At 41.6% G+C, this 51722-nt stretch carries 54 protein-coding genes (1 of these 54 only partly in view); 31 read left to right on the top strand and 23 right to left on the bottom strand.

Annotated features, from left to right (window positions below):
* On the top strand, positions 1–276 hold the 3' portion of the coding sequence (locus KJK34_RS11380) for a competence protein (RefSeq protein WP_223054009.1). Its footprint begins 78 nt before the window's first position; 276 of the gene's 354 nt are visible here — the last part of the coding sequence; its start codon lies off the left edge, out of view; its stop codon occupies positions 274–276.
* Between the two features lie 2 nt (positions 277–278).
* Positions 279–515 carry a DUF6327 family protein gene (locus KJK34_RS11385; RefSeq protein ID WP_223054010.1) on the top strand — a complete coding sequence of 79 codons (237 nt, stop codon included), beginning with the start codon at positions 279–281 and terminating at the stop codon, positions 513–515.
* A gap of 147 nt (positions 516–662) precedes the next feature.
* Here the strand turns inward: KJK34_RS11385 and KJK34_RS11390 are convergent, their stop codons facing one another.
* Positions 663–1643 carry an SPFH domain-containing protein gene (locus tag KJK34_RS11390; protein ID WP_223054011.1) on the bottom strand — a complete coding sequence of 327 codons (981 nt, stop codon included), beginning with the start codon at positions 1641–1643 and terminating at the stop codon, positions 663–665.
* A gap of 348 nt (positions 1644–1991) precedes the next feature.
* A complete protein-coding gene (gene gltX / locus KJK34_RS11395) occupies positions 1992–3506 on the bottom strand; it encodes a glutamate--tRNA ligase (RefSeq protein ID WP_223054012.1) in 1515 nt (504 codons plus the stop codon).
* A gap of 201 nt (positions 3507–3707) precedes the next feature.
* Between gltX and KJK34_RS11400 the strand changes: the two genes are divergently transcribed.
* The 6 genes from KJK34_RS11400 to KJK34_RS11425 all read left to right on the top strand — a co-directional run bounded on the left by KJK34_RS11400 (position 3708) and on the right by KJK34_RS11425 (position 11588).
* Entirely contained in the window at positions 3708–7007 is a 3300-nt protein-coding gene (locus KJK34_RS11400; RefSeq protein WP_223054013.1) for a DUF4175 family protein, read from the top strand.
* On the top strand, positions 7000–7419 hold the full coding sequence (gene ybeY, locus KJK34_RS11405) for an rRNA maturation RNase YbeY (protein ID WP_223054014.1): 420 nt from the start codon (positions 7000–7002) through the stop codon (positions 7417–7419). The genes KJK34_RS11400 and ybeY overlap by 8 nt, the downstream gene beginning before the upstream one ends.
* A 96-nt stretch (positions 7420–7515) precedes the next feature.
* A complete protein-coding gene (mnmG, locus tag KJK34_RS11410; protein ID WP_223054015.1) occupies positions 7516–9387 on the top strand; it encodes a tRNA uridine-5-carboxymethylaminomethyl(34) synthesis enzyme MnmG in 1872 nt (623 codons plus the stop codon).
* Positions 9384–9899 (top strand): hypothetical protein, encoded by a 516-nt coding sequence (locus KJK34_RS11415; protein ID WP_223054016.1) that lies wholly within the window; start codon positions 9384–9386, stop codon positions 9897–9899. The genes mnmG and KJK34_RS11415 overlap by 4 nt, the downstream gene beginning before the upstream one ends.
* Entirely contained in the window at positions 9899–10768 is an 870-nt protein-coding gene (locus tag KJK34_RS11420; RefSeq protein WP_223054017.1) for a class I SAM-dependent methyltransferase, read from the top strand. Before KJK34_RS11415 ends, KJK34_RS11420 begins: the two co-directional genes overlap by 1 nt.
* 229 nt (positions 10769–10997) lie before the next feature.
* Positions 10998–11588 carry an OmpH/Skp family outer membrane protein gene (locus KJK34_RS11425; protein WP_223054018.1) on the top strand — a complete coding sequence of 197 codons (591 nt, stop codon included), beginning with the start codon at positions 10998–11000 and terminating at the stop codon, positions 11586–11588.
* A gap of 35 nt (positions 11589–11623) precedes the next feature.
* Here the strand turns inward: KJK34_RS11425 and KJK34_RS11430 are convergent, their stop codons facing one another.
* From KJK34_RS11430 to KJK34_RS11445, 4 genes are read right to left on the bottom strand one after another with little or no spacing between them, the layout of a single operon-like run.
* Positions 11624–11995 (bottom strand): hypothetical protein, encoded by a 372-nt coding sequence (locus tag KJK34_RS11430; protein WP_223054019.1) that lies wholly within the window; start codon positions 11993–11995, stop codon positions 11624–11626.
* On the bottom strand, positions 11996–12376 hold the full coding sequence (locus KJK34_RS11435; protein ID WP_223054020.1) for a DoxX family protein: 381 nt from the start codon (positions 12374–12376) through the stop codon (positions 11996–11998). It abuts the gene before it with no gap.
* 5 nt (positions 12377–12381) lie between these two features.
* Positions 12382–13530: a DNA polymerase III subunit gene (locus KJK34_RS11440; RefSeq protein WP_223054021.1), complete on the bottom strand. Its 1149-nt coding sequence runs from the start codon at positions 13528–13530 to the stop codon at positions 12382–12384.
* A gap of 30 nt (positions 13531–13560) precedes the next feature.
* A complete protein-coding gene (locus tag KJK34_RS11445; RefSeq protein WP_223054022.1) occupies positions 13561–13758 on the bottom strand; it encodes a hypothetical protein in 198 nt (65 codons plus the stop codon).
* 65 nt (positions 13759–13823) lie between these two features.
* Here KJK34_RS11445 and KJK34_RS11450 point away from each other — a divergent pair, with 65 nt between their 5' ends.
* The gene (locus KJK34_RS11450) at positions 13824–15713 is read left to right on the top strand and encodes a M1 family metallopeptidase (protein ID WP_223054023.1); all 1890 of its coding nucleotides are present in this window, start codon (positions 13824–13826) and stop codon (positions 15711–15713) included.
* A 126-nt stretch (positions 15714–15839) separates the two neighbouring features.
* On the opposite strand, the gene KJK34_RS11455 is transcribed toward KJK34_RS11450, so the two are convergent.
* Positions 15840–16067 (bottom strand): hypothetical protein, encoded by a 228-nt coding sequence (locus KJK34_RS11455; RefSeq protein ID WP_223054024.1) that lies wholly within the window; start codon positions 16065–16067, stop codon positions 15840–15842.
* A 322-nt stretch (positions 16068–16389) separates the two neighbouring features.
* Here KJK34_RS11455 and KJK34_RS11460 point away from each other — a divergent pair, with 322 nt between their 5' ends.
* On the top strand, positions 16390–16671 hold the full coding sequence (locus KJK34_RS11460; RefSeq protein WP_223054025.1) for a hypothetical protein: 282 nt from the start codon (positions 16390–16392) through the stop codon (positions 16669–16671).
* A 100-nt stretch (positions 16672–16771) separates the two neighbouring features.
* Here KJK34_RS11460 and KJK34_RS11465 read toward each other — a convergent pair whose 3' ends face one another.
* Positions 16772–17464, bottom strand: coding sequence for a S24 family peptidase (locus KJK34_RS11465; protein WP_223054026.1), 693 nt, complete (start codon positions 17462–17464; stop codon positions 16772–16774).
* A 54-nt stretch (positions 17465–17518) separates the two neighbouring features.
* Complete coding sequence (locus KJK34_RS11470; protein ID WP_223054027.1) at positions 17519–18172, bottom strand: hypothetical protein; 654 nt, start codon at positions 18170–18172, stop codon at positions 17519–17521.
* 228 nt (positions 18173–18400) lie between these two features.
* Between KJK34_RS11470 and rnpA the strand changes: the two genes are divergently transcribed.
* The 5 genes from rnpA to KJK34_RS11495 all read left to right on the top strand — a co-directional run bounded on the left by rnpA (position 18401) and on the right by KJK34_RS11495 (position 24277).
* Complete coding sequence (gene rnpA / locus KJK34_RS11475; protein ID WP_223054028.1) at positions 18401–18784, top strand: ribonuclease P protein component; 384 nt, start codon at positions 18401–18403, stop codon at positions 18782–18784.
* A 67-nt stretch (positions 18785–18851) separates the two neighbouring features.
* The gene (locus KJK34_RS11480; protein WP_223054029.1) at positions 18852–19697 is read left to right on the top strand and encodes a DUF4349 domain-containing protein; all 846 of its coding nucleotides are present in this window, start codon (positions 18852–18854) and stop codon (positions 19695–19697) included.
* 6 nt (positions 19698–19703) lie between these two features.
* The gene (locus KJK34_RS11485; protein ID WP_223054030.1) at positions 19704–21341 is read left to right on the top strand and encodes a S41 family peptidase; all 1638 of its coding nucleotides are present in this window, start codon (positions 19704–19706) and stop codon (positions 21339–21341) included.
* Positions 21342–21468: 127 nt separating this feature from the next.
* Positions 21469–23439 carry a KUP/HAK/KT family potassium transporter gene (locus KJK34_RS11490; protein WP_223054031.1) on the top strand — a complete coding sequence of 657 codons (1971 nt, stop codon included), beginning with the start codon at positions 21469–21471 and terminating at the stop codon, positions 23437–23439.
* A gap of 22 nt (positions 23440–23461) precedes the next feature.
* Entirely contained in the window at positions 23462–24277 is an 816-nt protein-coding gene (locus KJK34_RS11495) for an OmpA family protein (RefSeq protein WP_223054032.1), read from the top strand.
* Between the two features lie 49 nt (positions 24278–24326).
* On the opposite strand, the gene KJK34_RS11500 is transcribed toward KJK34_RS11495, so the two are convergent.
* The 5 genes from KJK34_RS11500 to KJK34_RS11520 all read right to left on the bottom strand — a co-directional run bounded on the left by KJK34_RS11500 (position 24327) and on the right by KJK34_RS11520 (position 29905).
* Positions 24327–24776 (bottom strand): GNAT family N-acetyltransferase, encoded by a 450-nt coding sequence (locus KJK34_RS11500; RefSeq protein ID WP_223054033.1) that lies wholly within the window; start codon positions 24774–24776, stop codon positions 24327–24329.
* Positions 24777–24817: 41 nt separating this feature from the next.
* A complete protein-coding gene (locus KJK34_RS11505; RefSeq protein ID WP_223054034.1) occupies positions 24818–25798 on the bottom strand; it encodes a DUF4837 family protein in 981 nt (326 codons plus the stop codon).
* 14 nt (positions 25799–25812) lie between these two features.
* Positions 25813–27582, bottom strand: a complete 1770-nt coding sequence (locus KJK34_RS11510; RefSeq protein ID WP_223054035.1) for a lytic transglycosylase domain-containing protein — start codon at positions 27580–27582, stop codon at positions 25813–25815.
* A gap of 89 nt (positions 27583–27671) precedes the next feature.
* Entirely contained in the window at positions 27672–28859 is a 1188-nt protein-coding gene (locus KJK34_RS11515) for a phosphoglycerate kinase (protein WP_223054036.1), read from the bottom strand.
* Positions 28860–28996: 137 nt separating this feature from the next.
* Positions 28997–29905, bottom strand: a complete 909-nt coding sequence (locus tag KJK34_RS11520) for an NAD(P)/FAD-dependent oxidoreductase (RefSeq protein WP_223054037.1) — start codon at positions 29903–29905, stop codon at positions 28997–28999.
* A 79-nt stretch (positions 29906–29984) separates the two neighbouring features.
* Between KJK34_RS11520 and KJK34_RS11525 the strand changes: the two genes are divergently transcribed.
* Positions 29985–30359 carry a Fur family transcriptional regulator gene (locus tag KJK34_RS11525; protein ID WP_223054038.1) on the top strand — a complete coding sequence of 125 codons (375 nt, stop codon included), beginning with the start codon at positions 29985–29987 and terminating at the stop codon, positions 30357–30359.
* Positions 30360–30431: 72 nt separating this feature from the next.
* Here the strand turns inward: KJK34_RS11525 and KJK34_RS11530 are convergent, their stop codons facing one another.
* A complete protein-coding gene (locus KJK34_RS11530; protein ID WP_223054039.1) occupies positions 30432–32042 on the bottom strand; it encodes a S8 family peptidase in 1611 nt (536 codons plus the stop codon).
* Positions 32043–32119: 77 nt separating this feature from the next.
* Positions 32120–32980 carry an MBL fold metallo-hydrolase gene (locus KJK34_RS11535; RefSeq protein WP_223054040.1) on the bottom strand — a complete coding sequence of 287 codons (861 nt, stop codon included), beginning with the start codon at positions 32978–32980 and terminating at the stop codon, positions 32120–32122.
* A gap of 176 nt (positions 32981–33156) precedes the next feature.
* On the opposite strand from KJK34_RS11535, the gene KJK34_RS11540 reads away from it, so the two are divergent.
* The 7 genes from KJK34_RS11540 to KJK34_RS11570 all read left to right on the top strand — a co-directional run bounded on the left by KJK34_RS11540 (position 33157) and on the right by KJK34_RS11570 (position 38469).
* Entirely contained in the window at positions 33157–33486 is a 330-nt protein-coding gene (locus tag KJK34_RS11540; RefSeq protein WP_223054041.1) for a HesB/IscA family protein, read from the top strand.
* A gap of 91 nt (positions 33487–33577) precedes the next feature.
* Positions 33578–35026 carry a Fe-S cluster assembly protein SufB gene (gene sufB, locus KJK34_RS11545; protein WP_223054042.1) on the top strand — a complete coding sequence of 483 codons (1449 nt, stop codon included), beginning with the start codon at positions 33578–33580 and terminating at the stop codon, positions 35024–35026.
* 33 nt (positions 35027–35059) lie between these two features.
* Positions 35060–35551, top strand: a complete 492-nt coding sequence (locus tag KJK34_RS11550) for a DUF695 domain-containing protein (protein WP_223054043.1) — start codon at positions 35060–35062, stop codon at positions 35549–35551.
* Between the two features lie 13 nt (positions 35552–35564).
* Complete coding sequence (gene sufC, locus KJK34_RS11555; RefSeq protein WP_223054044.1) at positions 35565–36311, top strand: Fe-S cluster assembly ATPase SufC; 747 nt, start codon at positions 35565–35567, stop codon at positions 36309–36311.
* Between the two features lie 119 nt (positions 36312–36430).
* The gene (locus KJK34_RS11560; RefSeq protein ID WP_317196882.1) at positions 36431–36724 is read left to right on the top strand and encodes a four helix bundle protein; all 294 of its coding nucleotides are present in this window, start codon (positions 36431–36433) and stop codon (positions 36722–36724) included.
* Between the two features lie 40 nt (positions 36725–36764).
* Positions 36765–38081 (top strand): Fe-S cluster assembly protein SufD, encoded by a 1317-nt coding sequence (gene sufD, locus KJK34_RS11565; protein ID WP_223054045.1) that lies wholly within the window; start codon positions 36765–36767, stop codon positions 38079–38081.
* A 193-nt stretch (positions 38082–38274) separates the two neighbouring features.
* Positions 38275–38469 (top strand): hypothetical protein, encoded by a 195-nt coding sequence (locus tag KJK34_RS11570; RefSeq protein ID WP_223054046.1) that lies wholly within the window; start codon positions 38275–38277, stop codon positions 38467–38469.
* 129 nt (positions 38470–38598) lie between these two features.
* Here KJK34_RS11570 and KJK34_RS11575 read toward each other — a convergent pair whose 3' ends face one another.
* Both KJK34_RS11575 and KJK34_RS11580 read right to left on the bottom strand, forming a co-directional pair.
* Positions 38599–39087, bottom strand: coding sequence for a hypothetical protein (locus KJK34_RS11575; protein WP_223054047.1), 489 nt, complete (start codon positions 39085–39087; stop codon positions 38599–38601).
* A gap of 54 nt (positions 39088–39141) precedes the next feature.
* Positions 39142–39762, bottom strand: coding sequence for a hypothetical protein (locus KJK34_RS11580; RefSeq protein ID WP_223054048.1), 621 nt, complete (start codon positions 39760–39762; stop codon positions 39142–39144).
* A 166-nt stretch (positions 39763–39928) separates the two neighbouring features.
* Here KJK34_RS11580 and KJK34_RS11585 point away from each other — a divergent pair, with 166 nt between their 5' ends.
* Together KJK34_RS11585 and KJK34_RS11590 are read left to right on the top strand one after the other, a co-directional pair.
* Positions 39929–42079: a TonB-dependent receptor plug domain-containing protein gene (locus tag KJK34_RS11585; RefSeq protein WP_223054049.1), complete on the top strand. Its 2151-nt coding sequence runs from the start codon at positions 39929–39931 to the stop codon at positions 42077–42079.
* Between the two features lie 12 nt (positions 42080–42091).
* Entirely contained in the window at positions 42092–43165 is a 1074-nt protein-coding gene (locus KJK34_RS11590; protein ID WP_223054050.1) for an HmuY family protein, read from the top strand.
* 116 nt (positions 43166–43281) lie between these two features.
* Here KJK34_RS11590 and KJK34_RS11595 read toward each other — a convergent pair whose 3' ends face one another.
* From KJK34_RS11595 to KJK34_RS11610, 4 genes are read right to left on the bottom strand one after another with little or no spacing between them, the layout of a single operon-like run.
* A complete protein-coding gene (locus KJK34_RS11595; RefSeq protein ID WP_223054051.1) occupies positions 43282–44319 on the bottom strand; it encodes a hemin-degrading factor in 1038 nt (345 codons plus the stop codon).
* 17 nt (positions 44320–44336) lie between these two features.
* Positions 44337–45113, bottom strand: coding sequence for a heme ABC transporter ATP-binding protein (locus tag KJK34_RS11600; protein WP_223054052.1), 777 nt, complete (start codon positions 45111–45113; stop codon positions 44337–44339).
* Between the two features lie 5 nt (positions 45114–45118).
* Positions 45119–46156 (bottom strand): FecCD family ABC transporter permease, encoded by a 1038-nt coding sequence (locus KJK34_RS11605; RefSeq protein WP_223054061.1) that lies wholly within the window; start codon positions 46154–46156, stop codon positions 45119–45121.
* A complete protein-coding gene (locus KJK34_RS11610) occupies positions 46146–47036 on the bottom strand; it encodes an ABC transporter substrate-binding protein (RefSeq protein WP_236937640.1) in 891 nt (296 codons plus the stop codon). The genes KJK34_RS11605 and KJK34_RS11610 overlap by 11 nt, the downstream gene beginning before the upstream one ends.
* A 197-nt stretch (positions 47037–47233) precedes the next feature.
* Between KJK34_RS11610 and KJK34_RS11615 the strand changes: the two genes are divergently transcribed.
* The 6 genes from KJK34_RS11615 to KJK34_RS11640 are packed head-to-tail and all read left to right on the top strand — an operon-like array spanning position 47234 to position 51144.
* Positions 47234–48448 carry an aminotransferase class V-fold PLP-dependent enzyme gene (locus tag KJK34_RS11615; RefSeq protein ID WP_223054053.1) on the top strand — a complete coding sequence of 405 codons (1215 nt, stop codon included), beginning with the start codon at positions 47234–47236 and terminating at the stop codon, positions 48446–48448.
* A gap of 20 nt (positions 48449–48468) precedes the next feature.
* The gene (locus KJK34_RS11620; protein ID WP_223054054.1) at positions 48469–48918 is read left to right on the top strand and encodes a hypothetical protein; all 450 of its coding nucleotides are present in this window, start codon (positions 48469–48471) and stop codon (positions 48916–48918) included.
* Between the two features lie 7 nt (positions 48919–48925).
* Positions 48926–49345, top strand: a complete 420-nt coding sequence (locus KJK34_RS11625) for a SufE family protein (RefSeq protein WP_223054055.1) — start codon at positions 48926–48928, stop codon at positions 49343–49345.
* Positions 49346–49350: 5 nt separating this feature from the next.
* Positions 49351–49674 carry an SUF system Fe-S cluster assembly protein gene (locus KJK34_RS11630; protein WP_223054056.1) on the top strand — a complete coding sequence of 108 codons (324 nt, stop codon included), beginning with the start codon at positions 49351–49353 and terminating at the stop codon, positions 49672–49674.
* Positions 49675–49690: 16 nt separating this feature from the next.
* Positions 49691–50200, top strand: coding sequence for a DUF2480 family protein (locus KJK34_RS11635; protein ID WP_223054057.1), 510 nt, complete (start codon positions 49691–49693; stop codon positions 50198–50200).
* Positions 50201–50256: 56 nt separating this feature from the next.
* Entirely contained in the window at positions 50257–51144 is an 888-nt protein-coding gene (locus tag KJK34_RS11640) for a DUF3078 domain-containing protein (protein WP_223054058.1), read from the top strand.
* 77 nt (positions 51145–51221) lie between these two features.
* On the opposite strand, the gene KJK34_RS11645 is transcribed toward KJK34_RS11640, so the two are convergent.
* Positions 51222–51722: OmpA family protein (locus KJK34_RS11645; RefSeq protein ID WP_223054059.1), on the bottom strand; the 501-nt coding region annotated here is incomplete at its 5' end.

A 51722-nucleotide genomic window follows, 5' to 3' on the forward strand; every position in this document is an offset into this window, starting at 1 on the left:
TATTATAAGCTTTGGGGCTTTAAAATGCTTATGAAGACCAACGCCATGATATTAAAAATGGTCATGCTTGGCATACTGGCTATTTTAATACTTCTTTTCTTCTCGGTTGCACTGGCTTTGGGTATCGGGTATGCACTTGATAACCATGCATACGGCTTTTTAATTGTAGGATGCATTTACCTGGCCTGTTTCTTTATAGTATATTCCGTTAGGGATAAAATTGTAGAAGGGCAGCTTTTAGCGCGTTTTTCAAGAATTTTATTAAAGAAATATTAGTTATGGAATATAAAGAGTATAAAACATTTGACCAGATAAACAAAGACCTTGAGATTTACAAGATTGAAAAGGACCTTGCGTACTACAGGTTTAAAAAAGAGCTTGATGAAACCAAGGAAAGCCTTGAAATAAAAAACCTGCTTGGTGATACGCCCAAAAAAGCAATGGGTTTTTTAAATATGCTTTCAGGTCCATTAAAAAGTGCAGCGCTAACTTTTCTCTTCAAAAAGATATTTTAATAAAAAAAGGGGGCTGTCTCAAAAGTGCTTTTACCAGCACTTTGTCATTCCGACAATAGGAGGAATCTTAATGAAATCAATCATTTAAGATTCTTCACTTCGCTATCGCTTCGTTCAGAATGACACTTTTGAGACAGCTCCTTTTTTTTATAACTGATTACTTAAAATTTCATAATCTCCTGACGGATTTTCTGCCTGATTAGGGAATCTTATAATTTTGTGTCCGTCATTTTCGGGCTCTGCAGGAACATTTTTTGTAAATGATGCCAACATGTTGTGTATCATTTCTTTACTATCCTGTGGCGAATTAGGCATCAGGATAAGGTTTGATTTACCTTCATTGCCAATTCCTTTTAGTGTATCATAATGATGAGTAAGCATAAGCAGGGCAGAGGCTTCAGACGATGAGATACCTGCTTTGCCCAATACATCTACACTTTCCATAAGGCCCTGTGCTATTTCCCTTCTCTGGTTAGCTATTCCCTGTCCTTCAAGCCTTTTGCTTTCAGCTTCGGCTTTAGCTTTAGCCAGTATGTTAATACGCATTGCTTCGGCTTCATACTCAGCAGCCGATTTTTCTAAATCAGCAGCATTAATACGGTTCATTGCATTTTTAATGTGGGCATCCGGCTCAATATCAGTAGTAAGTACATTTAATATGGTATAGCCATGCTGGTGCATTTTTTCCTGCAGGGTTACAGCAACTTTAGCCGCTATACTGTCTTTGCTTTCAAATGCTTCGTTTAGCCTCAGTTTAGGTATTTCTGCCCTTATAACATCATATACATATGCCATTAGCTGTTCATAAGGCTCATTAACGCAGTAAGCTTCATACACCATATCCGGGTTTATTTTAAACTGTACTGAGGCAGTTGTTACCACAAATATGTTTTCTTTAGTTTTGGTTTCTACAGGTATATCAAGCTGCTGAATCTTCATGTTATACCTCTCAGAAATTTTGTCAATTAGTGGAATTTTAAAATGAAGGCCGGCATGCTTTACCGCCCTGAATTTACCAAACCGTTCCACTACTACAGCGGTATGGTGTTTAACGATAAAAAAACCGGAGAGAAAAACAAAAATGGTAATAGCAATGGGGGGCAGTGCATACAATAAAATGTTTTCCATGATAGTTAAGGTGTGTTTTGTTGGTTGTGATATTAGATGATTAATTAAACTTTTCTAAATTGTTAAATAAAACATAAATTCCTGTTAATTGTGTACCAAAAATAGGGCTTTTGCTTATACGTGCTATTACGCAAACAATTTTTTTTTGTTAATTCTAATTATTATTTAATATATATTTAAAACTGAATGAAATAGTCAAATTTTGATTTAAATTATTTGTATCTACTGTTAATTCTGCAAATCCTGACAATAAATAGGCATTTAATGAAAGAAAATGATTACCATACTTTCCCGAAAAGGAAAAGCCCGCCCTATAAAGGCAGGCTTTTATTCTAAGTTGTAATTTATTTACAGAGCAGAAGATGCTTTCCTGATCCTGTTTACGGTTTCTTCTTTACCTATTATCTCCATTATATCGAACAGGTGAGGGCCTTTTAATTCGCCCACAAGGCACAAACGCAGTGGCGGCATTACCTTACCCATACCCAATCCCTTTTCTTCAATCCAGGCCTTTGTAACGGCTTCTGTATTTGCAGAAGAAAAATCCAAAGTATTATAAAGTACATCACTAAGCTCCAGCATTATCGTGGCCGTATCAGGCTTCCATTGTTTGGCTACCGCTTTTTCATCATATGTGGCGGGTGTTTCAAAAAAGTAGTTGCTAAGGCTCCAGAGTTCAGATGCAAATGTGGCACGGTCTTTAACCAGCCCCACAATTTTAGTAACATCTTCAACAGGTTTGTTAATGCCTTTTTCTAGAAGCTCCTGTGCAAAATGTTTTGCCAGTGTTTCGTTATCCTGCCTTTGGAAGTACTGGTGGTTGAACCATTTATTCTTTTCAGGGTCAAATTTGGCACCGGCTTTATGCACACGCTCTACATCAAAAAGCTGTATCAGCTCATCAAGGGTAAACAGTTCCTGGTCATTGCCCGGATTCCAGCCCAATAAAGCCAAAAAGTTAACTACTGCTTCAGGCAGATATCCCTGTTCGCGGTAACCGGCAGATACTGTTCCTGTAGCCGGGTCTTTCCACTCCAGCGGAAACACAGGGAAACCTAATTTATCCCCGTCACGCTTACTTAACTTACCGTTACCAACCGGCTTTAATATAAGCGGCAGGTGGGCAAACTCAGGCGCATCCCAGCCAAAAGCCCTGTACAGCAGCACGTGCAGCGGTAAAGAAGGCAGCCACTCTTCACCTCGGATAACATGGGTGGTTTCCATTAAGTGGTCATCTACTATATTGGCAAGGTGGTAGGTAGGCATACCATCGCTTTTAAACAATACTTTATCATCAAGCAGGCTGGTGTCAAACTTTATATCGCCCCTAATCATGTCTTTAAGATGCAGTGTCTCCCCAACAGGAATCTTAAAGCGTATTACATATTCCTCACCATTGTCTATACGCTTCTGCGTTTCTTCAGGTGTTATCTGTAAAGAATTGTCAAGATTGCTTCGGTTGCTGTGGTTGTATATAAATGTTTTGCCGTTGGCTTCCTCTTCCTTTCGCAGTGCATCGAGCGCATCGGCGGTATCAAAAGCATAATAAGCCCAGCCGCTGTCTATAAGATCCTGGGCATATTTTTTATAAATGTTCTTGCGTTCGCTTTGGCGGTACGGGCCATATTTGCCTTCTTTACCAATACCTTCATCAAAGGGTATTCCGCACCAGTTCAGTGCTTCCACTATATATTCCTCTGCACCGGGAACATATCGGTTTTGGTCGGTATCTTCAATCCTCAGGTAAAAAACACCATTGTGTTTCTTGGCAAATAAGTAATTAAACAGGGCTGTGCGAACACCCCCTATGTGCAGCGGCCCGGTAGGGCTTGGTGCAAAACGCACCCGTACTTGTTTTTGCATTGTTAATAAGTTTTGCCTGCAAAGATACAATTCTCATTTATCCTGCTGTAAGTGTTTATGGCAGATATTTGTAAGCTCAATACAATATGTTTAGTATCAGCTACTTTAATTAACACTTGCCAAATCATACAAAACTGTTTTTAACGTTTACTAATTAAATATAAATTGTAATTTTATCGGTTATTAACAATTGTGAGTAATTTGGAGACAAAAAGCATTATATACCAAAAGCTGGAAGACTTTATCAAGAAGTACTATACCAACGAGCTTATTCGTGGCAGTATCTTCTTTATTGGGCTTGGCCTGCTTTATTTTATTGTAACACTGCTGATAGAATATTTCCTTTGGCTGCCCCAGAACGGGCGCACGGTTCTATTCTGGATTTTTATAGTGGTAGAGGTTTTCCTGCTGCTGCGTTTTATACTGTTCCCGTTGTTTAAACTGTTCAGGCTGCAAAAGGGGATAGGCTACTCAGAAGCATCTGCTATTATTGGCAGCCACTTTGCAGAAGTATCTGATAAGCTTACCAACTTTTTACAGCTAAGCGGGCAAAATATACAGTCAGAGCTTTTAGCGGCATCAATAGAGCAGAAGGCAAACAGCCTGCAACCAATACCATTTACCAATGCCGTTAATTTTAAAAAGAACATTAAGTACCTGCCGTATGCGGCTATACCCTTACTGCTTATCCTGTTTTTTATGATTAGCGGTAACAGCGGCATCATTACCCAGAGCTTTGACAGGGTTGTGCATTATGACAGACATTATACCCCGCCGGCACCATTTGAATTTGTGGTGCTGAATAAAAACCTTACCGCACAACAAGACACCGATTTTGTACTGGAAGTTAAAACACAGGGAAATGTAGTCCCTGAAAATGCCATGATAACCATAGGCGATGAAAGCTATTACCTGGAAAGCGTTAAGCCTGGTGTGTTTCAGTACAGGTTTACCAAACCATCAGGAAATTTAAGTTTTCAGCTAAAGGCTAACGAGGTGGTTTCGCAACCCTATGAACTTAATGTTGTAGCAGTGCCCACTATTGCAAATTTCGAGATGGTGCTTAACTACCCGGGTTACTTACGCAAAGCAAATGATGTTGTGCGTGGAACAGGTAATGCCGTGGTGCCCGAGGGTACTACTATAACATGGCGTGTAGAGGCGCTTGCCACATCAGGTATTGAATTTGTTACAGGAAGCAATACTGCTGCATTTAAGCATAATGATGCCGGTTTTACATTTTCTAAAAGTATATTGGGCAATACGGAATACCAGATACTGACAAGTAACAGCAATGTTAAGCACCATGAAAAGCTACAGTATCAGATTACTACCATAAAAGATCAATATCCTGTAATCAGTGTGGCTAATGCCCCTGATAGCCTGCAACTTAAGCGTGATGTTTTGGTCGGACAAGTCTCTGATGATTATGGGCTTACACGTTTACAGATAGTATATTACCCTCAGGATAAGCCGGATGCCGCTAAAAAAGGTGCATTACCGGTACAAAAAGATACTTATGACAGGTTTGTTTATACATTTCCTGACGGGCTTAGCATAAAGCCGGGCGTTAGCTATGAGTATTACTTTGAAGTATTTGATAACGATGCCGTGCATAAGTACAAAAGCACAAAGTCTTCAGTTTTTTCGCACAGGGAACTTACTGCCGAAGAGAAAGATGAAAAAGCCCTACAGGAACAGAACAGCAACATCAACAGTTTAGAAAAGTCGATCAAGAGCCAGGACAAGCAGATATCTGAAATGGATAAACTGCGCAAGTTAGGTAAGGAAAAGACCGAGCTTAATTTTAACGACCGCAAAAAGATAGATGATTTCATCAACAGGCAAAAGCAGCAGGAAGAGATGATGAAAGAGTTTTCTAAAAAGCTGGAGGAAAACCTTGAGCAGTTTAATCCGGAAAAGAAAGATGAAATGAAAGAGGAGCTGATGAAGCGCCTTGAAAAGAATGAACAAGAAGCCGAGAAAAACAAGAAGCTGCTCGACGAATTAAAGAACTTAACAGATAAGATTAAAGAAGAAGAATTGTTCGAAAAGATTGACCAGTTTAAGCAGAAAGCGAAGAACCAGACTAAAAACCTTGAGCAGCTTGTAGAGCTTACCAAACGTTTTTATGTAGAGAAAAAAGCAGAGCAGGTTGCGGAGAAGCTGCAAAAGCTTGGTGAAAAACAGGAGAGGCTTGCCGATAGTAAAGAGAATAATTCTCAGAAGCAGGAAGAGATAAACAAAGAGTTTGATAAGCTGCAGGAAGAGATGCGCGAGCTTGAGAAGGAAAATGAAGAACTTAAAAAGCCTATGGAACTGCCTACTGATAAGCAGGAGGAGCAGAGCATAGAGCAGGATATGGATAAAGCCAAAGAACAACTTGAGCAACAGAAAAAAGATGCGGCGAAACAAAAGCAGAAATCCGCCGGGCAAAAGATGAAAAAGATGGGTGGCAACATGATGCAGATGATGATGCAGGGCGACATGGAAATGCTGAATGAAGATGTAAAAATGCTGCGCCAAATATTGGATAACCTACTTGCTTATTCGTTTTCCCAAGAAGATGTAATGAAACAGTTCAGGGGTATGACAACCAGTTCGGCTTCATTCAGTAAATACCTCAAAAAGCAGCAGGATCTTAAACAACAGTTCCGTCACGTAGATGACAGTATCTTTGCTATGTCGTTGCGCAATCCGCGAATAACCGAAGAGATAACTACCGAGGTAGGTAATGTACATTATTACATGGATAAGGCTACTGAAGACCTTGCCGAAAACCTTGTTGCACGTGGGGTATCAAGCCAGCAGTATGCGGTTACTTCAGCTAACAAGCTTGCCGACATGCTCAGCGATATGCTTAACAGCATGCAGATGCAGTTGCAGGGTTCCGGTATGGGGCAAAGCAAACCCGGCGAAGGGCAGGGTATGCAGCTACCGGATATTATCCAAAAGCAGCAGGGCCTTTCTGAAAAGATGAAGAAAGGAATGGAAAAAGGCAAGCAGCAGGGAGAGGGCAAACCCGGCGAGCAAGGCGAACCAAAAGGTGAAGGACAGGGTGGAGAAGGAGAAGGCGATGGCCAAAGTGAAGGTGAAGCAGGAAGGCTGCTCGAAATATATAAAGAGCAACAACAGCTTCGGGAAGCATTGCAAAAAGCATTAGAAAAAGAAGGCATGGGTGGTTCAGGCCAGAATGCCCTAAGGCAGATGAAGGAGATAGAAAAACAATTGCTTAATAAAGGCTTCCGTAATGAAACATTGCAGCGTATGCAAAACCTGAAGCATGAGCTTTTAAAGTTAGATAAAGCCATGCAGCAGCAGGGCGAAGAAAATAAAAGGCAATCGCAAACCAACAAAAAAGAGTATAACGGCAGTGCAAATGAGTTACCGAAGGCATTAAAAGAATATTTAAACAGCGTTGAAATATTAAACCGCCAAAGCTTACCTTTGCGCCCGAATTACAACCAGAAGGTTCAGAAATATTTCAGGAAAGATGATTAGCTTTAACTATGAAACCGATTTTGAGCTTAGCAATGAACAGGCTTTTGAAGACTGGATTGCTGAAGTTATAGAATCGGAAGATAAGACAGAAGGGGAGATTAATTATATATTTTGTGACGACGAATACCTGTTGCAAAAAAATATAGAATTTTTAAACCACGATACGCTGACCGATATCATCAGCTTTGATTATACAATGGGCAAGCTTATTAGTGGTGATATTTTTATTTCTGTTGAAAGAGTTAAAGAAAATGCCGCTGATTATAATGTTTCTTTTGAGGAAGAATTGAAGCGTGTTATGGTACACGGGATATTGCATTATTGCGGATATAAAGATAAATCAGAAGAAGATTCGGCTTTGATGCGCGAGAAAGAGAATGAAAAGATTGCAATGTTCCACGTGGAACCATAGCTTCTTTTACTTAAATAAATGTTCCACGTGGAACATAATACATATATTACACACTTGCTGTTCCACGTGGAACAGTATTAAGAAGAAGGAGAAACAATGTTTCATGATGTTTATGATGTTATAGTAGTTGGTGCGGGCCACGCCGGAAGCGAGGCTGCTGCTGCTGCTGCTAATATGGGCAGTAAAACATTGCTGGTTACTATGAGCCTGCAAAACATAGCCCAGATGTCCTGTAACCCTGCTATGGGCGGTATTGCAAAAGGGCAGATAGTACGCGAAATTGACGCGCTTGGTGGTTATTCAGGTATTGTTACCGATAAGACCGCCATACAGTTTAAAATGCTCAATAAGTCGAAAGGGCCTGCTATGTGGAGCCCACGCGCACAAAGCGACCGTATGCGTTTTGCAGAAGAATGGCGCCTTATGCTGGAGCAGACACCAAACCTTGATTTTTACCAGGAAATGGTAAGCGGTATCCTGATAGAAAATGGCAGGGTTACCGGTATAAAAACCTCTTTGGGTATAACCATAAAAGCAAAAAGCGTAGTACTTACTAACGGTACTTTCCTTAACGGTTTAATCCATATTGGCGACAAGCAGTTTGGTGGCGGCAGGGCAGGAGAGAGTGCTTCTTATGGTATTACGGAAGATCTTGTACGTGCAGGTTTTGAAGCCGGACGTATGAAAACAGGAACACCACCACGTGTTGACGGACGCTCTTTAGACTACAGTAAAATGACAGAGCAGCCGGGCGATGATAACCCGGATAAGTTTTCCTATCTCGAAACAAGCAAACCTTTACAGAACCAGCGTTCCTGCTGGATGACGTATACATCAGGTGAAGTACATGAAAAGCTAAGGGAAGGTTTTGACCGTTCACCTATGTTTAACGGTCGTATTAAAAGTCTTGGACCGCGTTATTGCCCGTCTATAGAAGACAAGATAAACCGTTTTGCTGATAAGGACAGGCATCAGATTTTTGTAGAGCCAGAAGGCTGGAATACAGTTGAGGTTTATGTAAACGGATTCTCTACCTCCTTGCCGGAAGATGTCCAGTTTAACGCATTGCGTTCGGTTGCAGGGTTTGAAAATGTAAAATTCTTCCGCCCCGGTTATGCAATAGAGTATGATTATTTCCCTCCTACACAGCTAAAGCACACGTTAGAGACGAAGCTTGTAGAGGGACTTTATTTTGCCGGACAGATAAACGGTACTACAGGTTATGAAGAAGCCGCATCTCAGGGTTTAATGGCGGGTATAAACGCACACTTAAAAGTGCATGGTAAAGACCCGTTAATCCTGAAACGTAATGAAGCCTATATAGGCGTGTTGATAGACGATCTTATCACAAAAGGGACTGAGGAGCCATACAGGATGTTTACATCGCGTGCGGAATACCGCACATTGCTGCGCCAGGATAACGCCGATTTCAGGCTTACACCGATGTCCTATGAAATTGGGCTTGCAAAAGAAGAACGCATGCGCAGGATGGAATATAAACGCGACGCCAGCGATGCCATGATTCACTTCTTCCGTGAAACAAGTGTATCGGTTGCTGAGGCTAACCCGATACTGGAAGCAAAAGTGTCGGCGCCAATATCACAACCCGATCGTATGTTTAAGGTATTCTCTCGTCCGCAGATAGAACTTGAGGATATTTTAAAATTTGAGAAGGTTAAGGAATATATTGCTGAACATAACCTTGACAGAGAAATAATAGAGCAGGCGGAAGTGCAGGTTAAATATTCCGGCTATATTGAGAAGGAAAAAAATAATGCTGATAAGCTCAACAGGCTTGAAGATGTAAAAATTCCTGAGCATTTCGATTATGACAAAGTGAAGTCGCTTTCGTATGAGGCGCGTGAGAAGATGAAAAAAATTCGCCCCGTTACCATTTCGCAGGCATCGCGTATAAGCGGTGTTTCGCCAAGCGATGTCTCGGTGCTTTTAATACATATGGGACGATGATGTTTCACGTGGAACGTATAACCAAAAACCTTCTGAAGAGAGGGTTTTTTGTGCTTTTGCTTTTAACTGCTGTAGGCTGTGCGGTACCGCGCGCTTCTATTCCGATAAATGATTATATACTTTTACCGGAAGGGAAAGAAATTTTAGGCCGCGAAAAAGGGCTGACAATGTTTTTGTTTGAAAACGACAAGACTAAAATTCCGTTTCACTATTTCGTGGCAGAAAAATACAATTTAGGCGATTACCACGATATAGAATACTGGGTTACCTTAAACGGAAACCGCTATAAGGTTTTTGTTTATGAAAATGATGAGATACAAAAGTATTATGATACATCTCAGTTTATGGTAAGCACTGTAGAGACTGAAGCCAATGTAATATCAAAAGCTGACTTCCTTGCCATGTCGATGATTTCATCTTCAAATGAAGACTGTCTTGCAGATGATTCCCTTTTCCGGAATATTGCTATAAACTACCTGAAACAACTTAAAGACGAATACCTGAAAAGTTAATGGATTTTACCAATGCACCAGTTTACCTTACGGTAAAAGATTTCTCTGTTTCCGGCGAAGAGTTTACACTTTTGCTTAATGAAGAACTCCAGCTTTTAAAAACCCACCCGCAACCTTCGGCAGAAAATCTGGGTAGGTATTATGAAAGCGAAGATTATATCTCGCACACCGATGGCAAACGCTCGTTATTCGAAAAACTCTATCATGTTATAAAGCAAAAAGCGCTTAAAGATAAAGTTAACATGGTTAATGGTTTTAAACCCGGTAAAGGGAATCTTTTGGATATAGGATCTGGTACGGGTGATTTTTTAGTAGCTGCCAAAAATGCCGGATGGAATATAACGGGAATAGAACCAAGCGAAAAAGCTAAAAGTATTGCAAAACAAAAAGGAGTAGTTTTTACTGAAGATCTGGCTGCACTTGCTGATAACAGCTTTGATGCTATAACCATGTGGCATGTGCTGGAGCACGTTCCGGATGTAGAAAAACAGATAGCCGAATTAAAACGGATTGTAAAACCTGATGGCGTTATAGTAATAGCCGTGCCTAATTTTAAAAGTTATGATGCGCAGCATTATGGGGCGCACTGGGCCGCTTATGATGTGCCGAGGCATTTATGGCATTTCAGTAAAACAGCTGTGCAGAAACTTTTTTCGGCGCAGGGCATGGAAGTGGTTAAAGTGCTTCCTATGATTTTTGACAGTTTTTATGTTTCCCTATTATCTCAAAAATATAAAACCGGAAAAATGAATTTTATCAAAGGTTTTTGGGTTGGGTTGCAATCTAATACCAAAGCGTCGCGTACAAAAGAATATTCATCGCATATTTATATTATAAAAATAGCTAAAACGCAAAATAAAGCGGTTTAAGAAGGTTTTAGATGCTTGGTTATAGATTTTCCTTGCCGAAAAATAAAAACGCCTTTAAACGCAAACAGCAAAGTCAATATTTATTGATAGTAATTATAGAATTCGCCGTAAATAATAGATTTTACTTATTTAATATATAAACACAATTTTTTACCTGAAAATCTGTTTTGGGTGATTGGATAACTAATCGTATTTTTGACAAAATTTATTTAACATATAAAATCTGGAAATGAAAAAATCGCTTTTAATACTTGGCCTTGCCATTACACTTTTTTCTTGCAATAAAGAACAGACTGCTTCAGGCGGAATGAAAACGGCTTATATTGATACCGTAAAATTAATGGAGGAGTATGAGGAGCTGAAAGACCTTGAATCTAAAGGTAAGGTAAAATCGGATGAGATGGCCCGCGAACTGGAAGGCGAAGCACAAAAGCTAAGGCTTGATGCAGCCAGTTTTCAAAACGAGGCACAATCTAAAGGCAGGCAATGGGCTGAGCTAAAAATGCAGGAACTGCAAAAGAGGGAGCGTGAGCTTGGCATTAAGCAGGAAACCATGATGAGGCAGCTTCAGGATGAATTTGGTGTTAAGAGGGATACCATTATTGCCCAAATGAAAAAGCACATTAAAGAATATGGCAAGAAAGAAGGTTATGATTATATATACGGAACCGGAGATGCTGCCAGCGTTTTATATGCTAAAGAGCAATATGACATTACGGCTGATATACTAAAGCAACTGAACGAAAAGTATAAAGGTGATGCTGATACAACAGAAGAACCTGCTGAAAAAGAAAAAGATACTACCGCAACAGCAAAATAGTCAACACAAAAAAGCTCCCGAATCCGGGAGCTTTTTTATTTAGCTTTTACAGATTTTATAAATGTATTTATCTGATATGTCACTTCCCAGCAAAGAACTATTACGATACCGTTGGTTAATATTGCGGTTATGATACCGTAAGGGTCATTACCCGGAAACAGGGAATGGTCTGCCATTAAAAGTGCGGAAATGATGCTTATAACCGGTATAACTGCCGATACCAAAACAACAGGCAAAACCTTCAATTTAAGCGCATATAATCCGAAAATGATGTTGCACAGCATCAGCAGGATGTAAAGCCCGATAAATGATTCTATACCAATATCAGTATATATAATTAATATAGTAAAGAGGTAAATTACTGCAAGGAACAGTATATACCGTAAAATTCTCTTCGCAAATGTCATTTATAGCCAGCTTACCAGCAAAAGCGCCGGAATAAAATAAATGGCTATTGTGCGGGCACCATCATAATCTTTAGCAAGGCGTTGTCCTAACAACAAGAATAACAGTGTAATACAGGATAGGCATCCTGAAATGAACGCGAACTGGGTGCCTTCGTTTACCAGTATTTCTATAATACCTATAACGGCAAAAGCGCCCGAAAGCATTTCTAAAACCAGTATTACAAACAATGCCTGCGGCACCTGATTTTTTAAAATGGTGGCAGCAAAATGCCCCTTAAGCCAGCCTACATTACCTTTCCAGTCGGTTACCTTGTCATAGCCCGATTGTATAAATGTTATGGCAAGGAAAAGCAAAACCAAAATAATTGCGGGTGTCATCATGGTATTTATTTTTTATGGATTAATCGTGTCAGTTTTATAGATAGGTCAGTTAAAATAATCTTGGCATTACCATTACGCTCTATATGATACGTAGCGTCTGATAGCTCCTTAAAAATGTCGTTGATATTGTTGCCGTTTACAAACGGGGCAAATTTTTCGAGCTTAAAATTATCGGTAGCGGGCTCCATATACACCAGCTCTTTAGCCTGATAATTAAGCAATAAGGCCTGCCGGAACATATTAATACAGTAGTCTAAAAACTGCTTTTGCGCTTCGCGGCCTATGCCGGCAATCTGCTCGCTCCAGGCAATTAAGTCCTGTATGGCAGCAGCATTGCCCTTAGCACGAAAAGCCGCACGAACCCACAGTACAAACCATTCTTCAAAAGGGTAGTCGTCGCCTTTTTTGTGCAGCAGGTGTAGTGCCTTATTGTAGTTACCCTGCGCCTGATGGGCTATTTTCTGGGCTGTGGCAGCATCAATATTTCCACGTGAAACAAGCGCTTCGGCTATGGCCTGTTCACTAAGCCCGCCGAAATGCAGTATTTGGCATCGGGAGTATATGGTTTGCAGTATGTCGCCTTCTTCTTCCGTTACCAGTAAAAAAACCGTTTTTTGCGGCGGTTCTTCCAGCAGCTTCAAAAGCTTGTTTGCGGTGGCCGTATTCATTTTATCAGCCATCCATATAATCATCACCTTATAACCGCCTTCATAAGCCTTTAAAGACAATGATTTTACAATTTCCTGCGCTTCGTCAACCCCTATTTGTCCCTGCTTGTTGGCAATATCTATTTTACGGTACCAGTCAAACAGGCTGCCATAAGGGTTTTCAGTAATAAACTCGCGCCAGTATTTTAAAAAATTAGCACTAACAGGGTGGCTCTTAACCTCGCTGTTAGCCGCTACCGGATATACAAAATGAAGGTCGGGGTGCGAAAAGTTCTCAAACTTAAGGTTGCAGGCAGCATTGCCGCCGTTGTTCTCGCCGTTGGCATTACCGCATAAAATGTATTGTGCATAGGCTATTGCCATAGCCAGTGTGCCGCTGCCCTCGGGGCCGGCAAACAGCTGTGCATGAGGTATCCTGCCTCTGTCAGCACTGGTGGTAAGGTGGCTTTTTATGTGTTCCTGCCCTATAATGTTAGAGAATAGCATAAGGCAAATATAAAGCAATTTGGCAGAATCTTATTTTTTGGACTCTTTCTTTGGGAAGCGCATAAAAAAGTACACCAAACTAAACCCGAAGGCAAGGCTTATAAGGATTTTTACGTAGAACTTGTAAGAGGTAAAATCGGCAGTAAAACCATCAAAGCAACAATACTGAACGGCAAAGAAAATGATGCTGTTCAGTAACGCAAGCTTTAAACGTAAAGAATTATTCATAAAGCAAAAATATAATCTTTAAAACAGTTTTTCAAACTTTAAAAAGTTTCTTTATTTTTAGCACCATGAAGAAAATATTGTATATCGCGATACTATCGGCCACCGGCCTTTTTGCGCAAAATAAAGAAAATAACCCTAACCCGGGTTACTGGCAGCAGCATGCAGATTATAAAATGGAGGTTAACATGGATGTAAAAACCTACCGTTATACCGGCACGCAGCAACTGGTGTATACTAATAATTCGCCAGATACGCTAAGGAGGGTTTTTTACCATTTGTACCCCAATGCTTTTCAGCCGGGCAGCGAAATGGATGCACGCCTTAAAACGATAGCGGACCCTGACAAACGTATGGTGAAGAGCTTTAAGAACGGTAACACTTCGGTTACCGAAAGTCGCATAAGCACCCTTAAGCCTGAAGAAACAGGCTACCTTAAAATCATTAACTTTAAGCAGGACGGTGCAACAGCACAAAATGCGGTTGCAGGTACCGTACTGGAAGTTACGCTTGCAAAACCTGTACTACCGGGGGCTTCAACAACTTTTTCGTTAGATTTTGAAGGGCAGGTGCCTTTACAGGTGCGCCGTTCAGGACGTAACAGTGATGAGGGTGTTGCCCTGAGCATGACGCAGTGGTACCCTAAAATGGCTGAATATGACTTTGAAGGCTGGCACGCCGATCCTTACATTGGTCGTGAGTTTCATGGTGTGTGGGGAGATTTTGATGTTAAGATTACCATTGATAAAGATTATACTATAGGCGGCACGGGCTACCTACAGAACAAAAATGAAATAGGCAAAGGCTATGAAGATAAAGGGGTAGAGGTTAAATATCCTAAAAAAGCCAAAACGCTTACATGGCATTTTGTTGCACCAATGGTGCATGACTTTGCCTGGGGTGCCGATAAAGATTATGTACACGATATGGTAATGGGGCCAAACAATACAGAGCTTCATTTCTTCTATAAAAAAGATGCCAAGTATGCTGAAAACTGGAAAAAGCTGCAACCAAAAACAGTAGAGCTGTTGGAGTATTTCAACACCCATATTGGTACATATCCGTATAAGCAATACTCTGTAGTACAGGGTGGTGACGGTGGTATGGAGTATGCCATGTGTACCCTGATTACCGGAGACAGGAGCTATGGCAGCCTTGTGGGTGTAACCGCTCACGAATTTGCTCACTCATGGTTCCAGCACTTGCTGGCAACCAATGAATCGAAGCACGAGTGGATGGATGAAGGCTTTACATCTTACATTTCAGATCTTGCCATGGAAGCCGTATTGCCATCTAAAGAAGAAAACGTAAACCCGTTTGCCGGGGCTTATTCGAACTATTTTTATATGGTTGCCGGCGGTAAAGAGCAACCGCTTACCACGCACGCCGACCGTTATGACCAGAATATGCTTTATGGCATATCGGCTTACAGCAAAGGAGAAATCTTCATGGCACAGCTTGGCTACGTTATTGGCGAAGAAAACCTTGCTAAAACAATTAAAAGGTTTTACTCTGACTATAAATTTAGCCACCCGACACCGAATGACTTTATCCGTACCGCAGAGCGAGTTAGCGGTGCACACCTTGACTGGTATTTAACTGATTGGGCACAAACCACTAATACAATAGATTATAGCATACAATCGGTTAAAGAGGAGGGAAGCGCAACAAAAATTACACTGCAGCGCATAGGCCGTATGCCAATGCCTATTGATATTATTGTGGCGTATGAGGATGGCACGCAGGAAAGCTTTTACATTCCGCTGGAGATGATGCGCTATGAGAAGCCAAACCCATACCCAAGGCTTAACCGTACCGTTTTAAAAGACTGGAACTGGGCACATACTACTTATGAGTTTACCATAAACAAGCCAAAAAGCGCCATAAAAGTTATGGCGATAGATGCCACAGAGCTTATGGCCGATGTGAATAAAGAGAATAATCTTTATACGCCATAAATCTTGAGATAATAAGAAAAAGAAAAAACCCCGGGCTGTCATGTCCCGGGGTTTTTTTGAAACAGATAAAATAGAATCAAAAACCCTGTTTCTACAAAAAAGTGTATATATAATAGGCGCTAAAAGTTATTCTGACTTTTTAGCTGGTGTAGCCTTTTTAGCTTCGGCTTTTTCATCTTTAGTGGTAGCCTCCGGCTTGGTTACTGTAGCAGCTTTTTCCTGGCCTGCCGGTTGTGCCTCTTTTTGTTGTGGCTTAACCTGTTCTGTTTTTTCTGCCGGTTTTGTTGCCGGTTGTTCCTGTGCCATTGCCATTGCTCCTGTCAGCATCAGCGCGGCTATAAGTAGCTTTTTCATAATCTTATTATCATTGCATCTGCTTAGTAATAGGCAAACCTAATGCCTGTAATTTATCTTCATATAATTATAAGTAGCTAATACATATAACTTGATGATATACAGATTGTTGTGTTTAATTAATCTGCTCTAATCTCTGCCAATGCCAATTAATTATTCATGTGGAAAATGTAGAAATATGAGGCAAAAGCTGTAGAAGGAAATAAAATTTTGTCAGAATTCTTTAACAGAAGTTTGTGGTGGCTTTAATATTTTCTTTTCTATTGGCACAGTAACTTTGAATTATCAGAAAGCGGGAAAGAAATAACCAAATTTAAAAGTTATGTCAGCCAAATCAGATTCACACACTACAACAGACCATAAGAAGATTCAGCAATGGGCAGAAGCCCGCGATGGTAAACCATCTATTGTAGAGAGTACCGGCAAGAACGGTGGCGGTTTGCTGCGCATTAACTTTCCGGGTTATGCGGAAGATAACCTGAAAGAAATTAGCTGGGATGAATTCTTTAAGATATTTGATGATAACGACCTTCAGTTTCTGTATCAGGAAGAAACAAAAGACGGCGGCGAAAGCAGGTTTTTTAAGTTTGTAAATAAGGATTAGTCCGGGGCAGAAGCGAAGGTGAACAGATAGTGATTAATTAGTTGGATGGAAAGCCAAACCCTGGCTAAAAAACCGCATGGTAGCGTTACCTGCGGTTTTTTTATTTCATGGCATTAATACGGATGCTTGCCTTAACCAATGCAAGTGCCCGCACCTGTGCAAGCTCTACTTCTTTATCCTGGTGATGCTTGTTCTCGCTTACCAGCTTTATACAGCGGCTGTCTTTAGCCTTTTGTATGTATTTTACAGTTATGTATTCTTCTCCGGCCATATCAATACTCAGCAGGTACATCTCGCCCCAAAAAATGCCGTTCTGTATATCATTAATTTCTTTATACATCACAATATCGCCGCTTTTAAGAAGTGGGTACATACTATCCCCCGTCACATATACCGCGCCATCGCATTTTGGCAAGTGGGGTATCATAATATGGTCAACCGGGGTAAAGGCTTTGTTATCGCTGAATAACGGTACAAGCCCCGCAACCGCCTCAAGGTCATAAAGCGGAATCTGCTGGCTTTCTATTGTAGTGTCGGTCTTTAGCCTGTAAGTATTTATATTACTGTCCTGCCAACCGTTATCTACCAGCATTTCGCCCTCACCGGTAAGCAGCCATGTGGGGTTAAGGTCGGTATATAACAGTAGTATTTTCTCCAGCATATTAGAGCCTATGCTTTTGCCGTCTTTAACGGCCTTGCTAATGCTGCCACGGCTTGCGCCCAGGCTGTTTTCAAAGGCATAGTAGCTTATGCCTTTTGCTTCAATATATTGTCCTACACGTGCAGATACCATAATAATTCAAAAATTTTACTACAATAGTAAGAAAATATTCTGACGTTTCGAAATTTAAATTAATAATGCCTCTCTTATGTTATTTTGGATGTTATCAAATTTTCCTGCATAAATGACTATATCTGGATCCATCCAGTTTAAAATGTTGTATATATCCTTTCTTATTTTTTTAGCTTTATTAAAGCATATATCATTTGCACTAAAACAAATTGGCTCATTATGGTAAACTCTATTACGAAACGCTCTAATTTCATTAAGGATACCATTAATTTGTTTTCTTTGAATTGTATTAGGTTTATTGGGAAAACAATGAATAATACTTCCTGATAATAACTTATAATGATGTGTATCATAGAGGCTTGTCCAAAAGCTAAAACTTTGTTCAGCAATAACTAATCCTGATGTAATAGTTTTCTTTTGCCTTTTAATCTTATTTTCTGCTTTATAAATTTCATTTTTAAGAAAGAAATTTGAATGAGAAAGCGACAAATCTGACATAAAACCATTTTTTTCATTTATTATCCATGCAGGGTCATTAAAATATAATGATAATTCCTCGTTAATTCTATTCCTTAAAAAGATTTCAAAAATATTAAGTATAGAATAAAAAGATTCTGCAACTTTTAAATTGGCATTATATAAATCCTGGGCTCTTTGATGAGAATTATTACAAGCAATAAGAAATCTATCCAATCTGGATTTTGACACGTAGTACTCAAATTTGTGATACTGCACAAAGTATTTATTAAAAAGTTATTTTTCAAATATATACAAATATTAAATATTTAGTTGTACATTTGTATCGTAATGCTTAGTGAAGCCTCTTGTTCTTGTAGCAACGTAACTAAGTGAAAGACTTCAGCCTCCTTTTAGGAGGCTTTTTTTATGTAGAGACTTTATATAAGCATCTGATCTATATATTTACCTTTGCCTGCAATGGAAAAACGCCGATATACATACCCGAAAAGCGAAAAACTGAAGAGCCGCAACATTATAGAAAAGATGTTTGCAGAGGGTAAAACGGTTTCTAAATATCCGCTCAGGCTGGTATATGTTCCTTTGCAGGATGATACTGAAGGTATTTTAAAAATGGGTGTATCGGTTTCCAAGCGCAATTTTAAAAGGGCTGTCGATCGCAATTACTACAAACGCCTGCTAAGGGAGGCATACAGGCTTAATAAGCATATTATAACCGAAAAACTGCAACAGCCCACAGCCTTTATGTTTTTTTACCAGACCAAAGACAGGCTTACGTTTGAAGAGGTTAATGAAAAGGCAATACAGCTTTTTGAAAAATTCCTGAAACAGGAGGGGTTATAATTGGCTATTTTTATACTGTTGTACTATACCACACATTTTTTCCGTTATAGCTGCAAACCACCTTATTATGAAAATTACTTTATTTTGCACGTCTTTGCTGATGCTGGTTGGCGGCTGTAGTGAAAATGCAGCTGTAACCGATAATATATCTTTACAGGAAGTAGCTGCTGAGGCTCCGGCAATGAAAGAAATTGCCACTAACGTTGATGATAAAGCCTATTCAGGTAATGCCGGAACAGCGGACACTGAATATCGGCAGATGGTAATTAAAAACGCTAACCTTGCCTTTGAAACGGATGACCTTGAAGCTACTGCCAAACGAATAAATGCTGCAGCGCAAAAATTTGGAGCACAGGTGCAGAGTGACAGCGAAAGCAACACGAACTACTCATTAAGCCGGATTTTAGTATTGCGCATACCCGTAAACAAGTTCGACCTGTTTATAGATGAGGTTGCAAAAGGGGTTACTTATTTTGACAGAAAGGAAATTTCAGCCCAGGATGTTACCGAAGAATATGTTGACCTTGATGCCCGCATTAAAGCCAAGAAAACACTTGAGGCGCGCTACCTTGAACTTTTAAAGAAAGCGAATAAGGTTAGCGAAATGTTGGAGATTGAGAAAGAACTTTCTGCTATACGCGAAGAGATAGAAGCGCAGGAAGGAAGGCTGCGCTACCTTAAAAGCCGCGTGGCCATGAGCACTGTTGTTATAGAATTTTACAAGCACACCGAACAGCAGGCCGGCGCAACGGTATCGTATGGCTCTAAAATGTGGAATGCCATAAAATCAGGGTTTAACGGTATTTCAACTTTCTTTATCGGGGTGCTGTATCTTTGGCCTTTTATCCTTATTTTCGTAATTGTGTTTATCCTGATCCGCAAAAGGATTAGGAAGAAATCAAATAAAATTTAAAATTATATGTTTACCAAATTCAAGAAAAGGTATGTAGTTACGGCAGTTGCGGTTGTTTTTCTGTTCGTGGGGACAAGTTTCAGGAACGACTTTTTTGAGATAGCCAAGCAGATAGAAATATTTACCACATTGTTTAAAACGGTAAATACCAATTATGTAGATGAAACTAACCCCGGCGAGCTTATGGATACTGCCATAAAGAGCATGCTTGCCGACCTTGACCCATATACCAATTATTTTAATGAGGCCGATGTTGCCAAGTTTAAAATAAATAATACAGGCGAATATACCGGGATTGGCGCACTGATAACCCGAAAAGAGGGCAGGCTTATTATAAAAGAACCTTATAAAGACTATGCCGCCGACAAAGCGGGGCTTAAGGCAGGGGATGAAATTATCCAGATAGGCGATGTTAGCCTTGCTAATTTTAAGGAAGATGCAGGCGAATTGCTAAAAGGTACCAGAAACACCAAAATAGATATTAAATATAAAAGGCAGGGAAAGGTATATGATACCCAGCTTGTGCTTGATGAGGTAGATGTAAGGGCGGTGCCTTATTTTGGCATGGTAGATAAAGAAACGGGTTATATTGTCCTCTCACAGTTTAATGCAAAAGCTTCTACCGAAACCAAGCAGGCGTTACAGCAGCTTAAAACCGAAGGCGCTAAACGGATAATACTCGACCTGAGGGGCAATCCGGGCGGATTACTGAATGAAGCCGTAAATGTGTGCAACCTGTTCGTGCCTGAAGGCGAAATTATTGTTACCACAAAGTCGAAAAATGAAAAGTATAACAATACCTACAAGACCACCAAGGCACCGGTAGATACCGAAATTCCGCTGGCGGTGCTTGTTGACGGTAAAAGTGCCTCGGCATCAGAAATTGTTTCGGGAGCATTGCAGGATCTTGACCGTGCCGTTATTGTGGGCAGCAGGAGTTTTGGTAAAGGCTTGGTGCAAAGGCCGCTGGAACTCACCTACGGCACTCAGGTAAAGGTTACTATTTCACGTTACTACACACCGTCTGGGCGCGGCATACAGGCGCTTGACTACACCCATAAAGATGTTGACGGTAAAGCAATACGCATAAACGAAAAAGACTATAATGCTTTTAAAACCCGCAAAGGGCGCACCGTTTATGATGGTGGCGGTATATTGCCGGATGTTGTGCTTGATGAAAGCAAGCAAAGTACTATAGCCGATGCACTGCAACGTAACGATGCAATTTTTAATTACGCCACAGCATACTATTACAAGCATCCTGATATGGGCGCAAAGATACCAACGGTAACAGATGCTGACTTTGAAGACTTTAAGCAATACCTAAAAAAAGAAAACTTTGAGTTTGATACCGAAACAGAAAAGGCGTTAAAGCTGATGCACGATACCGCTGTTAAGGAAAAGATTGATGCGAGCATAGCCAACGAATACAACCAGTTGCTGGCAGCTCTTCAAAAAAGCGAGGAAAAAGAGCTTAATAAGCATAAAGAGGAAATCAAAAAACTGCTGCAGGACGAACTTATTAAACGCTACCAGTACAAAGAAGGCCTTTATAAATACTATACCGTAAATAATGCCGAGATAAAAAAGGCCACCGCACTATTAGGCAATACTGCCGAATACAACAAAATACTGTTAAAATAGCCTTATATAAATTAGCCCCTGCCTTCATAAAGCAGGGGTTTTTTGTCTTAAAGGTTAAATATCAGGCTGCAATAAACTGCAAATCCATAAAATCGCATACATTTGCATTCTTTTAATTACAAATACAGTGAGCGCTAATCACAATAATCTTAGCAAAGTAACCCTGGGAGGGCTTTTGGTTACCCTGGGGATTATATACGGCGACATAGGGACATCTCCCCTTTACGTAATGAAAGCCATAATGGGCGAACAGCCTATAAACGAAGAAGTTGTGCTCGGGGCGCTTTCCTGCATTTTCTGGACACTTACCCTTCAAACCACTTTTAAATACGTCCTGCTCACGCTCCAGGCAGATAATAAGGGCGAAGGCGGAATTTTCTCACTCTACACTCTGGTAAAAAGGCTCAAAAAGAAAGGGCTTATTATTCCCGCTATAATAGGGGGAAGCGCGCTGCTTGCAGACGGTATCATTACACCGCCTATTTCTGTGTCTTCCGCCATAGAGGGTTTAAAGATATATAACCCTGAGCTTGATACGGTACCTATTGTAATTGCCATACTTTTTGTGCTGTTCTTCATACAGCGTTTCGGTACTAAATTCGTAGGCCGCTTTTTCGGGCCAATGATGCTGGTATGGTTCAGCATGCTTGGCGTGCTCGGTCTTTTGGGTATTGGGGGCAATTTCGGGGTGTTTAAAGCCCTGAACCCTTATTATGCCATTCACCTGCTTAGCATCCACCACGAAGGTTTTTATGTACTCGGCTTCGTGTTTTTATGTACTACAGGTGCCGAGGCGCTATACAGCGATATGGGGCATTGCGGCAGGGGCAACATCCGTATAAGCTGGATATTTGTTAAAGCCATGCTGGTTATTAATTATTTCGGGCAGGGGGCTTACCTTATTTCGCATTCAGGAGATACATTAACGGGCCTTAGCGGCCATTCAGATAATCCCGGCAACCCGTTTTACCTGCTTATGCCACAGTGGTTCATCCCCTTTGGTATTGCCATTGCAACATCGGCGGCGGTAATCGCCTCACAGGCGCTAATATCAGGCTCATTCACACTGATAAGCGAGGCCATGCGCCTTAACTTCTGGCCTAAGGTTTCGGTTAAATTCCCTACAGAGCTGCGCGGGCAAATCTACATCCCATCCATAAACTGGCTGCTCTTTTTAGGATGTGTGTTTATTGTACTTTACTTCCGCGAGTCCGGCAATATGGAGGCTGCTTACGGGCTTGCCATTGTGCTCTGTATGATAATGACTACCATACTGCTTAACTTCTACATGATCATGAAGCGCTACAACCCGTTTGTTATAACGGGTATTATGCTGGTGTACCTTACCATAGAGTTTTCATTCCTTATTGCCAACATCAGTAAATTCAGCCATGGGGGCTATGTGTCGCTTTTTATAGCCGGCTTCCTGGCGTTTATAATGTTTGTGTGGTACTCTGCAAAACGCATCCGTAGCGGCTATACCGAGTTCGTGAAGATAGACAAGTACAAAAACGTACTTTCAGAACTAAGTAACGACCTTACTATCCCGAAATATGCCACACACCTGGTGTATATGACCAATGCTCATTTAAACGATGAGATAGAATCTAAAGTATTATATTCAATACTGCAAAAAAGGCCGAAACGCGCCGATATTTACTGGTTTGTACACGTTAATGTGGTAGATGAGCCATATAGAATGGAATACCGCGTACGCGAAATTATGCATGAAGACGTTATACGTGTAGACTTCTTCCTCGGTTTCCGGGTGGCACCGCGAATTAACCTGCTGTTTAAACAGGTGGTGCGTAATATGGTTGAACGCGGAGAGGTAGATATAACCAGTCGCTACGAATCGTTAAACCGGAACAATGTTATCGGCGATTTTAAGTTTGTAATTATAGAGAAGTTCCTTTCGTATGATAACGACCTGCCGTGGTATGAACGGATTGTACTGGATATTTACTATGTGCTTAAAAAAGTGAGCCTCTCCGAAGGCAGGGCATTCGGGCTTGACAGCAGTTCGGTTAAAGTAGAAAAATTTCCAATTGTTATACATCCGCTGGAAGATATATCGCTCACGCGTATGGAAGATTAAAATTGCGTAACTTAGCAGTATAATGAATAAACTACTATTCCTATTTGCCTTACTAACAACACTTGCAGTTAAAGCGCAGGAGGAAACCGTATTTTCTATTTATTTTGAATTTGATAAATTCAGCCTCGACGAAAAGCAGGGCAATAACCTTGTTGCCTTTGTAAGCGCCATAGATACTACCCGCATAGAAAGCATACAGATTTACGGCTATTGCGATGACAGGGGTAAAGATGAATATAACTACAAGCTCTCTACTAACCGTGCCAACACCATACAAAGCAAGCTGGTAAACAGTGGTATTAAAAACAAGATCATCGTTACCATAGAGGGTAAAGGCCGCATACTGCTTGAAGATGATATAGATAATGTTACCGAGGCACGCTCTAAGAACCGCCGTGTAGACGTTGTAGTGAATTTTGAGCCGCTGCCGCCGCCAAAACTTGAGCCGGGCATCTACAACACTGTAAAAAAAGATATGGTGGTGGGTGACCGTATTTACCTTGAGAATATATACTTTGAAAGGGGGAGCAGTAAGCTTACCGGCCCATCTAAAAAAGAGCTTGACAAAATAGCCCGCCTTTTACAGAAATATAAAAACCTGCAATTTGAAATACAGGGGCATGTGTGCTGTACACCCACCTACCAGAAAGAGGCCATAGACAAAGATACCCGTAAGCGTGAGCTTTCTGTAAACAGGGCGCGTACTGTTTATAAATACCTGATGTTCCGGAAAGTCAATTCTGTCCGTATGACCTATAAGGGCTATGGCAACACCAAGCCTTTGGGCAAGGGAAGCGAATATGACAGAAGGGTAGAACTGGTTATAACCAAAATATAGCTTACTTCAGGATTTCAAAATCATAATTCTAAAATCCTCAATCTATAATTTACAGAAGATGCATCCGTATGTGCGGTATGCCATCTTCCAGATAACCTTCTCCCGCCTGCACAAATCCGTGGCTTTCATAAAACTTTTTGAGGTAAAGCTGTGCCGAAATGGTTATGGCATCCTGATTGAAATGATCTTTAATACCAGCAATAGCAGCTTTCATGAGCTCGTGCCCCCACTTCCTGTCGCGGTATTGTTCACTTATTACCACTCGCCCTATAGAGGCCTCTTCAAAATAATAACCACGGTCAAACAGCCTTGCATAAGCCACTGTTTTACCATTAAACGTACCGATGAGGTGCAGCGCTTTTTCATCTTTACCGTCTATGTCCTGATAAACGCAATTTTGCTCCACTACAAACACTTCGCTGCGCAGTTGTAGCAGTTGATATAGCTCAGGAACAGAAAGCTCGTTAAATCGCTTTATTTTGAATTGTACAGAAGACATGGATTTGTTTTACGGAATATATTGTGAGGCAGCAAAAATTATTACTGAAACTGTACTGATTTGATAATAGATTCCAGTTCTATGATGAGGTCACGCTTTGGTGATGAAGGGCTGTATATAAAACCTTCTACCACAAGGTAGTGTTGTTTTTTGTCGTTTTTAATGGTGTAATTCAGAAAAGGCCCGCTCATAAAGTCGTTCTCCATTTCCCAGTTACCGCGGGTTTCAAAGGCACGTTTTTCTTTAAAACTTGTCATGAACAGGTAAGGTGAGTAGGCTTCTTCCGTTTTCATGAAAGAGCCGGGGTCCTGCCCGTGTATGTACATATTGCCTATAGAATCGCGCATGGCTATAATATTGGGCAGTATGGTCTTGTTCTTCTCTATGGTAAGATATGGTACTTTATACAGCAGTATGTTGGTGTTGCCGCTTGGAATGTCCTTCTTCAGCCAGATAAAGCTATCGTTGTGTATAGCGTAGCTGTAAGTAGCAGGCACCATTATATTTATGCCATACTGCCTGCTGAAAACAGCCGAATCCAGCAGCCCTGCTTTTTTGTTACGCTCCTGGTTTTCCCTGATTTCAGTATCTTTTATTTTCCTGATTATTTCATCAGAATGCATTTCGATAAGCTCCAACAGGCCATCGGTAGTTTTAGCGCTTATGGTAAAAACATTCTGTGGTTTGCAGTAGCTGTTCTTTTTGATGACAAAACCGTCGTTACCGCCCTTATCTATAATAATGATATTGCGGCCACGCTTTAATGCTTCATCAAAAGTATCTTCATGGTACTGGTTAAGGGTAAAAAGCGGTTCTTCCTGGGTGAGCCCGTCCACAGGCGCGGCAAACTTGCGGCGCATGCTGTCGCCCACATCGCCGTTCCACATCACATCATTGATAACAATAGATATCTCATTGATGTTTCCACGCGAAGCTGTGGCATCCTCTTCCGTTTTACCCTCGTTGCAGGCTGTGATGCAAAGGGCAAAAACAAAAAGCACTATTTGTTTAAGCCTTTTCATGCATGGTGGTTTTATCAGTTAATACTACTCACCTTAAGTTTCATGCCCGGCTTTATGCTCTCGCCTTCTATTTTGTTCCAGCGTTTCAGGTTTTCCACCGTTACGCCCGGGTGTTTCCTTGCTATACTGAAAAGCGAGTCGCCTTTCTGAACGATATACATCCGTTCAGCCTCATAGCTTGCTTCGCGGGCACGCTTTTCTTTGTTTATGGCTGCTGCCACAATCTCCTGCGTGTTAGGCTCTGTTTCTGCAACAGCATTTTCAGCTACGGCATCTTCAGCAGGGGCAGCCTCTTCTGTTTCAGTTTTTGCAGTGTTAGCAGCTATTGCGGTTTTATCGGTTTTAAGAGTATCGGCAGGTTTTTGCTTTGCCTTGTCTTTCTTAACGTCTTTAACTTCGGCTACGGCTTCTTCTTTTACAGGTATATCTACAATTTTTTCAGTTTGTATCTTAAGGCGTTGCCCAACCTGTATCATGTTGCCCCTAAGCCCGTTCCAGCGCTTAATTTCTGCAACACTAACACCATATTTGTTCGATATCTCGCCAAGGTTATCGCCACGCTTAACCGTATAGGTTTTGCTTGCGGTAATTATCTTCTTGCCGTCTTTGGCTAATTCTTTTGAAGAAGCGATAGCTTCTTCACGTTCTTTTACAAAATAAGGTTTTTCCCTTTGGTCTGCCTCATAATCGATATAGGCATAAATAGCCTTTTCATTAGCGGTAAATAAACCAATTTTATCTTTAGGCAGCCTTAAATAATGGGCTTTTTCGGGTGTATACGGAATTACATCCAGCTTATAGATGGGGTTAAGGAACTGCAGCTGCGAAACCGGAACATCTACAAGGCTTGCAATCTGCTTGAATGACATCTGGCGTTTTACCATAACCGTATCGGTTTCAAAATAGGTCATTGGCGCTTTTTTGCCGTTTATGCCGTGCTCTTTTGCATACTCATAAACATACATAGTTGCCAGGAAAGCCGGCACATATCCCTGTGTTTCCTTTGGCAGGTTGCGGCGTATATTCCAGTAGTTCTTATAGCTGCCCGAACGGCGTATGGCCTTAGTAACGTTACCCGGCCCTGCATTATAGGATGCAAGCACCAGATCCCAGTCGCCGAAGATATTATACAGGCTGCTCAGGTACTGGCAGGCAGCTTCTGTAGCTTTCAGCGGGTCGCAACGCTCATCTACATAGCTGTTTACCTCAAGGTTAAATTGCTTTCCGGTAGGGTACATAAACTGCCACAGGCCTGTTGCACCAACCCTTGATTTTGCCTTTGGGTTAAGCGCCGACTCTATAACAGCCAGGTACTTTATCTCCATCGGCACGTTGTATTTAGAAAGGTATTCTTCAAACATCGGGAAATAATAATCCGAAATTGCCATGAGCCTCTCGAAAGAGCGCGGCCTGTTCTTAAGGTAGGATTTTATGATGTTCTCAAGCCCCTTGCTGTATTCTATGTGAAACGGTGAAACAGCATCCAGCTTTGCAAGACGCTCTTTTAAATCTTTAGAAGACAGGTTATAATCTACATCTTCGTCAGGGTTTATCTTTTCGATATCCTCCTGCATGGCCTCAAATAAATCCTGGTTGGCCAGTTCTTTCATCCAAAGGCTGTCTATGCAGGCCAGGTTTTCATAACGGATGAAAGTAGATTTAACAGAATCAAGGTAAGAAAGTTTAATTTGCGGAGTACTGATTTCGGCTTCGGCACTTTCCTGTGCGAATGCCGCAAAAGAAATTAATGCAAAAATGAATGACAGTGTTCTCTTTTTATTCATAATTTGTTGTTTAAGAAGTTAAGTACAATGCCTTTCAGGTGATTGTAACATAACTTTTAAATAGATATTATAGTATAAACTTTAACAGGCTATTCCTGTATTGCAGCTATGCCCGGCAGGGTTTTACCCTCAAGCATTTCGAGCATTGCACCACCTCCGGTAGATACATAGCTCATTTTCGGTTCCAGGCCAAACTGCTTAACCGCCGCTACAGAGTCGCCCCCGCCCACAAGCGAGAAAGCGCCGTTTTTAGTAGCTTCGGCAATATATTCGCCTAACTGGATGGTGCCTTTGGCAAAGTTTTCCATTTCGAAAACGCCAAGCGGGCCATTCCATAGTATCGTTTTAGAGTTTAAGATAACCTCTTTAAACTGCTCCAGCGATTTCGGGCCTGCATCAAGCCCCTGCCAACCATCAGGTATTTCTTTTACATCAACAACTTTAGTGTTGGCATCGTTTTTAAACCCATCGGCAGCCACAACATCTACAGGCAGGTGCACCTGAACATTGTTTGCTTTGGCTTTCTCCAGTATGTCAAGCGCAAGCTGCTGCTTGTCGTCTTCGCAAATAGAGTCGCCCACGCTGCCGCCCTGCGCTTTTATAAAGGTAAAAGTCATACCACCGCCAATTATCAGATGGTCTACTTTATCCAGTATATTTTCTATAACTGTTATTTTAGATGATACTTTACTGCCACCCAAAACAGCCGTTACAGGCTTCTCGCTGTTTCCTAATACTTTGTTAAGACTGTCGATTTCTTTCGCAAGAAGCGTTCCAAAAACCTTGTTTTCAGGAAAAAATTTTGCAACTATGGTGGTAGATGCATGCGCACGGTGTGCCGTACCAAAGGCATCGTTAACGTAAACATCGCCCAGTTTGGCAAGCTTTTCGGCAAACGCCTCATCTCCTGCTTCTTCTTCACTATAAAAGCGAAGGTTCTCTAAAAGTAATATTTCACCCGGCTTTAAAGCTTGGGCAGCTTTTTCTACAGTTTCGCCCACACTGTCTTCCACAAATTTCACATCTTTACCCAATACTTCAGATGTTGTGGCAACAATGTGCTTTAGCGAATATTTTTCTTCTTTGCCCTTTGGCCTGCCCAGGTGGCTCATCAGGATAACGCTGCCGCCGTCATTTAAAATTTTATCGATAGTTGGCTTCGCGGCTTCAATACGGTTGGTATCGGTAACATTAAAATTCTCATCAAGGGGAACATTAAAATCTACCCTTATTAAGGCCTTTTTATCTTTAAAATCAATATCTGAAAGCGTTTTCATGTGTTTTTAAAATTTCGGGTTTTAACTGAAGAAACGCAAATATAGTTTTTTCTGTTAATAATTTGCCAAACGTTTGTTGAAAAATAACCTGTAGTAAAACACAATGTGCTGAACAGCAATATTATTCCTTTTCTGTATTAAAAACTCTGGTGGCAAAGCTCCATGTTGGCTACCGCGCCGGCTATGTTGCCGCTGCTTACCGCGCTGGCTACAGAGCGCATCATTGCCGCGTTATCGCCGCAGGCAAATACACCTTCAACAGTTGTTTTCTGGAAACCGTCTGTTTTAATATGCCCCATTTCGGTAAGTTCACAACCAAGTTTTGCAGGAATATCAGAGTGCTGAACAAACGGCAGTGCGGCATATGCAGCATCAAAAGGTAATGCATTCCCGCAGCTAAGCACAAGGTTTTGCAATTGTCCGTTTGTGTGGATTACCTCAATGACTTCCTCCTCAATAACAGGGATATTGTTTTTTGCCAGTTTTGCTGTTTGTTCTGCTGTAAAATCAGCTTTGCGGGATGTGATTATGGTAAGTTTATCTGTAAGATTGCTTACTAAAGTAGCGAGGTGATAAGCCCTCTCGCCGTTGGCCAGTATAGCGGTGTTCTTTCCTCTAACTTCATAGCCGTGGCAGTAGGGGCAATGTATAACAGATATCCCCCAACACTCTGCAAACCCTTTAATGTAGGGCATTATATCTTTTATACCTGTTGCGAAAATCAGCTTTTGTGAAGTAAATTGCTTACCGGACTTTGTTATTATTGAAAAACCGGAATTGGTTTTTTCTCCGCTCACGGCAACATCCGTAATGAATGTAACGGTTTTGTATTGTAAAACCTGTTCTTTGCCAAGACCGGCTATAACTGCAGGAGGAGTACCATCTTGCGTTATGAAATTATGCGAATGCGGCGTTTGCCTGTTGCATGGCTCGCCACCGTCAATAATCAGTACCTTGCGTAACGAGCGCCCCAGCGCCATTGCTGCCGAGAGTCCTGAGTAGCTTCCGCCGATTATAATAACCTCAAAATTTTCCTGATTTTCCATAGCTGTTTTTGATAAGTTTCAAATAGATTTGGCAAACTTAAAGAAATATTTTATTATTGCAACAAAATCGCATTAAAAGATGAGAAGAAGGAATACGCCCGCAAAAGAAGCTGTTTTAGAAGTACTTAAAAAAGCAGGTAAAGCGCTTAACCATGAAACGGTACAGGATAATCTTAGTATAGATATTGACAGGGCTACAGTTTACAGAGTGCTGAACCGGTTTTGTGATGACGGTATTTTACACAGGGTTGTTGCAGAAGACGGTAAGCAGTATTTTGCTGTTTGCAGTAAATGCGATTCAGAGAAGCATTCTGATAATCATTTTCATTTCAGGTGTACCGGGTGCAACACGTTAGAATGCCTGCCTACCCCCGTACAGTTTACTGTGCCGGATGGCTATTTAGCTGAAAGTATTAACTGCATCATTAACGGAAGGTGCAAAAACTGCGCTTAAAACAAAAAAATTGCCGCTACTGTAAAACAGTAACGGCAACTGAGGTATAGAATAAAATTAGCTTCTGATTACTTAAGATCTCGACATTTTATCGGCAAGGATAATTGCGTTATAAGCATTTACAACTTTACCGGTCATAGATACATCGCTGAATGCCCTCATATTCTTTTCGTCGCCACCTGCGGCTACATCTATTTGCATAGGTACTCCTGACTGCATGATAACCTGCTTAACCTGTGCGGCTGTAAGTTTAGGGTAGTACGCACGTATTAGTGCTGCAACCCCCGCTGCGTTAGGTGAAGCCATAGATGTACCCTGAAGGTATTCATAATTATTGTTTGGAGTAGTCGCATAAATGCGTACACCTGGGCTAAACACATCTACATCGGTTTTACCGTAGTTAGAGAAGTTAGCTATCAACCCTTCGTCAAGGCTGTAGTTAAGCGCCCCAACCGAAAGGAAGTTATCAGCAATTTCTGCACCACCGTTCATGTTATCATTAGGGTAACGCTCTACACCGCCGCCTTCATTAAGGTCGGTTCCTTCGTTACCTGCCGCACAAACAATAAGTACATCTTTGCTTGCTGCATATTTTATGGCATCATAAACCCAGTCGCTGTGGGTAGAGAAGTATTTACCAAAACTACCGTTTATAACTTTAGCGCCGTTATCTACCGCATAGCGTATTGCCATGGCAACATCTTTATCATACTCGTCTCCATCGGGCACTGCGCGTACCGGCATAATAACCGCTACATTGCTGGCTACACCGTCTCCGCCGATGCCGTTACCCCTTAGCTGTGCAATAATACCTGCTACGTGGGTACCGTGTTTTGCGCCTTCTTTCTCAGGGCCTATAACGTTCCCGTTGCCATATCCTTTCGCATTCCAGTTGTTCTCGTCATCCTTAAGGATGTCCTTACGGGCGTTATACTTAAGGTTAAGGTGGTAATTCAGCACATTGTCATAATGCTCCTGGCCGCCTTTAATATCTTCTATAAGCTCATCACGTGATACCTGGCTAAGTATCCTGGCAAAATTCCCTTTAACAGCGTTAATGGTAGGGTCTGATGACTGCATGTTCTTTAAATCTTCAGCAGTATAAGTGTCTTTGCCTAACGCATCGCGTATGGCCTTATCCGCTTTCAGGATAAAATCCATTTGCTGTTTGCCGGCCATAGCATCGGCATATTCTTTATCATATTCGGCTTTTGCCCTTTTGTAAAGGTCAGAACCGTCGTCGCCCCTTTTCAGGATACGTACAAACTCCATATTTTCATGGTTGATGTCACCTAAAAAGTTCCATCCGTGAACATCGTCCACATAACCGTTGTTATCGTCGTCTTTACCGTTTCCGGCAATCTCGTCGCTATTTGTCCATATCTGTCCCTGCAGGTCCGGGTGCTCAATATCCACACCGCTGTCTATAACACCAACAATAACCTTATCTGCTTTTCTTCCTTCAAGCAGCTTAAGGGCACGGTCTGTACTCATGCCGGGTATAGTATCGTTTATAATATCAAGGTGGCTCCAGCGTTGCTCTTCATTTTCGCTAAGGTCAGCTTTTTTAGCTGTTATTGTTGCAGGCGCAGTAATAGGCTCTGCTGTTATCTTTTTAGAGGCTCCGCAGCTTGCAAGGAATAATGCCAGCGCTGCCGAGAGATAAATTGATTTAAACTTCATATTATACTTAATTTACATTTCTTTACAGAATTGGTCTAAAATAGGATGGATTTGTTACAAACTTTATAAAATTAACATTATGTTAGTATATCGTCCCACCTTAAAACATCTTTTAGACGGACTCCTTTTTCGGTGTGCTGCACCGTTATAATTTCGTTGTGCGCATCGTGGCCCAGCACCAGGTAATACTCATTATCTGCGGCTGCGTCCATAAACTTTTCCTTTTCATCAAGGGTGAGCAGCGGCCTGGTATCATAACCCATTACATAAGGCAGGGGTATGTGCCCGGCTGTTGGCAGCAGGTCGGCCATATACACAAATGTTTTGCCCATATATTGTATATGCGGAATCATTTGCTTTTCTGTATGCCCATCGGCAAATAATATACCAAAGCCTAATTCGCTATTATCCTTAAAGTCGCCTTCAGGACGAGTAATAAACTTTAACTGCCCGCTTTCCTGCATCGGCATAATATTTTCTGAAAGGAAAGAAGCTTTTTCCCGCGCATTGGGTTTAACAGCCCATTGCCAGTGGTTTTCATTCGTCCAGAAGTGCGCGTTTTTGAAGGCAGGCTCATAACCGGTGTGGTCTTTGTTCCATTGTATGGCGCCGCCCACATGGTCAAAATGCAGGTGCGTTAAAAAAACATCGGTAATATCATCGCGGTGAAAACCGTATTTGGCAAGTGATTTATCTATACTGTGGTCGCCCCACATGGCGTAGTAGCCAAAAAATTTTTCGCTTTGCTTGTTACCCATCCCTGTGTCAATAAGAATGAGCCTGTTGCCGTCTTCAATCAACAGGCAGCGTGCCGCCATATCTATCTGGTTGTTTTCATCTGCAGGGTTGGTGCGGTTCCAGATTGTTTTGGGAACCACGCCAAACATAGCGCCGCCATCCAGCTTAAAGTTGCCGCTTTCTATCGGGTATAATTTCATTGTGTTTGTTTGAATGTTTAAGTTGCAGCAAGGTACGGATTTTGCTGTTATTTATGCAACAAAACTCATGATATAGGCTTTACTTATACCATAATCAGATAAAAAGAGTAGCTTTTATTGCAATGTGTAAAATTGTGGGTATCTTTGCAGTAATTTAGATTAAATATATACAGACAATGATAAAAGTTTCTGATACAGCAAGGAAAAAAATTGTCAGCCTTATGGAGGATGACGGTTTTGATGCCGCTACCGATTATGTTAGGGTAGGGGTAAAAAGCGGAGGATGTTCAGGCTTGTCGTATGATTTGAAATTTGACAAAGCCCTGGGCGAAAACGATAAATTATTTGAGGATAATAACATTAAAGTAGCTGTAGATAAAAAGAGTTTCTTATATCTGGCAGGCACTATTTTAGAGTACAGCGGAGGCCTCAACGGCAAAGGGTTCGTGTTTAACAACCCTAACGCTCAGCGCACCTGCGGCTGCGGGGAGAGTTTTTCGTTATAAAAGCCCCTAACCTCTAAAAGAGGAACAAAGGGCTTCTAAAAATTTTAAATTAACTAACTAATTCCCCCTTTGGGGGTTAGGGGGCTAAGATATGAGCAAATACACAGAAGAAGAATTAAAAGTCGAGCTGGAGAACAAGGAGTATGCATACGGCTTTTATACCGATATAGAAAGCGACACGTTTCCCGTTGGATTAAACGAAGACGTTATACGTGCGCTTTCGATGAAGAAGGAGGAGCCGGAATGGATGACTGAATGGCGCCTTGAGGCGTTTCGTGCATGGGAGCAGATGGCAGAGCCGGAGTGGGCTAATGTACATTATGAAAAGCCGGATTTCCAGGCAATATCCTACTACTCGGCACCTAAAAAGAAGCCTAAATATGAAAGCCTTGATGAGGTTGACCCTGAATTGCTTGATACCTTTAAAAAACTTGGCATTTCTATCGATGAGCAAAAAGTACTTGCCGGTGTGGCGGTAGATATCGTAATGGACTCTGTTTCGGTAGCTACAACTTTTAAAAAGACACTGGCAGAGAAAGGTATTATTTTCTGCTCTATTTCCGAAGCTATAAAAGAGCATCCGGAACTGGTAAAGAAATATTTAGGTACAGTAGTACCGCAAAAGGATAATTTTTATGCAGCGTTGAACTCAGCGGTTTTTAGCGACGGGTCGTTCTGCTATATACCAAAGGGCGTTCGTTGCCCGATGGAATTGAGCACCTACTTCCGTATTAATCAGGCAGGCACAGGCCAGTTTGAGCGTACGCTTGTTATTGCCGACGAGGGCAGCTATGTGAGCTACCTTGAGGGCTGTACTGCACCAAGCCGCGACGAGAACCAGCTGCACGCTGCGGTTGTTGAGCTCATAGCACTTGACGATGCCGAGATAAAATACAGCACAGTACAAAACTGGTTTCCCGGTAATAAAGAGGGCAAGGGCGGTGTATATAACTTTGTGACCAAACGCGGGCTTTGCGAAAAGAACGCCAAAATATCGTGGACACAGGTAGAAACCGGTTCTGCAGTAACATGGAAATACCCGAGTTGTGTGCTGAAAGGGGATAACTCGGTAGGGGAGTTTTACTCTATTGCCGTAACCAACAATTACCAGCAGGCCGATACAGGTACTAAGATGATTCACTTAGGTAAGAATACGAAGAGTACCATTATTTCTAAGGGTATATCAGCCGGTAAATCGCAAAATAGCTACCGCGGACTGGTACAGATAGGCAGCCGCGCAGAAAATGCCCGTAACTTCAGCCAGTGCGATTCGCTGCTGATGGGCAACAACTGTGGCGCGCATACCTTCCCATACATCGAATCTAAAAATACAACAGCCAAAATAGAACACGAGGCAACAACCAGTAAAATTGGCGAAGATCAGGTATTCTACTGCAACCAGCGTGGCATACCTACCGAAAAAGCAATCGCGCTTATTGTAAACGGCTTCAGCAAAGAGGTACTGAATAAGCTACCGATGGAGTTTGCTGTTGAGGCACAAAAGCTACTGGAAATAAGCCTTGAGGGTAGTGTGGGGTAATTTGAAATGTAATAAGCGTATATCTCAATGAACATGGGATTTTTATCAAATTTGTTTGGTATCAAACGACATAATAAGATAGCATCAGAAGACTTATATCCTGAAGATAACTTTACGGTTGTTAATGGGATGACAGGTGATAAACCAATTATCGGATCTTTTAATATATCGTATCAGAATTTCAAGAAAAAGGCTGAATATACTTGGTGTCTAAATATAACAATCTATCTTGAACTTGAAAATCTAAATGAAAATGGGTTGCCTGAATTTGAAGAAAGCAGTATTGCTTATGAATTAGAAGATTATTTGCTTTCTGAAATTAAAAAGTTAACCAAAGCACATTTTATTGGTCATCTATTTAACGATACATGTCTTGATCTATATGTTTATATAAACGAACCCAAAAAAGTTCATGACTATCTGCAAACCCAAATTAACAAAGAGGGTTTGACTCGCGGTTTTGGATACGAGATTAAAGAAGATAATGCTTGGAACACAGTCAAAAGTTTTTTAAATACAAAATAGTAAACAAACAATAATGCTGACTATTAAAAACCTACACGCAAGTGTTGAAGATAAAGAGATACTAAAAGGTATTAACCTTGAGGTTAAAGCAGGTGAAGTACATGCTATTATGGGGCCAAACGGTTCGGGTAAAAGTACGCTTTCATCGGTTATTGCAGGTAAAGAGGATTATGAAGTTACCGATGGTGAGATCATTCTTGAAGGTGAAGACATTGGCGAACTGGCTCCGGAAGAAAGGGCACACAAAGGTGTTTTCCTTTCATTCCAGTATCCGGTAGAAATTCCGGGTGTATCGGTAACCAACTTCATGAAAACTGCTATTAACGAAACGCGTAAAGCTAAAGGTGAAGAGGAGATGCCTGCTAACGAAATGCTGAAGCTGATACGTGAAAAGAGTGAGCTTTTGGAAATCGACCGTAAGTTCCTTTCACGCTCGCTGAACGAAGGCTTTTCCGGTGGAGAGAAAAAACGTAATGAGATTTTCCAGATGGCAATGCTGGAGCCGAAACTGGCAATACTGGATGAAACCGATTCAGGGCTTGATATCGATGCGCTTCGCATCGTTGCAAATGGTGTAAACAAGCTACGCAGCAAAGACAATGCGGTTATCGTAATTACCCACTATCAAAGGCTGCTGGATTATATCGTGCCTGACTTTGTACACGTACTGTATAACGGTAAAATAGTTAAGTCGGGCGGTAAAGAGTTAGCTTACGAGCTTGAGGAAAAAGGCTACGACTGGATTAAAGCGGAAAATTAAGACAGTATAAAAGCCGCAGGTCATAAAGTCATAAAGTTGTAGCATGGGTAAATTTGGTTCATTTGAAGAAATAGTTTCATGGCAAAAAGCCCCGGGAGCTTAATAAACAGATTTACCTGATTACTGAAGCTGACAGTTTTAAAAAAGATTTTGACCTTGCAAGGCAGATAAGAAGATGTTCTGTTTCAATATCGTCTAATATAGCCGAAGGCTATGAGAGGAAAACGGATAAAGAATTCGTTCATTTTTTATATATAGCAAAGGGCTCCGCCGCCGAAGTCAGGTCGCAACTGTATTTAGCACTCGACCTTAATTATATCAGTAATGAGTTATTTAGTAAAATGATTACCGATATTACAGAGATTTCAAAATTGCTGAGCGGCCTTATAAAATATCTAAGTAAAGAAAGTTAATAGTCTTTATGACTTTACGACTTTAAACTTTTGACAATTAATGGATTTAAAAGAAAAACTTTTATCGTCTTTTATGGCTTTTGAGGAGCGGGTAGATGTAAATGCAGATTTACACAATATCCGTACGGAAGCTATTAAGAATTTCGAATATAAAGGCTTCCCTACAAAAAAGGATGAGGCCTGGAAATATACATCACTTAACAGCATACTGAAGAACGACTTCAGCGTTTTCCCGAAAGAAGAAAATGCGCTTAACTATGCCGATGTAAAGAAATATTTTTTGCATGAAATAGACACTTATAAAGTGGTGTTTATAGATGGCATCTTCAGTTCGTTTCTTTCGTCTACAACACACGACGGGCTTGATGTATGCCTTATGTCATCGGCCATGACAAAACCCAAGTACAAAGAGGTTATAGATGAGTATTTTAATAAGGCGGCAAACAAAGCTGACAGCCTTACATCGCTAAACACTGCATTTTCATGTGAGGGCGCTTATATAAACATCCCTAAAAATAAGGTTGCCGATAAGCCTGTAGAAATTGTATATCTTTCTACCGGTAACGAAGCTGCGCTTATGGTACAGCCCCGCAACCTTATAATTGTGGGCAGAAATGCGCAGGTGCAGATAATAGAAAGGCACCAGAGCCTTAACAGCAACCCCGTACTAACCAACTCGGTAACCGAAATATTTGTTGACGAAAGGGCAATGGCAGATTATTATAAGATACAGAATGATGTACTTACTGCCAACCTAATTGACAACACTTATATATCGCAAAAGAAAGACAGTATTGCATCTGTACATACGTTTTCTTTTGGTGGTAATATTACGCGCAATAACCTGAATTTTTATCATGAGGGCGAACACGTAGAGAGTACGCTTAAAGGCATTACTATAATTGGCGAGAAACAGCTTGTAGACCACTACACGCTGGTAAACCATGCCCAGCCAAACTGCGTGAGCCACCAAAATTATAAAGGTATTTTTGACGACAATGCAACAGGCGTTTTTAACGGGAAGATTTTTGTAGAGAAAGAAGCCCAGAAAACAGACGCTTTTCAGCAGAATAACAACGTATTGCTAAGCGACAAGGCTACAATTAACGCTAAGCCACAGCTCGAAATTTTTGCCGATGATGTTAAATGTTCGCACGGCTGTACTATTGGTCAGCTTGATGAGAGCGCAATGTTTTACATGCAGTCGCGCGGAATACCTAAAAAAGAGGCTAAGGCGCTTTTAATGTATGCTTTTAGCAACGAAGTAATAGAGAGCATCAAGATACCCGAACTTAAAAACAGGATAACCAAGCTGATTGCTTCTAAGCTTGGTGTAAACATGGGTTTTAACCTATAGACATTTACAGAAGCACAACTATGTTTAAGGGCTGCCTCTACGGGAAATAGAGGCAGTTTTTTTATTTATGGAAGTGTATACAAGTTTATGCAAGAGCAAATAAAAACAGACTACTATAGATTTTTACTATTTAATAAGTTGTTTATCATAAATATTTATTATATTTGTTGTGTTAATTTTTAATTCAAACACAATGGCGAAGTTAGAAAACCTTTCGTTAGGAGATGTCAAATCATCGTTAGATTTTGTTCGCGAGCTAAAAGCGGAGGCGATTGAGGATTCAAAATTAGGCATCAATGATTCTACTATAAAAATGCTTTCGGATTTAGAAGTAAAACTCCGCAAACACTTGTATTACAGAGTTATTAAACTACGGATGTATGATTAAAGATTTAATAATCAAATGCTTATAACTGTCTGAACAGGAACTGCCAGAATTTGACAAGCTGCTGCTAAAGGCTCTGAAAACAATCCAAAAGAAAAATAGCAACGGTGGTGGTACACCGTTACTAAAGCCCTATTCCTCTTTATTGTTCTTCGCAGGAATTACAATTAAACCAAGGCGCTTCTTCAATCGGAATAATAAAGGGATGTCCTTTCGGAGCAATCTCTTTAATGCCGTTTCTGACGCGGCTCTGACTGAAAATCCACATGTAGCACCACCAAGGGGAGGCGTTTGAAGAAACTCCTTCCAATGCATTAACAACTCTCTAAAGTCTTCTAAAGAACATGTTCCTAAAACGTTTTGTACATCGTCGTCCCAATACTCAATGCCTTTAGGCGTTATAAACGCTATTCCTCCTACATCGTTACTTATATCACTACGACTTAACTTAAATTGACCATTAAGAGTCAGATTAACATCTTCTATGATTCCATCGATATCATCTAGATGGTAGTTACTTATAAATGTCATGTCATCATCTGTATCATTACTATATTTTCGAACTCTGCCATCAACAACTTTATTAAAAAACTCTATCCCTCGGTTATCTATTATGCTCATAATTTTATTTAATTTTTATTCTGTTGCAACATTTTAATAATTACATATTTTAAGCTATTCTGTAATCCCTTTGGGTAGAAAATCTGCATTTAAGTAGTAGTCTATATTCGTAAACCTTTTTTGCAAATCGCTAATATTGTTAAGATCATAATCTTCCCAGTCTTGTTCTTCATCAGATGCCATGTAGGTTAAGTTTAGTAAACTCCCTTCTCTATTATACATAGATTCAAAAATCCGTCTATAGCCCCATCCTTCAAGATAATCATAATAATATTTTTCTGTACTCTGTATAATCGGTTGTTTATCGACAATATTTAAATCACGGAGGCATATAATATTACCTAAAGAATCTAATACCGCCTCTGATAAAAGTACTAACTTGTAGTTTTTATCATATTCTTTATCTAATTCAACAGTATAGTTTCCGATGATTTTCCTTTCAATAATAGTTATTGAATCCTTTCCTTGATTTGCATAACTCTCAATGATATCATTTTCGTCTTCATCTTCAGCTATATAATATTGTATATCCTCAACAACCCCGTTATTTATAGATTCTATTTTTTTAGTAAGCCCTGTATTTTCATCAACCTCAACTTTTTCATATACTTCGGGTAAATCGTCTTCATTAAAGGTTATAGTTTTGTCATATATATTCCTGTATATTATTTTCATATGCTTCACTTTAGGCACAAGTTATAGTTTCAAATATAGAAATAATTGAAGGACTTTCAGCTTCTCTATTTTCTTACAGGATTCTTTTATTTAGAATTAATAAAAATAATTTGCATATATAAAACCCTGCTTGTAGATTTGCAATTTAGAATCAATCTAACAAACAATGCAAATCAGTATAAGGGTTTTAGTGCCTGTACTTTTACTATATACAATCCATACAGTTGCCCAGGAAACTGTTGCCGACACTATCCAGCCTGCCCTGCTTAATGAAGTAGTGGTAACGGGGCAGATAGAGCCGCAATCCATAAAGAAATCCGTTTTTAATGTAAGGGTAATCTCAGCCGAAGATATCCGCAGGCAGGCGGGTAACAACCTCGCCGATGTGCTTAATCAATACCTCAATATTATTGTACAGCCGCAAAGCGGAGAAGGGCGTTCTACAGTATCCATGTTCGGGTTAGACGGGCAATACCTTAAAGTATTGGTAGATAACGTTCCGCTGGTAAGCGATACAGGGCTTGGCAACAATATAGACCTTACCCAGATAAATCTTGACGATATAGAGCGCATAGAGATTATAGAGGGCGCTATGGGCGTAACACACGGCGCCAATGCCGTTAGTGGTATAATCAATATCATCACTAAGAAAAGCATCAATAACAAGTGGGAAATATCCGCTACAGTACAGGAAGAAACCGTTGGCGATGAGTATAAGCCCTTTTATGATGAAGGCCGCCACATACAGGCACTACGGATATCACACAATATAAACGATAACTGGTTTATTTCTGCGGGCGCAAACCGCAATAGTTTTGAAGGATATTTAGGCGGTTTTGGTGGGCGTGAGTTTACTAACAATCCAAACAACCCGGCGCAACAGCGCGGCTATAGCTGGCTGCCCAAAGAACAGGTTTTCAGCAACGCTTTGGTGCGCTACCAAAAAGGTAATATCCGCGTTTTTTACCGCTTTGAGCATTTTGATGAGAACATAGATTTTTATAACCCTATCATATTAAGCCAGTTTGTAGAAGGCACAGGCATATTGCGCTATGCTAACGACAGGCGTTATTTTACCGAAAAATTCTACCACCATCTTAATGCCGTGGGCAAGCTGGCGGGGTTAGATTATAATGTTTCGGTTTCACACCAAAAACAACAAAGGGATGTCGAGCAGTTCCGCTATTACATACAAACCGATACCGAAGAGCAGAACGCTACACAGCCGTATCAGGAAACAGAAGTACTGCATTCTACCGGAACGCTTACCAATTTCATTAAAAAAGAAGGTTTTGATTTCCAGGTAGGTTATGAGCTGGTAAATACTTATGGTTACAGTTCTGCCCTTACAGGGAATTTCAACGATGATAACAATGGTGACGTTAACCTGAATAAAAGGTTGGAAAACTATGATGTTTTCACCGCCGCAGAAGCGCCTGTAACCGAAAGGTTTTCCATACGCCCCGGCTTCAGGTATTCGTTCCAGTCAAAATTTGATGACCAGTGGGCGGCTTCTATGGGGTTGCGTTACCTGCTTAATAAAGGATATGAGGCAAGGCTCAGCTATGGCAGGTCATACCGCACACCCAATTATGAAGAGTTATACACTTATTTTGTTGACAGCAACCACAACCTGCAGGGCAACCCGGAGCTTGACCCTGAAAGCGGGCACAGTATAGAGGCAAGCCTTAAAAAGCAAACTTTTACAAAAGACCTCCAGCTAAGTAACAGCATTACAGCAGGCTTTATATCGGTATCCGACAGGATAGAACTTGCTGTAGTGGCAACCTTTCCGCAGTTCCAGTACCGCTACATCAATATCGACAGCTACAAAATGTGGAACCTTGCCACCACACACCAATTGCGGTATAAAGACATCGATGCTAAAGTGGGTGTTTCGGTTACGGGCATATCAAGGGCTATTAATACCGGGCTAACAGTATCAGACGATAAATACCTCACCACTTACCAGTTTAACACCAGTATTGGCTATACCATACCAAAATGGGATACACAACTGTCATTTTACTATAAGCACAACGGCAGGCAGCAGCAATATGTACAGGACAGCTCATTAAGCAATCCGCAGTTCATATTAAACGAAATAGAAGCCTTCGGGCTTATGGATGCCTCGGTACGCAAATCGTTCTTTAAACGCTCTTTAGATGTTACACTGGGCGCCAGGAACCTGCTGGATGTAGTAAACATACAAAGCAGCCAGGCAGCGGGTGGCACACACAGCGCGGGCACTACCAATATACTTATGGGCTACGGTCGCTCTTATTTCCTTAAGCTAACATACAATATCAATATATAATCACAAGTAACCATGAAAAAAATACTTTTATTTTCACTTGCAATGCTCGCGCTGGTGTCTTGCAGCGAAGACGGCAGCAACAGCAATATAGCCCCTATAGAAACGCCTTCTGCAGGAACTGTCTTCGGTACGGCTCAACATCCTTTAAATATTGGTGGCCCCAACCAGCAAAACCAGGTGTATGTTGACCTTAGCGGAGAAGGAGCAGTTTCTGTAGCGCGCGATAGCTGGGATTTGGGCTTTTACAGCGGTAATGACTTCCGTGTGGTATTAAACGGTTCGCTGATGATGGCTGCAAAACAGCTTGAAACAACCGATATTACCCTGCCACAGGAAGAAAACCCTGCTGTTGCCGTTGGTACTTTTCAGCAGGAAAACCTGCAGTATGTAGATAACCCTGACGGAACCCTTAGCGGTACTGCCTTCAGGACTATCGCTGCAAGCGAGGCAGAAGCTAAGGTATATCTTATCAACCTGGGCCATGCCGTGCCAACTGCCACCCCTGCCGTTGGCTCTGTAAATACTGCCGGCGACCCGCGCGGATGGAAGAAAGTTAAAGTATGGAGGGATGGCGATGGCTATAAATTACAATATGCCAATCTTGAAAGCGCATCATTTCAGGAAATTGCAATAGCCAAATCACCGGGCTATAACCACACCTTTTTCAGCTTTACTACAGGCATTGTTATCGCTGAGCCGGAGAAAGACAAGTGGGATATGAACTTTACCACGTTTACCAATGAGGTATTTGATAATTCGGGTGTATCAGCAGGTGCTTATTTCTATTCTGATTTTATTGTGATAAACAGTAAGGCGGGTGTTACAGGCTTTATGGTAGAGGGCGATAGTGCTGCATATGAATCTTTCACGGCTGCATCTGTACAGGCGGGTAATTACCAGTTTAGCAGTGACCAAAGGGTAATTGGCGCTAACTGGCGTAATGTTATACCCGTACAGCTATATGATAATGTTTTCTTTGTGCTGAAAGACGGCGCAGGCAATATGTATAAAATTAAGTTTATTTCGATGCTTAACAGTAACGGAGAAAGGGGATTCCCTGTTTTCCAGTACCAGTTGCTTCAGTAGTTATATAAATAAGTTAGTTTTTGTTTTAGTTAGCCCGGCCCGTGTGCCGGGTTTTTTTATACATAAAAAAACCGCTCTGGGGAGGAGCGGCTTCATCAGGATATATAACCTAATAATTATAAAGAAGCAACTAAATCTCTCCATTCCTGTAATTCAGGAATGCCCGGCTTTCTTTTGCCAAAGAACTGAACGATAATCTCGCCCATTTCGTTAAACACCTCTATAGCCGTAACCATACCGTCTTCGGTAGGTTTGCGCACTACCCATGTCTGGGCAATCTTGCTCATGTCAAGGTGCAGGTTAAAGTCAGGGTCCATTACGTTAAACCACTGGTTGTGCCACATGGTTTTGCGCACGGTGCCGGTATGTATCTGTATATTGCCGCGATTGCCAACAAATACCATTATAGGCAGTTTTTGTGCAGCAGCGCCTTCCAGCATCTTTACTATGACATCTTTTTCAATCTGTACCGCATAGTCCCCTTCAGGGGCAAGGCGGAGCGCCTGTGTGCGTGTAACGCCATACTTTTTAAGCATCCCGAAAAATGCATGTGTGTCGTTAAGATTGCGCCACGATTCGCGGAAACCTTCTACATCAATATCGGCATCCGGCTTTTCCTCAAGGTTCAGCGGCACATCTGTTACGGTTTCATCCGTACTCTGGTTATCCGACTTATATTTGGCAACAAGTTCCTCAAAGGTGTCCTCGTTGCTGTCTTTTGTCAGGTAGATTTTATGGATGGCAAGTCCGTCCTTACCAAAAAACTGGAGGCTTTTCCTGTCGCCGTGCTCACTTTTCTCGGCTACTGCAAAGACTTTATCCCAATGCGAGATAAAAATACGCAGGTCGATATCCTCGCCTACAAAAAGCCCTGCAAACGGGCTGCTGAAGTCAGGGTTAAGGTATACGCCCTTGCGTTCGTGCACACATTCTTCATTGCGGGTAAGTGCCATAACCTTACCAAGCTTTTCAACTTCTGTAAGTATATCGGCAAATTGGGGGCGAAGGCGGGTCACGGTGTCGCCAACCTGTGTGGCAACAAGTTCGGCTTCGCTAACGCCAAGCTGCTCGGCGGCATTGCGTATGCGAAGGTGCGGGTTTTCGGCTTTAAGCGTTTCCCACTGTGCTTTAAGTGTATTTGTTATAGTATCCATGTGCTTTGGGTATTGTATTACGTTCCGAATATTATTAATGGGTTTTTATTAACCGGGTTAGGGCATATAGTGCAGGGAAAGTTATATACCCCGCTTATTATTTCTTTCGTAAAAACCTTATCGGGCACATCATGGCTCACAATCCTGCCTTTTTTCATCAGCAGCACGCGGTCGGCAAACTGCGCAGCAAGGTTAAGGTCGTGCAGTACCATTACGGCAGTATTGCCGCGGCCTGTAAAGTTTTTTATAGTGTGCAGTATGCGATGCTGGTGTAACACATCAAGGTTATTGAGCGGTTCATCTAAAAATACCAGCTTGTGCGCCACATCATTATCAAGCTGCGCCAGTACCCTTGCCAGGTGAACACGCTGTTTTTCGCCACCGGAAAGGGTGTTATAGTCGCGTGCGGCAAGCGTGGTAACATCGGTTTCCTGCATGGCCTTAGCAACGGCATCGTGGTCGGCTTTGTGGGGCGAAGCATTAAAATAAGGGTAACGGCCCATCATTACCACATCTTTAACCGATAATGGTATGTCCTGGCTGTTGCTTTGCGAAAATTTAGCCTTGTGGTGCGGCAGCTCTTTTTCGTCCCAGTCTTCAAAAGTTTTCTTTTTAAAGAAAATAGGCTCTTCGTTTTTGCCCATTTCATTGGCAAGCATGCTTAGAAGGGTAGATTTGCCTGCACCGTTGGGCCCCACAATAACAAGAAGTTCGCCATAGCCTACCGAAACATCTATGTTTTGCAGGATGGCAAACTTGCGCTGTGAATATGATATTTTATACGCTTCGAGCATAACTCTTACTGCATTGATTTCCTGTTCTTGACTAAAATGGCAATAAAAATGGGCGCGCCCATAAAAGCGGTAAGTATGCCTATCGGCACTTCTGACGGCGCGGCTATGGTGCGGCTCACAGTGTCGGCAGCCAGCAGCAGCACGCTGCCCAGTATGGCCGACATCGGTAATATTATATGGTAATTTGATTTAAATATCAGCCTGAGGATATAAGGCACTATAAGCCCAACAAAGCCTATTGTACCGGCAAAAGCTACCGATGTGCCAACCATGAGCGCTGTAAACAGCACAATCTGTTTTTTAATGCGTTCTACAGGTATGCCCAGGTGCTGTGCATCGCGTTCGCCAAGCATCATGGCATTTAATGCCTTGCCTTTGTTTATTAAAAAAGCATACGATACGACTACTATAACGGTAAGTATGGCATTTTTTGTCCATGTGGCGCCGCCCAAGCTGCCCAAGTTCCAAAAGGTAAGGTCTCGCAGTTGCTCTTCTTTACTGATGTAAATAAGAAAACCTGTAACTGCAAAGCCAAGCGCTGTTATGGCAACACCCGAAAGCAGCATGATTATCACATTGGTTTTGCCGTTGCTGGTAGATATGCGATAAACCGTAACCATTGTGAACAATGCGCCTAAAAATGCCATAAAGCTTAACAGCGAAAAATGGAAAACCTCCGGGATGTATGGCCTTATAGAAGCGCCCAGCACAATAGCAAGCGCGGCAAATAATGATGCCCCGCTGGTTATCCCGATAAGGTCGGGTGTGGCAAGAGGGTTTTTAAACATGCCCTGCAGGCACGTTCCCGATACTGCCAGTGCACTGCCTATCAGTATAGCCATGCTTATGCGCGGCAGGCGTAAATCCATCATTACAAAACGGTCGCTTTCTGATAATGTGCTGTCATTGGTAACAAGCCCTTTCAGCACTTCGGCAACCGAATATTTTTCAAAAACATACACACCCATATACAGCGACAGTACCGCTAAAAAAAGTAGTAGTACCGCGCTGGCAAGCATGTATATCGAAAGTTTATTTTGCATTTTCCTGAAACTTGCCGTTAAGCGTTGCGGCAGCTTCGCCCAAACGTAGCCCGAACCCAGAAAGCAGAGCACCATCCATAGCAATGATTTTCTTGTTTTTACCGGCGTTCGTTTTTTCTATACCCTGAATTTTAAGCACACCCTGTTCTCCGCCAAGGCTTTGTATGCCCGAGTCGAACATTAGTATAACATCCGGATTGGCCTGTATAAGGGCTTCAGGGGTTAATGGCTTGTAATCTTCAAAATCGGTAACGGCATTTTTACCGCCTGCAAGTTCTACTACTTTATCAACCGGCGTGTTCTTGCCGCCTACCATAAGTGTACCTGCACCACGCGCATAAATAAACAATACTTTTGGCTGTATTTTAAGCTGCTCAACACCTTTCAGGTCGGCATCAATCTTATCCTGCAGTTTTTGTGCCCCTTCGCTTTGCAATACGGTTGCTACCTGCCCAATCAGCATTTTAGTGCCTTCGGCAGTATAGTCCCTGTCAAAAACACGCACATCAACTTTAGCCAGTTTTATCTTTTCGGTAAGTTCCGGGCTAAGGTCTTCGTTGGTGGCTAAAATAAGTTCCGGCTTTTCTGCCATTAGCGCTTCTATAGATATACTCCTTACATGCCCCAGGTCTTTCGCCGAATCTTTAATGCCTTCAGGGTAGGTACTGGTAACATCAACAGCCACTATCTGGTCCTGGTGTCCTAATGCACTTATAATTTCAGTAAGCGCACCGTTTAGGGAGATAATCCTCCTTTTTTCAACTTTTGCAACAGTGTCGGTAGCCGTTGTGTTTTCTTCAGGAGCCTGTTGCTCTTTTTTACAAGAAGTAGTTGCCAGTATAAGCAAGGCAACAGCCATAAATTTTGCTATATGCTTCATTGGTAAATGAATATTGTTTTTATTGAATCTAAATAACGGCAAATCTATAGCTTTTTATTTAGAATGAAAAAAAATAAGGCATTAAATTGTCATGTTGGGATATTCTTAAAACCATCTTTAAAAATCTGTTTTTAAAAAAACAAGCCGTAACTTTGCAGTTGCTTTTAAAAGCATAATATTATAAATCAGCAATTAAGATGTTCGATATAAATAAAGTCAGGGAAGACTTCCCCATACTTAACCAAAAAGTAAACGGCAAGCCGCTTGTTTATTTTGATAATGCCGCTACTTCGCAAAAGCCGCAGGTGGTTATAGATGCTATTTCCGATTATTACAGCAGTATAAATGCCAATATCCATCGTGGAGTACACGCGCTGAGCCAGCTTGCCACAGATGCTTATGAAGTTTCAAGGCTGAAAATACAAAAGCACATCAACGCAAAGCACAGCCACGAAGTGCTGTTCACCACAGGTACAACATCGGGTATAAACCTTGTAGCCTCGGGGTTTTCTAAATTCGTGAAAGAAGGCGATAAGGTAATGGTAAGCGCTATGGAGCACCACAGCAACATTGTGCCGTGGCAAATGCTGTGTGAAAGGGCAGGGGCTACACTTTTGGTTATACCCATGAATGACAAAGGTGAACTAATACTGGAAGAATATGAGAGGCTGCTGGACGAACAGGTTAAAATTGTAGCGGTAAACCATATATCCAATTCACTGGGCACTATTAACCCGATTAAGTTTATTATAGATAAGGCTCATGCTGTTGGTGCTGCTGTTTTGATTGACGGCGCTCAGGCTGCCCCGCACCTGCAGCCGGATATGCAGGCACTTGACTGTGATTTTTATACCTTCTCGGGACATAAGGCTTGTGGGCCAACCGGCAGCGGTGTGCTGTACGGAAAGGAGAAATGGCTCAACAAACTGCCCCCTTACCAGGGTGGTGGCGAAATGATTAAGGAAGTACGCTTTGAAAAAAGCACCTATGCCGAACTGCCCCATAAGTTTGAAGCAGGAACCCCAAATATAGAGGGCGGTATAGTACTGGGTACCGCAATAGATTACCTGAACCAGGTGGGGCTGCATAATATAATGGCGTATGAGCAGGAACTGCTTAGCTATGGCACACAAAAGCTACAGGAAATAGAAGGGCTGAAAATTATAGGTACAGCCGAAAATAAAACGTCTGTAATTTCTTTTAATATTGATGGCATACACCCGTATGATATCGGCGCTATTGTAGATAAAATGGGTATAGCCGTGCGCACCGGGCATCATTGCACACAGCCCGTTATGGAGTTTTTCAACGTGCCGGGCACGGTAAGGGCTTCCTTCTCGTTTTACAATACCAAAGAAGAAATAGATGCTTTGGCTGCTGCGGTAGTTAAGGCTAAAAATATGCTTGGCTAAATTTTTGCTACTTTAGTACTATGAAAAAGATATTCCCATTAGTTACTGTTTTAGTGTTAGTATTGGTGTCGTGTGCAGCTAAGCATAAGGCAAATAATAAGGCTGAACTGGTTAGCGTAGCTTATAAAGCAATGACACGCGGTACTCAAAAAGAAATCCTGATTAATGATAAAAACTATACAGATATTACTATGAGGAGGGGAGAGCAAGTAGAAGGTAAAGGCTCTGTTAGTGCCGCGCAATGGAAGGCAATCGTAGCAGAAACATCTAAACTGGATTACAGCAGGCTTAACAGTATGAATGTGCCAAGTGCAAAACATCAGTTTGATGGCGCACTTGCCGCAAACCTTATCATAACAACTGCCGACAGCACGTACCAGAGTGTTACTTTTGACCACGGTAACCCGCCGGCTGAACTGAAACCGCTTCTTGAATCAATGGCCGCGGTTACGGGAGGTTTAAACAATTAATTACAGCATGACTATTAAAGATATACAGGAAGAGATAATAGATGAATTTTCGATGTTTGACGACTGGGACGAGCGTTACCAGTATGTTATAGACCTCGGGAAGACATTGCCACTTGCCGAAGAGCAGTATAAAACCGACGAGAACATCATTAAAGGCTGCCAGAGCCGCGTTTGGCTTCACGCTGAGGAAAAGGGCGGCAAAGTTTTTTTTACCGCTGACAGCGATGCTATTTTAACGAAGGGCATCATAGCAATATTAATCCGTGTATTCTCCGGGCAGGAGCCTAAAGACATACTGGAGGCCGATACCGAATTTATAGATGAGATCGGTTTAAAAGAACACCTTTCGCCTACAAGGGCAAACGGGCTTGTTTCGATGGTAAAACAGATAAAAATGTATGCGCTTGCATTCAGCGCCAAAAATTAATACTTATGGAACCGCAAATAGATACTGCACAGCTTGGGGAAGAAATTGTAAAGGTGCTTAAAACCATCTACGACCCCGAAATTCCGGTTGATATATATGAGCTTGGGCTTATTTATGATGTTATGGTAAGCACCGATAACGAAGTCAAGATACTCATGACACTTACATCACCTAACTGCCCGGTTGCCGAGAGCCTGCCGGCTGAGGTGGAGGAGAAGATATCCAAAATAGAACATGTAAAATCTACGGAAGTGGAAATCACTTTCGACCCGCCGTGGACGCGCGACCTTATGAGTGAAGAGGCCAAGCTGGAGCTTGGTATGTTGTAAAATGTATTAGCTTGTTATGGAAGAACAGGAAATAATTAACCGTGTTGCCAATAGTGTATTGCAGGTTTTCGACCTTGAGGATTACTATCCCGAAGTTGAACGTGTATCGCTTGATATTTCACAATGGCTTTTAGAAGGTTTTGTACTCCGCGAGAAAGATTTTCGGGAATCGCTTAAAAATTACAACTGGCAACAGTATCAGGGCAGCTATGTAGCCCTGCATTGCAGTACCGATGCAATTGTGCCTGCATGGGCCTATATGCTGGTTACAGTTTACCTGCAGCCCTATGCCAAAGCAATTGTGCAGGGCAATATAAACGATATCAATATACAATTGTACCGCGATATCCTCTCAAAGCTTGATTATACAAAATATTCTGGGAAACCTGTAATTGTAAAAGGATGTTCACGCAAACCCGTGCCTCAGGAGGCTTATGTAATGGCAGTACAGCACTTAATGCCGGTTGCCAAAAGCCTTATGTTTGGCGAAGCCTGCTCATCGGTACCCTTATACAAGAAGAAGTAATTTTTTAACTTATTCAAATTTTCAAATGGCTATATTTGTTTTAAACTCGTATAGCAATGAAAAATAAATTACTTTTTTTATGCTGCGCTTTCAGCGTTCTTACTGCAAGCGCACAGGATAAAGACAGCCCGCAGGCTGATAATGACACTATTGGCCCCTGGACAAAGAAAGGAAATGCCTCTTTCCTTTTTAACCAAAGTACATTTGATAACTGGCTGCCCGGCGGCGAAAATAACATTTCAGGAAGCCTGGGTATTAATTACGACATCAATTACAAGAAGGAGGACTGGACATGGGATAATAAACTGATAGCATCTTACGGTATCGTTAAAACCCGCAACAGCGCTTTCGCCAAGAAAACCGACGACAGGCTCGAAATAAATTCAGTACTGGGTAAGCAGGCTACAGAGCGCTGGTACTATTCTGCTTTCCTCAACTTTAAAACACAGTTTACCAAAGGCTATCAATACTCCACTAATGAAGATGGTGCTGAAATAAGGGATGAATATACTAACTTTCTTTCTCCCGGTTACTTATTGGTAGGCCCGGGTATGCTGTATAAGCGTGACGATAATTTTAAATTTAACCTTTCTCCCGCTACTTCTAAGTTTACTTTCGTAGATGCCAAATATACACTTCCTGACGCTGCCTATTTTGGTGTTAATGAAGGTGAGACTTTGCGGTACGAACTCGGTTTTAACGCATCAGCGTACTGGAAGCTGGATGTAATTGCCAATGTTACTTTCGAGAACATACTTAACCTTTACAGCAATTACCTTGAAGACCCGCAAAATGTGGATATCGATTACCAGTTAAACATTGTGATGAAGATTAACCGTTACCTTACTACTAACTTATCATTCCAGACGGTTTATGATGATAATGCTTTTAAAGGCTTCCAGATTAGGCAGGTATTTGGCGTTGCCGCCAATTATGGCTTTTAATTTTAATAATAACTGATAAAGCAAAACCCCCACAGCACGCTGTGGGGGTTTTCTTATTTATTGATGGGTGGGTTTGTTTATTGTTTTACGATCATGAACTCACTCCTCCTGTTCTGCGCATGCTGCTCTTCAGTACAGTTCGGGGCACATTCCACCTTCGGCTGGCTCTCTCCGAAACCTTCACCCGATATCCTGGCCTTGTCAATACCTTTCGAGATCACATACTGCACCGTAGCCTTAGCCCTCCTGCTGGAAAGCGCCTGGTTGTAACGGTCGCTGCCGCGGTTATCGGTATGCGCCTTTACCATGATGGTCAGCTCAGGGTTCTTCTTCATCGCCTCCACAAGGTTATCCAGCTCAAAGGCCGCCTCTTTGGTGATGTTGCTCTTATCGAACTCAAAGTAGATGTCCTTCGCCTCAAAGACAGGATACTTTATCCTCACCTCCACAGGGTTCAGGTCAGCCGATACATTTACCTGGCCGCCTTTGGTCTTGGCAATCGGGAAGCTGTTGTTCTCATAGCCGTCAGCCGCTGCCTGTATGGTATAGGCCCTGTCACAGTCAATGTTGTAGGTTAC

It is taken from the genome of Flavobacterium coralii (genome assembly GCF_019891545.1).
Lineage (GTDB): Bacteria > Bacteroidota > Bacteroidia > Flavobacteriales > Flavobacteriaceae > Flavobacterium > Flavobacterium coralii.

Excerpts from the sequence above, each read along its gene's own strand:
- KJK34_RS11610 (WP_236937640.1), bottom strand. The coding sequence starts at position 47,036 with ATGAAGCATATAGCAAAATTTATGGCTGTTGCCTTGCTTATACTGGCA.
- KJK34_RS11540 (WP_223054041.1), top strand. The coding sequence starts at position 33,157 with ATGATAAAAGTTTCTGATACAGCAAGGAAAAAAATTGTCAGCCTTATG.
- sufB (WP_223054042.1), top strand. The coding sequence starts at position 33,578 with ATGAGCAAATACACAGAAGAAGAATTAAAAGTCGAGCTGGAGAACAAG.
- KJK34_RS11390 (WP_223054011.1), bottom strand. The coding sequence starts at position 1,643 with ATGGAAAACATTTTATTGTATGCACTGCCCCCCATTGCTATTACCATT.
- KJK34_RS11530 (WP_223054039.1), bottom strand. The coding sequence starts at position 32,042 with ATGAAGTTTAAATCAATTTATCTCTCGGCAGCGCTGGCATTATTCCTT.
- KJK34_RS11460 (WP_223054025.1), top strand. The coding sequence starts at position 16,390 with ATGTCAGCCAAATCAGATTCACACACTACAACAGACCATAAGAAGATT.
- KJK34_RS11635 (WP_223054057.1), top strand. The coding sequence starts at position 49,691 with ATGGAAGAACAGGAAATAATTAACCGTGTTGCCAATAGTGTATTGCAG.
- KJK34_RS11480 (WP_223054029.1), top strand. The coding sequence starts at position 18,852 with ATGAAAATTACTTTATTTTGCACGTCTTTGCTGATGCTGGTTGGCGGC.
- KJK34_RS11385 (WP_223054010.1), top strand. The coding sequence starts at position 279 with ATGGAATATAAAGAGTATAAAACATTTGACCAGATAAACAAAGACCTT.
- KJK34_RS11595 (WP_223054051.1), bottom strand. The coding sequence starts at position 44,319 with ATGGATACTATAACAAATACACTTAAAGCACAGTGGGAAACGCTTAAA.
- KJK34_RS11580 (WP_223054048.1), bottom strand. The coding sequence starts at position 39,762 with ATGAAAATAATATACAGGAATATATATGACAAAACTATAACCTTTAAT.
- KJK34_RS11640 (WP_223054058.1), top strand. The coding sequence starts at position 50,257 with ATGAAAAATAAATTACTTTTTTTATGCTGCGCTTTCAGCGTTCTTACT.
- KJK34_RS11415 (WP_223054016.1), top strand. The coding sequence starts at position 9,384 with ATGATGTTTCACGTGGAACGTATAACCAAAAACCTTCTGAAGAGAGGG.
- KJK34_RS11600 (WP_223054052.1), bottom strand. The coding sequence starts at position 45,113 with ATGCTCGAAGCGTATAAAATATCATATTCACAGCGCAAGTTTGCCATC.
- KJK34_RS11505 (WP_223054034.1), bottom strand. The coding sequence starts at position 25,798 with ATGAAAAGGCTTAAACAAATAGTGCTTTTTGTTTTTGCCCTTTGCATC.
- KJK34_RS11570 (WP_223054046.1), top strand. The coding sequence starts at position 38,275 with ATGGCGAAGTTAGAAAACCTTTCGTTAGGAGATGTCAAATCATCGTTA.
- KJK34_RS11485 (WP_223054030.1), top strand. The coding sequence starts at position 19,704 with ATGTTTACCAAATTCAAGAAAAGGTATGTAGTTACGGCAGTTGCGGTT.
- KJK34_RS11465 (WP_223054026.1), bottom strand. The coding sequence starts at position 17,464 with ATGGTATCTGCACGTGTAGGACAATATATTGAAGCAAAAGGCATAAGC.
- KJK34_RS11605 (WP_223054061.1), bottom strand. The coding sequence starts at position 46,156 with ATGCAAAATAAACTTTCGATATACATGCTTGCCAGCGCGGTACTACTA.
- KJK34_RS11435 (WP_223054020.1), bottom strand. The coding sequence starts at position 12,376 with ATGATGACACCCGCAATTATTTTGGTTTTGCTTTTCCTTGCCATAACA.
- KJK34_RS11440 (WP_223054021.1), bottom strand. The coding sequence starts at position 13,530 with ATGCTATTCTCTAACATTATAGGGCAGGAACACATAAAAAGCCACCTT.
- KJK34_RS11620 (WP_223054054.1), top strand. The coding sequence starts at position 48,469 with ATGAAAAAGATATTCCCATTAGTTACTGTTTTAGTGTTAGTATTGGTG.
- KJK34_RS11515 (WP_223054036.1), bottom strand. The coding sequence starts at position 28,859 with ATGAAAACGCTTTCAGATATTGATTTTAAAGATAAAAAGGCCTTAATA.
- KJK34_RS11630 (WP_223054056.1), top strand. The coding sequence starts at position 49,351 with ATGGAACCGCAAATAGATACTGCACAGCTTGGGGAAGAAATTGTAAAG.
- KJK34_RS11615 (WP_223054053.1), top strand. The coding sequence starts at position 47,234 with ATGTTCGATATAAATAAAGTCAGGGAAGACTTCCCCATACTTAACCAA.
- KJK34_RS11455 (WP_223054024.1), bottom strand. The coding sequence starts at position 16,067 with ATGAAAAAGCTACTTATAGCCGCGCTGATGCTGACAGGAGCAATGGCA.
- rnpA (WP_223054028.1), top strand. The coding sequence starts at position 18,401 with ATGGAAAAACGCCGATATACATACCCGAAAAGCGAAAAACTGAAGAGC.
- KJK34_RS11520 (WP_223054037.1), bottom strand. The coding sequence starts at position 29,905 with ATGGAAAATCAGGAAAATTTTGAGGTTATTATAATCGGCGGAAGCTAC.
- KJK34_RS11535 (WP_223054040.1), bottom strand. The coding sequence starts at position 32,980 with ATGAAATTATACCCGATAGAAAGCGGCAACTTTAAGCTGGATGGCGGC.
- sufD (WP_223054045.1), top strand. The coding sequence starts at position 36,765 with ATGGATTTAAAAGAAAAACTTTTATCGTCTTTTATGGCTTTTGAGGAG.
- KJK34_RS11495 (WP_223054032.1), top strand. The coding sequence starts at position 23,462 with ATGAATAAACTACTATTCCTATTTGCCTTACTAACAACACTTGCAGTT.
- KJK34_RS11450 (WP_223054023.1), top strand. The coding sequence starts at position 13,824 with ATGAAGAAAATATTGTATATCGCGATACTATCGGCCACCGGCCTTTTT.
- KJK34_RS11510 (WP_223054035.1), bottom strand. The coding sequence starts at position 27,582 with ATGAATAAAAAGAGAACACTGTCATTCATTTTTGCATTAATTTCTTTT.
- sufC (WP_223054044.1), top strand. The coding sequence starts at position 35,565 with ATGCTGACTATTAAAAACCTACACGCAAGTGTTGAAGATAAAGAGATA.
- KJK34_RS11575 (WP_223054047.1), bottom strand. The coding sequence starts at position 39,087 with ATGAGCATAATAGATAACCGAGGGATAGAGTTTTTTAATAAAGTTGTT.
- KJK34_RS11585 (WP_223054049.1), top strand. The coding sequence starts at position 39,929 with ATGCAAATCAGTATAAGGGTTTTAGTGCCTGTACTTTTACTATATACA.
- KJK34_RS11445 (WP_223054022.1), bottom strand. The coding sequence starts at position 13,758 with ATGAATAATTCTTTACGTTTAAAGCTTGCGTTACTGAACAGCATCATT.
- gltX (WP_223054012.1), bottom strand. The coding sequence starts at position 3,506 with ATGCAAAAACAAGTACGGGTGCGTTTTGCACCAAGCCCTACCGGGCCG.
- ybeY (WP_223054014.1), top strand. The coding sequence starts at position 7,000 with ATGATTAGCTTTAACTATGAAACCGATTTTGAGCTTAGCAATGAACAG.
- KJK34_RS11525 (WP_223054038.1), top strand. The coding sequence starts at position 29,985 with ATGAGAAGAAGGAATACGCCCGCAAAAGAAGCTGTTTTAGAAGTACTT.
- KJK34_RS11425 (WP_223054018.1), top strand. The coding sequence starts at position 10,998 with ATGAAAAAATCGCTTTTAATACTTGGCCTTGCCATTACACTTTTTTCT.
- KJK34_RS11420 (WP_223054017.1), top strand. The coding sequence starts at position 9,899 with ATGGATTTTACCAATGCACCAGTTTACCTTACGGTAAAAGATTTCTCT.
- KJK34_RS11625 (WP_223054055.1), top strand. The coding sequence starts at position 48,926 with ATGACTATTAAAGATATACAGGAAGAGATAATAGATGAATTTTCGATG.
- KJK34_RS11590 (WP_223054050.1), top strand. The coding sequence starts at position 42,092 with ATGAAAAAAATACTTTTATTTTCACTTGCAATGCTCGCGCTGGTGTCT.
- KJK34_RS11550 (WP_223054043.1), top strand. The coding sequence starts at position 35,060 with ATGGGATTTTTATCAAATTTGTTTGGTATCAAACGACATAATAAGATA.
- mnmG (WP_223054015.1), top strand. The coding sequence starts at position 7,516 with ATGTTTCATGATGTTTATGATGTTATAGTAGTTGGTGCGGGCCACGCC.
- KJK34_RS11430 (WP_223054019.1), bottom strand. The coding sequence starts at position 11,995 with ATGACATTTGCGAAGAGAATTTTACGGTATATACTGTTCCTTGCAGTA.
- KJK34_RS11500 (WP_223054033.1), bottom strand. The coding sequence starts at position 24,776 with ATGTCTTCTGTACAATTCAAAATAAAGCGATTTAACGAGCTTTCTGTT.